Genomic DNA, 57,671 nt, shown 5'->3' with positions numbered 1-57,671 from the left:
ATGTGCATTCTTTTCTTTCCATTGCTTCACACACTTTTAAAGCTTTTTCTAAATAAGGGAGCGCTTTTTGATGCTGACTTACATCAATCCAATTACCTGCCATCACAAAATCGCATTGAATGCTTCTTTTTCCATAAAGCTGATGTTTCTTATAGATGTCTCTCGCTTTTTTCGCATAATGCATAGAAAAATAGGTTTGTTTCATATGATAGTATACTTCAGCAATTTTATAATAAAATTCCGCTTTTTCGATCTCATCTGTCACTAAGATCAGCTGATGTTCCGCATGCTTATAATAGGAAATGGCTTCGATATACCGGTGCTGGGTAAATGCATACATTCCATGAAAAAAATGAAAGTAATAACCCAATAAACCCGTCATCTCATCTTCTGCATCTTCAATTTCTTTTGGAAAAGAAACCGCTTGAAGCGATTCATTCCCTGCATGGACTGGCGTTAAGTGCTGAAGCATCATTTGATGGCGAAAATCCATGAGAGAATAATAGAGTAATAAATCTTGATCTTCTTCCATCTCATGAATGTCTTCTTCAACAAGGCGCTTCATATCGTTTGCCTGATCGACTTCAAATTTGCAAATATGTGTGTACCATTGATTGATTTTTACACCTACTTCGGAAGATGGTATTTTGTGTGCCATCCACTTCAGCCCCATTCTATCATATCAAACTGATAACTATTATTTTACATAATTTATGATTTTAAGGCAAATTGTCATTTATTTCATATTTTATGTTGATTTTGCACATTTCTATCTTTTTTACCAAGTTTAAAGAGAGTACTTTTGCCCATCAAAACCTTTTTCTACGAAGAAGGGTCGAATTCTCTAAGCACTTCTTTTAAACCACTGACATAGCGACTAAATGCTTTTTTCTTTCCTTTTCTCGTATCAAAGTTGTCAAAAAAGGCTTTTCTCTGCGCCGTACTAATTTCTAACTGGACACTTTCGCCACTGGCATTTTGATTATTAATGTTGTTTGGATCCGTTCCAGAGAGGCGCTCGCCTTTTTGCACGAGCTCTGCGGAGAAGCCCCGGTCTTTTAGTTCTCGCACAACCGCTTCTTGCATTTTTTCGTTTGTCCCGCCCACAAGTGTATGTCTTCTATCACTTTTATAGCCGTGGATTGATATAGAAAAGGGATATGTTTTAATCATTTGAACCAAAATCGGTTCATCGAATTTTGTACTAGTGATATGCAAGTCTCGATTGTTGTCTTGTTTTGTCCCTTCAAATAAATACGTAGAGTACTTCTTTTCAAATGCTTCTACAATTTCACTTGTTCCTGGTTCAATTTCGCCGCCATGAGGAGAAAAGACAAGTAAGTCACTTCCCCCTTTTTCATGAAACTCTATCTCATAGCCGTCTCTTTCATGCCGTATAAGCTGTTTAAAACTTTCATATTGATCCCCTTTTTTTCGCTCTTTCTTATACTTTTCTACTTCTTCATGATGTTGTTTTTGCTCTTTATTTTCTTGGATAGAATGGCTGCATTTCACCATTAAAAGAGCACACAGGATGAGAAAGATGAATCCACTTATGAGTAGTCTTTTCATTTCACCGCTCCTTTTCATTCTCTTCGATGTCATCTTATCGCATTATTTTACTATCAATCGCCAAAAGAATTCAAAGAATGTCCGGCTCCTTTTCATGAATCAGGAGAAGTTACCTGTTTTTTTATGTTGCCCTAGGTATTTTCGGCTTCTTTCAAACGGTTCATGTGTAAGTAAAAACTAAATCCTATGACCTCATTTTAGTTTTAGTCAAAAACACCTACAAAATTGGGAATTTTCATCTTTTTTCAAATAAAAAAGCTGTAAACAAAAGGAATATCTCCTTCTGTTTACAGCCAGTCTCTGTATATCCAGCATTAAACTCTTAATTCATTCTCTAATGCTGTCAGCACTTCATCTTGCGACATGCCTTGTGCAAGTGAAATTTCGCTCACTAACATGCCCCGTGCATCTTCAAGCATCTTCTTTTCACTAGAATTTAAGGCTTTTTTCTGATTACGTCTCATCAGATCTTTGACAACGTCTGCGCCATCTTCAATCGAACCTGTTTTTAGCTTTTTCAGATTTTCATCATATCTTTGCTTCCAAGTAAGCGTGTCGTCGTTTGTTTCTTCTGCAAAATTGTTCATCACAACTTTCAGCGTAGCTTGATCAGCTACCGGACGTATACCTAGTTGATTGATTCTGCCTTTTGGGACCATCATCTGCATATTCGGCATTTGAATCAGAAAATATTCCTGCGTCTTACCTAAAATCTCTTTTTCTTCCATTCCTTCAATCACACCGGCTCCATGCATTGGATAAACAATTTTATCACCTATTTGAAACAAATCCGCCACCTCCGAAAGTATTCACAATATCATTATAACACATTTCAGCAGAGGATAAAAATTTATATTTTATCATGTTAATTTAGCACTAGTCAATTCTTTTTATTTGAGTTTTTAAAGAATTAGCCTTTTTTTACAAAAGGAGCGCCACCATCCAGTCCTCGTACACCTTTCTTGCATATACTAGCATTGAGTCACATTTAGGAGGGATGACAATGTGCAAATGCAAGAGCAAACATTCCCACTCAAAATGCTATAAAAAGCATGACGATCATCACCATATTGAGCCGTGTGAAAAAAAGAAGTCTTATCATAAAAAAGATGATTGGTTTGAGAGCGATTTTTGGGATACGTCAAGAAGCTACGATCCCCATTATTTTCCTAAAAGTGTCTGTAGCAGATGTAAGAAGCGTCGCAGAAAAAGACATAGCTTCTCATTTTAGTGCTTGACGCTTCACCTGCTTTTGTTTTCCCGGCTGAAAAGCCGGTTTTTTGTTGCATGTTGTTCTTTTCTTTCATATGGATAGGCTCATGAAACAGGTGCAGTTCATAAGATATGGCAACCTGAAAAAAAGGATGAGATACAAAATGAACAATATGAATAACCAAACCAACCATTACCATCAAGGAAATCCCTATCACACGTTTGAAAATGTGTATACAGCCAATCATGAGCATATGATCGCACCAAACATGCATGACGCTATGAATATGCCAAATCATTATCATACCGGTAAAAAAGATGCTTATAGCGGACACCATCCGCATCATCATTCAGCCTATTCCCCTTTTATGAAGCAGTATGAACCCTATTCAAATGTACAGATGAACGATCACCATCACTTCGGTCACTACGGCAATTATGGTATGGCTCCCTACCAGCCATATGGCTATCATGATATGCAGATGATGATGCCGGCAAATCATCATATGACAGGAAATGCTTACGGAATGAACCAACCAAATGCATTCCTACCCCGTTATTACTAAAAAACAAGCAAAATAAGGGTATAAAATACCATTTAATGACATATATGAATATGGTAATCTTATAGGTAAATAATGGATGTAATCATCTATTATTTACCTATAATCAACCAAGGGGGAAGGAAGAAATGAAGAAAACATGGACAATCATTATGATGGGGATGCTTACATTGGTCATGGCACTCTCAGTACCGCTAGCCGCATCAGCTGAAGGGGCTAAAACAGAGGAAGGCAAAGCTTCAACAAATGCACGACCAGCTGCACTTTATGCAAAAATCACAGGAGCAAGTAAACAGGAATGGTCTTTTTCTGACATTGACCTGACTTACCGTCCAAATTCTGTTCTTAGTATTGGTGCAGTTGAATTTACTTTACCAGCAGGTTTTCAAGCCACAACAAAGGATATTATCAACGGAAAAGCATTAAAAGACAGTTACATTTTGAACAACGGAAAAACTGTCCGCATTCCAGCTCGTTTCGATTTATTCGGAAGTTCCCAATATACATTACAACTTTCTCATAAAGTACTTCCTGCTGCAGGTACATATACGTTCCGCGCAGAAAATCGTGCGATCAGCATTGGTTCCACATTTTATGCAGAGGATACGATTGATATTAATAAACGGCCAGTTGTCGTCACACCGCCAAATCCTTGCGGATGCTAAACAAAAAAGCGCTCTTAGAGCGCTTTTTCTCATTCATCACAACTATTGCCGCTGTGCTTACTGCATTTTATATAATTGTTACACCATATCTCATGATGGTCTGTCATCATTTAGTTGGCAAACCCATATATGGCGTTTTTTATTGTATTTTTGCTCTTTTAGTTTTTTAAAAATCACAAATTGATATACGCCAAATAGTAATGTTAGGATCATCATTGCGGTAAATAGTTGATCGACTGGAAGCAAAAAATATACGACAAAAAAAGATAAAAGCAAAACAAAGTAACCTATATTGAACGCTTTTTTGAATGTCATCATATTCTCTCCTTTTTAAAATCACATCACGCTTCACCTAATCGTATAACCAAATAACAAAAACCCCTATCCATTTGAGGAAAGGGGGTTATCCTTACAACATGACAGCGGGTGTTTATCTTCACATCACAACAACACGAAACAGACTATCGGATTGAAAAATTAATTGGTGGGCAAACCGATTCACCCACCAGCTAAAATCCTGCTACATCACCCGTTTAAACATTTTTTCCATTTCGTAAGTGGAATGATGAATCATAATCGGCCGGCCATGCGGACATGTAAATGGGTCTTGTGTTTGGCGAAGTTCATCTAATAAGGCTTTGATTTCATCGTGACGCAAATGACGATTTGCTTTAATCGAGCCTTTACAGCTCATCATGATCGCCGCTTCTTCTCTCAGTTTCTTGATATCCACACGCTTTTCATCAAGTACTTGCTGAATGATTTCTTCGATGAGTTCAGCCTCTTCCCCTTTAGGAAACCACTGCGGATGCGATCGAACGATATAGCTGCCTGATCCGAATGGCTCTAAGAAGACCCCTACTTTTGCTAAAATATCGATATGCTCTTCAATAATCAACATATCGTTTTTTGAGTAGTGAAAGGTTAATGGAACAAGCATTTCTTGCACTTCCTGTTCAATGTCTCCTACCTTTTCACGAAAGTACTCATACTTGATTCGCTCTTGGGCAGCGTGCTGATCGATGATATAAAGACCGCGTTCATTTTGAGCCAAAATATACGTTCCGTGCATTTGTCCAATCGGATACATCACAGGGACACGTTCACTTTCAGCCTGATGCTGGGCTGCACTCTCTTCCAGTATCACTTCGTCATGTTGTTCATGCGAAGCTGCAGATTCCTCTACATATACATGGTCAAACGTTTCTTCAGACGATGCTGGTAAAGTCGCTTCCGTACTTTCCGGTTCACGCACCCCGTATGTGTCGTTCTGACTGGTCTCGTATACAGCCGATGCGAGTGAGTCCGGCTCATAGGAAACAGGTGTTTCCATTCGGCTTTTCATTGTTTGTTTAGAATCAAAAGATAAAGACTGCTGCTCATTTTTCACTGCTGGCATTGGTGCTTTTTTTGGCACTGAAGCACTTGGAATGAGCTGTTGCTTTTGAAAGACGTCCTTAATCCCTTGTTTGATCAACTCATGAAGTTCCTGCTCTTTACTTAGTCTGACTTCAAGTTTAGAAGGATGTACGTTCACATCGACTAAAATGGGGTCCATCTTCATCTCAATAAATGTAATCGGATGGCGTCCGATTGGAAGCAGTGTATGGTATCCTTCATGAATGGCTTTCACCAGCGGGAAATGCTTGACATATCTGCCGTTGACAACAGAAGACATATAATTACGTGATGCCCTTGTCACTTCTGGTAAGGAAATATAGCCTTTCACTTCAAAATCAAGTGATTGTACATGTAGTGGCAGCATTTTTTTGGCCACTGCCGTTCCATAAATGGCCGCAAGCACATGCCGCACATCTCCGTTTCCATTTGTTTGAAGCAGCACTTTTCCTTGATGTCGCAAACGAATCGACACTTCTGGATGAGCAAGTGCAATTCGGTTCACAACATCAGAAATGTTGCCAAGCTCCGTATGAACAGTTTTCATGTATTTTAGACGGGCTGGCGTATTATAAAATAAATTAGTGACCACAATTTCGGTGCCGCGACGGCCAGTGGTTTTTTTCTCCGAAATGATCTTCCCGCCTTGGAGAGCTAAGTGTGTTCCAGCACCTTCACCGGTACTTGTCTTCATTTCTAAGTGAGAGACGGAGGCAATACTTGGCAGCGCCTCCCCCCTGAAACCGAGCGTCCTGACACGAAACAGATCATTTTCATCTTTGATTTTACTCGTCGCATGACGCTGAAAGGCGAGCTTACAATCTTCAGCATCGATTCCCACCCCATTATCAATAATTCTAATAGAAGAAAGTCCTGCTTCTTCTACATCGATTTCAATGACAGTACTACTAGCATCGATCGCATTTTCCACGAGCTCCTTCACGACAGAAGCCGGACGTTCGACCACTTCACCAGCTGCAATTTTATTTGATAGGTCATCGGATAACTGAATAATCTTTGCCATTTCTTGCTCACCTCACCTTACATTATAATTTCTTTTGCAATTCATATAGCTTTGTCATCGCTTCAAGCGGTGTCATATCCATTAAATTAAATGACTTCAATTCTTCGATCACTGTTTGATCTTTGTTTTTCAGCACAGGTTTTGTTTGCGGTTTTTCTTCCACTTCAAAGAAAGAAAGCTGCTGTTTTTCCTCAGCCATTTCTTTTTTCGGGGCTTTAGACACGCGCGGAATGACTTCATGTGATCCGCTCTCAAGCTCCGTTAAGATGGTCTGGGCTCGATCAATGATCGCATCAGGCAGTTCAGCAAGCTGCGCTACATGGATGCCGTAGCTTTTATCCGCTGCTCCTTCTTTGATTTGATGTAAGAAAACAACTGTCCCTTCATGCTCTTCAGCTCGTACGTGGACATTTTTCAGCTCGCTTAATTGGGATTCAAGTACCGTCAGTTCATGATAATGAGTGGAGAAAAGGGTTTTGGCACCAATATGATCATGCACAAATTCAATGATTGCCTGCGCAAGAGCCATTCCATCATAAGTGCTTGTCCCCCGTCCAATTTCATCAAATAAAATCAAGCTGTTCTTTGTCGCGTGTACCATTGCATTTTTTGCTTCGAGCATCTCTACCATAAAAGTACTTTGACCAGAAATCAAATCATCTGCCGCCCCAATGCGTGTAAAGATTTGATCAAAAATCGGAAGGGTTGCCTTTGATGCTGGCACAAAACAGCCAATTTGCGCAAGAATCGAGATCAATGCCATTTGTCTCATATATGTGCTTTTCCCTGACATATTCGGACCAGTAATGAGCAAGGTTTGTCTCCCTTTGCCCATTTGGCAGTCATTCGGCACATACTCTTGATGATCCATCACTTTTTCAACAACAGGATGACGACCATCAATGACTTCCACTTCATCTGATGAAAATTCAGGGCGAACATAACGCCGCTTTTCACTCACAGTGGCAAAGCATTGCAGCGCATCAAGCTCACTCATTTGTTTTGCGAGCAACTGTAATCTAGGAATATAGGCTTTTACTTGTTCCCGAAGCGCAGAAAATAGTTCATATTCCAATTCACTAATATTTGATTCCGCCTCAAGAATAAGGGCTTCTTTTTCTTTCAATTCAGGTGTAATATACCTCTCTGCATTGGCAAGGGTTTGTTTTCTTTCATAACGGCCTTCTTCTAATAAATGCGTATTGGCACGGGTCACTTCGATATAGTAGCCAAACACTTTATTAAAGCCGACTTTCAACGATCGAATGCCTGTATATTCTCTTTCTTGCTGTTCAAGACGAGCGATCCAGTCTTTCCCGTTTCGGCTCGCATCACGATATTCATCTAATTTTGCATTGTAGCCGTCTTTAATCAAATTGCCTTCTTTTAACGTCATCGGCGGATTCTCATAAAGAGCATCTTCTAATAAATTAAGTAAATCACCGCATGGGTCAATGTCATTTGCTCTAGATTTTGCCATTTCCTCCGGGAGAGAATGGACAAGCTCTTTAATAGCCGGCACTTGCTTGAGAGATTCTTTCAATTGAATGAGATCACGGGCATTCACATTTCCAAATGCCACACGGCCCGCTAGACGTTCAAGATCATACACTTGCTTTAAACGTTCTCGCAGATCCTCTCGCTCAAAGAAATGTTCCATCAAAATTTGCACCATTTCCTGGCGTTCTTTGATTTGTGAAAGGCGGATGAGCGGACGATCGATCCATTGCTTCAGCAATCTTCCGCCCATTGCCGTTTTTGTTTCATCTAAGAGCCATAATAAAGAACCCTTCTTGCTTTTTGAACGGATGGTTTCTGTTAATTCAAGATTTCGCTTTGAGTAAAGATCAATTTTCATCGTTTGTTCAAGCTGAAACACTTGAACTTGCTGAAGATGATCAAGACTCCTTTTTTGCGTTCTTCTTAAGTATGCATAGAGTGTTAAAAATGCTCTTTTTAGATGTTCGTCAAGATGAGCAACGAGTCGTTCCGCTTCATCTATTAATTCAGCGCTATCTTCGTATGAGATGGTCGCTTGGCAGCGTTCCTTCAGGGTTTTCACCGTTTCTTCATCGAGCTGCTTTGATACCACAATCTCTTTTGCACCGACAGAATAAATTTCAGACACAACTTCATCTAACCGTTCAATGAAAACCGCCATGTTTTCACCTGTTGATAAATCGGAAAGCGCAAGACCGTAGCCATTTTGAAAGCTGGAAACAGACGCGATAAAGTTATTTTCGTTTTCATTCAGTCCTTTGCCGTCCATGACCGTACCTGGTGTAATCAGTTGAACGACCTCTCTTTTGACCACACCTTTTGCTGTTTTAGGGTCTTCCACCTGCTCACAAATGGCGACTTTATAGCCTTTTTCTATCAGTTGTTCTATGTATGCAGACGCAGAATGATATGGAACACCACACATTGGAATCGTCCCGCCATCCCTGCTTGTTAACGTAATTTCTAATTCTTGTGCTGCTTCTTTTGCATCATCAAAAAACATTTCATAAAAATCGCCTAAGCGAAAAAATAAAAAGGCATCTTGGTAATCTGCCTTGATCTTTAAATATTGCTGTATCATGGGCGTATAACTTGCCATATTTCTAATCCCTCACTATATTACTTTCGAATTCATACCATCTTTCATTATAGCATAAAAATTCACCTTTTTTCCCTAGATCAAAGCACAAAAAAACTAGGGGGATATGCGCCCTAGTCATCAATTACTCTTCTGGATCACCCGCGAGGAATTCTGGATGAATATCTTCTAATTCCTCATCCACTTCTTCTTCCCATTCGTGATCATCTTTTTCTTTCCAGCTTGAATTGACTTCTACAACAATTTTGGTTTCCCCTACTACTTCAGCAATGAATTCACGCTCTGCTTGAACGACAATTTTATTGCCATTTGGAGAAATCGTGACTTCTAAGCAATTGGGCTGCTGTAAGACTTTCGCAATCACTTCGTGCTCATCATCAAGGAAGTTTTTATCTTTATATCTCAGTTTGATGATATCTACATATTTTACACGTTCTGTGACCACTTCGGTTTTCGTGTTGTCTGCGTAAGAATACCAGACGTTAATATCAAATGTACCTTCAATCTCAACTGTTTTACCGACCTTTTCAGCATCATACTTATGATTAATGATCCAACCGCCTAGGATGCTGGTTGGTTTTTGCGATGGAGAAATGGTGTGTGTGCTTTGGGTAAATTTCCTCCCTTTTGCAACCACCGCTTTTGTAATAATTTCTCTGTATTCAGACATTCCGGCATGCCTCCTTGTTCTTGATCGTTTTATCTTATGCTGGGCATTCGTCTAGTGTGTCACGATTTTGAGTCTCATGTTCAATTAAATTCATTTCTGTTTCAGTGTATGCATGGTCGCCCATAAACTTGCCTTGAAAATTGGAAAAGTTGGAGAGTGAGAGATTGGGGTTGATGGAAGCTGAAGGAGAAAGAAGGTATGCAATTCTTACATCAGAAAACAAAAAACCCCGCATCTGCGGGGTTTTCTCATTTAATGGAGCAACTTGGGGATGAGTTTTTCACTTTTGAACCGGTTTCTCCTAATAAGAGGTCACCGCCGGTTGAAAGAATGATTTCATCCGTTACTTGATTAGAAATCGTGTGCGCTACAAGCTGAAGCAGGGAATTAACCTCTGTTTGTGATTCTTTGAATTCTTGAATCACTGGGATCTCATCCAGTTCTTCTTGCAGGGCATCAATTTTTTCTTCCACTTGTTTTAAGGCTTCATGTTTGCCATAATGCTTTAAATTCACAGCTTGCTTTTGAAGCGCCTTAATTTGATTAATGATCGCTGCAATTTTTGTATTTTCATTGATTTGCGCTTCTGCTTTTTTGAAGAAATCAACTTCTTCTGTTTCAGAAATCATTTTTGCGAGCTCTCTTGCGCGCTCGACAATCTCTTTCTTTGAATAAAGCGTCATTTTAATTCACCTCGATAGCTTCTCCAACCATTTCTCCGTCAAGAGACCAAGTTTTGGCTTGTGTGATTTTCACTTTGACGATGTTGCCAATCGCTTCTTTTGGTGCTTTAAAATTCACAAGCTTGCTTTTACTTGTATATCCGGCTAGGATCTCAGGGTTGTTTTTACTTTCACCCTCTACTAATACTTCGACAGTCTGCCCTTCATATTCCTTCATTTTTTTCGCAGAAATTTCATTTACGAGTGCATTCAGGCGCTGCAGACGTTCTTTTTTGACACGCATTGGCACGTTGTCTTTCATATTGGCTGCTGGTGTTCCTTCTCTTGGAGAGTAAATGAACGTATAAGCCGCATCAAACTCAACCTCACGATAGAGGGAAAGCGTCTCTTCAAACTGCTCATCTGTTTCATTTGGGAACCCAACGATAATGTCCGTTGTTAATGAAGCATTTGGCATTGCCTCTTTGATTTTACGCACTAGGTCAAGGTAACGTTCACGGTCGTATTTTCTTGCCATGAGTTTCAGCACAGAAGAACTTCCTGATTGAACCGGCAAATGAATATGATCGAGAAGGTTTCCGCCTTTGGCAAGCACTTCAATTAAGTGATCATCAAAGTCACGCGGGTGGCTTGTTGTAAAACGGATACGTGGAATATCGATTTTACGCAGCTCATCCATTAGGTGACCAAGACCATATTCCATGTCTTCAAAATCTTTTCCATACGCATTCACGTTTTGACCAAGAAGGGTAATTTCTTTATATCCTTCTGCTGCTAAGCGTCTGACCTCTTGAATAATTTCATCCGGACGGCGGCTTCTTTCCTTACCGCGCGTGTAAGGGACGATACAGTATGTACAGAATTTATCACAGCCGTACATAATATTCACCCAGCCCTTAATTTTTCCTTGGCGGGCTCTCGGAAGATTTTCAATCACATCGCCTTCTTTAGACCAAACCTCAATGACCATTTCTTTTGAAAGGTAGCATTCAGATAATAGCTCTGGCAGGCGGTGAATGTTGTGGGTACCGAAAATCAAGTCAACAAATGGGTGTTTCTTTAAAATACGGTTAACGACCGATTCTTCTTGCGACATGCATCCGCAGACGCCTAAGATTAAATCTGGCTTTTCACGCTTTAATGCTTTTAAATGACCAAGCTCTCCAAACACTTTGTTTTCTGCATTCTCACGAATGGCACAAGTGTTTAATAAGATGACATTCGCATCTTCAGTCGAATTTGTTGGTTCATAACCAAGCGCCATAAAAATACCAGCCATCACTTCTGTGTCATGCTCATTCATTTGACAGCCATATGTGCGAATATAAAACTTGCGGCCGTTTCCTAACCCTTGAAAACGCTCGTCAATTTGAAATTGATTGTATTCGACTTCTTCTTTACCCCGTTTTTTTGCATCTTTTAAGGAAGGCGGAATGTACACAGCTTCAAAATACTGGCTGTAGTCCTTCTCGGATTTTTTGTCCGATGAACTTACTTGTCCGCTCGCTTTTCTCTGCTCTTCATTCATGAATTTGTACTCCTTTCAAACCAAGCTCCACCCTACAGTATAGACTATTTTGTCGTGAATTGAAAATAAATTCATATGTGTCCACACTTTTCAATCCACACGAATTTTACATGAATATTGAGTAGGCTTCAGATGGAGATCGTCTTTTCCTAAAGGGTTTTGTATTTCTTTGACAATCTTCATCTGCTGTGTACCGACACTCTCAACTAAAGTAATTACATATGATTCTTTTTCTTCTTCTGCTACCATTCTTTCTTGTTCAGATAAGAAGAATGGAAAGTCATGGTGAGTCAGTTTAGATCCTTTTACTTCTATAAGCTTCTCTTTTCCATCGGGGTAATAAGATTTGATATCAAATCCGTGACCATCTTCTGTTTCAGCTACCCAAACGACAGCTTCCGCTAATTGTTCACTTCCCACTGCTTTTAATTGCTCTACTTCCTTATGATAAACAAATTGCTCTGCTATTCTACCCGTCTCTTCGTTTTGCTTTGATCTTTCTTCTCTTAATTGTTTATAAACATCTCTATGAATGATTCTTTTTCTTTTAAATTTATTCTGATGTTCCACTTTTGGAATAAGGTCCTGATCCAAATATACTTCGTAAACAAAATCATAAAAAAACTCATTTAAAGAATTGATATCTTGTATTAATTGGTGATGGTCAAAATGATCAATATTATACTTTTTAAAGACCAATGAGCTTGCTACATATTTTTTAGGTCTTAATGATTTACCTAAATGAAAATCACCTATATGAAAGCCATCTAGTCTTTTATGATGCTTTAATTCAGGCTGTAGCCTTTCCCTCCAAATGGCTGTCTCTTCCTTAATTTCAGATAGAGATAAATTTTCAGTTCCAGTTTCAATTGTTAAATAAAAATCTTCCCCGTTCTCAGCGAATAAAATAACAATAAATATTCCTTTTTGTGTCGTTGTTTTTTGGGAATTAGGATTTGTGGTTAATCTCTTGTCTAAAAGTGCAATCCAAAAACATTCTGCAACTTTCCCATTTCCTGTAGAAGCTTTAATATCGATCCTATCCAAATTCCTCATATGGCGTTTTTCTAATTCATAACGAATGTTGTTTGGGATTTCTTTATTAAACATGTTGTGAAAAGGATGGTTTTTATCTGTTCTCCCTTTGTTCTTATAATCTAAAAATTGTTCATAAAAGTCTTCTTTATTAAATAACATTTGTCTCACCACTTACCTCAATAGATCTTTTTACATACATTATACATAACAAACGGTAGATTTGATGAAATATGGAAAGATTAGCGCAAAAGAAAAGAGAGCCTCAGCTCTCTCAATCAAGTATATTCAGTTTTTTTGCTTCTTCTTCGATGATTGTCAGTGCACGGTCAAGCTCTTCTTTTGTGTGCTCTGCTGTGATGATGGCTCTAATTCTCGCTTTTCCTTTCGCTACAGTTGGGAAAGCAATGCCTTGAGCGAAAACGCCGCGCTCGATTAATACTTTTGAAAACCGGAAAGTGAGTGCCTCGTCTCCAATCATCATCGGAATAATAGGCGTTTCTGTTGGTGCCACCTCAAATCCAAGACCGATGACTTTTTCTTTAAAATAGGCCGCGTTCTCCCAAAGTGTTTCAATGCGCTCCGGTTCGTCTAACAGCACTTCAATGGCTTCTTCACAGGCTCTTGTGACAGCCGGCGGATGTGAGGTGCTGAATAAAAACGGTCTTGCTTTATGCTTTAAATAGTCGATTAAAACGGCAGAACCAGCGACGTAACCGCCTAGCACACCAACTGCCTTACTAAGTGTGCCAACCTGAATATGCACTCTGCCGTCAAGTTGAAAATGATTCACTGTTCCGCGCCCATTTTCACCAAGTACTCCAGACGCATGGGCATCGTCTACCATCACAAAGGCATCATATGCTTCTGCAAGTCTTACAATCTCAGGAAGCGGTGCAATATCTCCATCCATTGAGAACACACCATCTGTCACGATAAGACGGACGCGGTAATTCATCGATTTCTTTAAAATTTTCTCAAGCTCTTCCATATTAGAATGAGCATATACTTTTTTATCTGCCTTTGTTAAGCGAATCCCATCGATGATTGAGGCATGGTTCAGCTCATCTGAAATGACAATATCATCTTTTGTGAGAATACTGGATAAGACCCCTTGGTTGGTCGTAAAGCCTGATTGGAATACGAGGGCTGCCTCTGTCTTTTTAAAAGCTGCGAGCTTTTTTTCAAGCCGTTCATGCATTGTCATCGTTCCAGCAATGGTTCGTACAGATCCTGTTCCAGCACCGAATTCATCAATCGCCTCTTTTGCCGCTTTCATCAGCCTTGGATGTGAGGTGAGACCTAAGTAGTTATTTGAAGAGAGTTGTATGACGGATTGTTCATTTAATGTCACCGTGGAAGATTGTTTGGAATCGATTTCTTTCAGTGTTTGATGGGTGCCTTGCTGCTTCATTGTGTCCAATTCATCTTTTAAATACGTAAATTCTTTCATCATTTCGTCCCCCTTTGATATGATGGCATGATCAGTACGACCTTCCCGCACGTACCATTTCTCATGAGTTCAAATCCCTTTTCAAAATCTTCAAATGGCAGCGTATGGGTGACAACCGGCTGTACATCAATGGTATTCGTTTTTAAAAGTTCGGATACTTGACGCCACGTCTCAAACATTTTTCTCCCCGTGATCCCTTGCACGGTTAATCCCCTAAAAACAATTTGATTCGTAATGTCAATGGTCACCGGCCGCTCTGGCAAACTTAGTATATTCACTTTCCCTCCATTTGCACAAGCTTCGAGTGCTTGATTAATCGCAACGGGATGTCCTGACATCTCACACATCACGTCTGCTCCTTCCATCCGCGTGAGCTGCTTAATCATTGCAACAGGATCATCTTTTCCGATATCCACGATATGATCTGCACCCATTTTACGGGCAAGATCCAGTCTGTATTCATTTTTATCAACAGCGAACACTTGGACAGCCCCGGAGGCTTTTGCAACCGCAATCGCCATTAAACCAATGGGACCGCAGCCAAAAATCGCCACTGACTTTCCGGAAACAGGTGTATGCAGAACTGTATGAACAGCATTTCCAAGCGGTTCTTGAATAGATGCAAGTTCCACTGGCATTTGAGCTGGATTATGCCACACATTTTGTTCTGGTACTTTGACATATTCAGCAAAACAGCCGTCAATGTCTACCCCTAAAATTTTCGTTTCGCTGCACAAATGCTGCTGACCCGTTAAACACATATAACACTGATTACAGACAATATGCGTCTCAGCCGATACAAAATCCCCTACTTTTGCTCGTGAGACTTGGTTCCCCGTTTTGACAACTTCCCCTGTGAATTCATGACCAAAAATGTACGGTGCTTTGACTCTCCCCTTCGCCCAATCATCCCAATTATAAATATGCACATCCGTTCCGCATATCGATGTAGCCTTTACCTGGATGAGCACTTCATGATCACTTATTTCTGGAATCGGCATTTCCATCATCGCCGCTCCGTAAGCGCTTTCTTTTTTGACAATCGCTTTCATCGTTCCACACATGACGTACAACCCCTTTGTTAAAAAACTTCTCCCAATCCGATCTTATCATGTCTTATTTTAGACGTAAATACCGCTGTCTTTCAGGAGAAGACAAATGAACACTCCACATACTTTTTTAGATATTTTTCTAAAAAAAAAGCAAATCTCCTTTTATTCGGAGATTTGCTTTTAAGTTGTCAGCGTTTTTTTGAAACGGCTACATATAAAGCCGGCACAATCAGTAGTGTCAGAATCGTTGAGAAAAAGACACCTGATACGATGCAGATCGCTAGCGGCTTAAAGAGTGGGTCATTACTTAAAGCAACGGGCATAAGAGCGACAAGTGCTGTAAATGCTGTCAGCAAAATAGGTCTAATCCTTGCCCTCCCCGCTTCAATCACAGCTGTTCGTTGATCGAGACCTTGCTTGCGCCTCTGTTCAATAAATTCAAACAAAACGACCGCATTTCGGACAACAATACCTGCCAATGAGACAATCCCCATTGTGGCCATAAAGCTAAACGGCGTTTGAGTGACAAATAGTCCAATAATGGCTCCGGATATCGCTAAGTAAACCGTTCCAAGAACTAAAAGCGGAAGCATGAGTGAATTGAACTGGAAAGCGATGGTCACATAAATGAGCAGCAGGACTACCCCAAATAAGAGACTAATTTCAATAAAGAATTGGGTTTGATCTTCATTTTCTCCGCCCTGAGAAATGGTCAAATTCTTCGCTGCATCGCTTTTCCCAACTTCATTTATGACTTCTGTCATATCGTCTTTAAACGTATCTGATGTACCAGGATATGCCTTTAACGTGATCGTCGGCATCCCGTTTTCATGCGGAATGCTTTCATACTGCTCTGTTTCTTTTTCCTTTACGTATCGGCTAAGCGGCTCAAGTTGAGGCATGCCACCCTCATTTGGACTCACAGGCACCTTGATGTCTTTTAGCTTCAGTCCGTTTTGATGTGTGCTCATGTCTTGTTTCACTACGAGGTCGATGTCATCTGTTCCTTGTTTAAAGGTGCCTAATGGAATTCCTTCTGTAACAAGGCCAAGCTGTCTGCTGACAAACTGAGCAGTGAGCCCATCCTCTGCCATTCGGTCACGATTCAATTCAAATGAAATGGTTTTCACCGGTTGATTGACATCGTCTGTGATCAGGCTCGCTCCGCTTTCTTTCATTTCTTTTGTGAGCTTCTCTTTCACATCCACGAGCTTTGAAAATTGTTCTCCTGCAACAGTGACGGTCACAGGCGCTCCCGTTGGCGGACCTTGAACAATGGTTTTCATAAAGATATCAGCATCTTTAAATTTCTTTCGCAATGGCTCTGTCATACGATCGATCAATGCTTTGCTTGTCATCTGCTCATTGTCTACTCTGACAACAATCTGACCAGTATGATCACTTGCGTTTGAAATGCTTTCATTAAACAAGTTCGGCACACCGCCGCCTGCAAAAATGGCCGTCTCTTCAATGCCTTTTTGCTGTTTGATCTCTTTTTCTATTTTCTCTAATGTGTCATTTGTTTTATCTAAGGTTGTTTCACTTGGAAGTGTCACAGTGACAACAACTTCTTTCTTATTCGCCGCAGGGAAAAACTCAAATGGTGTGGCGAAAATAAGCAAAAAGGCAAGTGTGGCTACGAGCAAACCACTTAATCCAATGAGAAGTGGCCGCTTCACGATGTTTGTCAGTACTCGATCTGCATAAAAATCGGCTAACCTTTTTAATGGTTTGCCTAAAAAGCCCGGTTCTTTTTGAATCTTCTTGTTCTTTCTTTTTCGGTTTGCTGTATATTGATACACTGGCACAAGTGTCAATGAAATAACCATTGACGCAAGTACAGTTGTGACTAGAACAGACGGTAACGCTCGAATAAATGAACCGTTCGCACCAGAAAGAAAAACAAGCGGCAAGAAGGCAAAGACAACTGCCAGTGTTGACGTTAAAATGGATCCAGCCACTTCTTTTACACCTGCAATTGTTCCTTTAAGCGGACTTTCGTATTTTTTCATCTGCCTTAAAATATTATCGTTGACGACAATGGCGTCATCTACAAGTATCCCTAGCGCAATGATAAAGCCAATAATTGAAATTTGATTAAGGTCCACTTGTAAAAACGGCAGCGGGATGGTTCCGATTGTTATGGATAGCGGAATCGCAAGTGAAACGATAAACGCACCACCAATGGTTAGACCAAGTGTGGTGACGACAATGACGGCGATGACGGCCACGATCGCTTCTTTGATTAAATCGTTAAAAATAGCATCTACTTCACTTTTTTGTGAATAGTAGTCTATCCAATCCACACCATTTGGCAGCTCTTTCTCTTTTTCAATGACCGCACTGACTTTGTCATACATATTAGGAATATCCAGTCCTGGCTTGATATTGACTGTAAATGAATAGGCTGGCTTTCCATTATATGAAACGATATCACTTTTCTCTTTTTCTACTTCTTTTAAACGACCAAACTGACCGATTGTAACAGGCTCTCGGCTCGTTTTTGAGAAGATCTCAATCTTTTTGATTTGATCTAAACGATCATAGGCATCAATGGACAGCTTGACCTTTTCTCCATCTGCCTGGACGTCACCTAGAGGGGATGTGTCAAATTCTTGATTGATGGCATTTGTGACATCGGTCACGTTTAACCCGTTATCCTCCAGTTTACTTGAATCCAAGTTCAATATTGCTTGTTTGTCATTGAACCCTTTGATGACGACTCCATCAACACCTTTGATGTCCTCCACTTTTTCTTTTAACGCACGCAGCGATTCCTGACTTTTTGCTAAATCAGATGAGTTACTTGCTACAATCATATAAGAACCAACTGGCACATTGCCAAACTCATCCTTTACATCTGGCTCCATCACACCATCTGGAAAAGAAGAGGCGGCATTTGTGGTTTCACTCTTGATTTGACTTGCCACCTTTTGAAAATCGGCTTGATCATCAATTTCAAGCACAATATTTGAGAAACCAATGGCAGAAACAGAGCTTGTCTTCTCTACACCATTGATATCAGAAATGGCCGACTCGAGCTTATTGGTGACATCACTTTCTACCTGTTTTGCATCAGCACCAGGGAAAACAGTCGAAATGGTTACAATATTTGCTTGAAACTCTGGCAGTTCTCGTTTAGGAAGCTGTGTAAACAAATAACCTCCAGCAATGAGAACGATAAAAAATAAAATAAAAACAAGCTTTCCCCTTTTTAAAAAAGCTTCAATCATTATTTCACCTACTTAAATATTTATTTTTGATGAAGTATTTTCAACTTAATCTTAATTTATCATCATGGTGAAAAAATGCAAGCTCTAATATGTCATTTTCTATCTATTTTGTGAAAGAAATATGTTATATGAGAAATGTATAGCGGTAAACAAAAACAACCTGCTTACATGATGTAAGCAGGTTGAAAATAATAAAATTAGAATTATCGTGGTTCAACAATCAGTTTGATTGCTGTTCTTTCTTCTCCATCGATAAGAATGTCAGTAAAGGCTGGAATGCATATCAAATCCACTCCGCTAGGCGCAACAAATCCCCTTGCAATGGCGACAGCCTTGACCGCCTGATTCAGTGCTCCAGCGCCGATAGCCTGTATTTCCGCTGCACCGCGTTCACGTAAAACGCCGGCTAATGCTCCTGCTACTGAATTTGGATTTGACTTTGCTGAAACTTTTAAAATTTCCATTTTTGCTCCCCCTTAAATTTACAATGGATAAGTGAGTGTTCATTAGAACAATCTTTGTTAGATGTTGCTATTTTTTTGAAAATCCATCCCCAAAATGTTTTTCAAAAATAGCAGGCTACCTACCATTTTTACTATATTCACGATAGAGGGCGCATATTCCTTCTTTCTGATTAATATTTTTCTGAAATAAATATGTGAACATTTATTCAAAGAAAATATGGTCATCATTTATCAAAATTCGATCAATTTTGACAGCTTTTTTCGACGATTCGTCAATTTCTACGATCACTGCACTTAATGTCGTGCGGCCTTCTGCAATTTCAAAACGGACAGGGAGGCTCGTTTTAAATCGTTTAATAATCGTTTCCCGATCAACACCTAAAATACCGTCATAAGGACCAGTCATGCCAACATCCGAAATATAAGCAGTTCCTTTTGGCAAGACGCGGTTATCTGCTGTTTGAACATGTGTATGTGTTCCAACGACACATGATGCACGGCCATCTGTATACCAACCCATTGCTTGCTTTTCACTTGTGGCTTCACCATGAAAATCAATGAAAATAAACGGTGTACGTTTTGAAGCTTCTGCTATGAGCTCATCTACTTTTTGAAATGGGCAGTCAATCGGAGGTAAAAATGTGCGGCCTTGCAAGTTGATGACAGCTAGTTCTTTACCTTGTTTTTTAATAAAAGTGAGCCCTTTCCCTGGTGTACCTTGCGGGAAGTTTGCCGGACGAACAATATGGGGTGCATCATCGATGAAATCGAAAATGTCTCTTTTATCCCATGTATGGTTCCCCATCGTGAGCACATCAGCCCCAGCTTGAAGCAGCTCGTGATAGATTTTTTCAGTAAGTCCTTTCCCATGAGCCGCATTTTCTCCATTGACAATCGTAAAGTGTGGCTGATATTTTTTCTTTAGCTTTGGCAAGTATTCTTTCAGTGTATCTCTGCCAGGTGAACCAACGATATCTCCAACAAATAATATTTTCATACGTTTTGAACCCTTTCTCTTATAAAATGAACTTCTTATCAGTGTTGCATATTTACACAAAAAAATAAAGCGGCGCTAAGCGCACCGCTCTATTTTGCATACTCTACTGCGCGAGTTTCTCGAATAACTGTCACTTTAATGTGACCAGGGTAATCGAGCTCGTCCTCAATCCGCTTACGAATATCCCTTGCTAGACGGTGAGCTTCAAGATCATTAATTGAATCTGGCTTCACCATAATACGCACTTCACGTCCAGCTTGTATCGCAAACGATTTTTCAACACCTTCATAAGATTCAGAGATGTCTTCTAATTTCTCAAGTCTCCGAATGTAATTTTCAAGCGTCTCACTTCTTGCACCAGGGCGTGCTGCAGATAATGCATCGGCTGCCGCAACAAGAACAGCGATAATAGATGTCGGTTCTTGGTCACCATGGTGAGATGCAATACTGTTGATGACAACAGGATGCTCTTTATATTTCGTCGCAAGCTCAACGCCAATTTCCACGTGGCTTCCTTCTACTTCATGATCAATGGCTTTTCCAATGTCATGCAGAAGACCTGCTCGTTTTGCAAGCTTTGCATCTTCTCCAAGCTCTGAAGCCATGAGACCTGCAAGATGTGCAACCTCAATTGAATGCTTCAGGACATTTTGTCCATAACTTGTACGGAATTTTAAGCGACCGAGAATTTTGATGAGATCCGGATGCAGACCGTGAACTCCGACTTCAAATGTCGTTTGCTCACCCATCTCGCGGATATAATCATCGACTTCACGGCGTGATTTTTCCACCATTTCTTCAATTCGTGCAGGATGAATACGTCCATCCTGGACTAGCTTGTCCAGAGCTATCCTCGCTGTTTCACGTCTTATCGGATCAAAGCCCGATAAGATGACAGCTTCAGGTGTATCATCAATGATCAGGTCAATACCTGTTAACGTTTCTAACGTACGGATATTTCGTCCTTCACGTCCGATAATACGACCTTTCATCTCATCATTTGGAAGATTGACTACAGATACCGTTGTTTCAGCTACATGATCAGCTGCACAACGCTGTAACGCAAGTGAAAGAATGTTTTTCGCTTTTTTATCAGCCTCTTCTTTCGCCCGGTTTTCAGATTCTTTCGTCATGACTGCAATGTCGTGGGAAAGCTCATTTTCAACTTGATCCAGAATGATTTGTTTCGCTTCATCTCGAGTTAGACTAGAAATACGCTCCAACTCAGCTTTCTGCAAACGAATCATATCATCCACTTTGCTTTCCATCTCTTCAATATGTTGTTGTCGTTCATTCAGAGAATGATCTCTCTTCTCCAACAGGGACTCCCGTTTATCTAAAGATTCGTCCTTGCGATCAAGATTTTCCTCTTTTTGAAGTAAACGGTTTTCTTGTCTTTGAAGCTCATTACGTCTTTCACGAACTTCTTGCTCCGCCTCTACACGAAACGAATGAATTTCATCTTTCGCTTCTAAGAGCGCTTCTTTCTTCAATGCTTCCGCATCACGCTTTGCATCCTCAACAATTTGTTCGGCCATGTTTCTTGCGCCGGATATTTTTGCTTCTGCAATGGTTTTACGAACAAAGTAGCCAACAACTAAACAGATTAGGCTCAGCAAAATGGAGATGATCGTAAACATCGTAGGCGACATATTTTCACCTCCTCTTGCTATGAACTTGGTTTTACAAATAAAGTGTCGGCATGTACATTGTTTTGTGTCTCAACATACAGGGCCTTCACAGGGAATGAGATCCTCACTGCCCTTGTCAAGTTTAAATTAGTTATCAATCATGTTAAGAAAAACAAGTGATACATTCCCATTGTAATTGTGTCGGAAATACTTGTCAAGCTAGTCAGACTGAGGCGTAAGTCGTTATTTCAAGCAAAGACAGAACTTTTGACCCGCTAGCTGTTATGTAATTGTAAAAAAAAGACGCTTTTCAGCGTCTTTTTAGTCATTCAATTCCAATTCTTCTTGTCCTTCTTCGTCAGTTGATTTCACTCCGTTTGTATCCAAACCGTAGTGCTCCCTGATCTGCTCTTGAATCATAAGAAGAATGTCTTTATTCTCTTTTAGGAATTGCTTCGCATTTTCACGTCCTTGTCCAAGACGTTCCTCTTGATAAGAATACCAAGCCCCGCTCTTTTGTACGATATCTAGTTCGCTTCCAAGGTCGATGATTTCTCCCTCTTTCGAGATACCTTCACCGTACATAATGTCTACTTCGGCAATACGGAATGGCGGTGCCACTTTGTTTTTCACAACTTTAATTCTCGTTTTGTTCCCCATGATGTCGTTCCCTTGTTTCAACTGTTCAGCACGGCGTACTTCTAAACGAACAGATGAATAGAACTTAAGTGCACGTCCACCAGGCGTTGTTTCAGGATTACCAAACATAACCCCTACTTTTTCACGAATTTGGTTAATAAAGATCGCAATTGTTTTTGATTTGTTGATAGCACCAGATAGTTTACGAAGTGCTTGAGACATCAAACGTGCTTGAAGACCAACGTGTGAATCTCCCATGTCTCCTTCGATCTCTGCTTTTGGTACAAGAGCAGCTACTGAGTCAATGACAACAATATCAACTGCACCACTACGAACAAGTGCTTCTGCAATTTCAAGTGCTTGTTCTCCTGTATCCGGCTGAGAAAGTAACAACTCATCAATGTTGACACCTAATTTTTGAGCGTAAACTGGATCTAGCGCATGCTCCGCATCGATAAATGCAGCTTGTCCTCCCTGCTGCTGAACCTCAGCAATCGCATGAAGTGCTACTGTCGTTTTACCAGAACTCTCTGGACCATATACTTCAATAATACGGCCGCGAGGGTATCCACCTATTCCAAGCGCAGTATCAAGTGCTAACGAACCACTAGGTACTGTTGAAATACGTGTATCTGTTTGCTCTCCTAGTTTCATAATAGAGCCTTTACCAAACTGTTTTTCTATTTGTTTAAGAGCCATATCTAAGGCTGCTTGACGATCACTCATTCTATTGTTTCCTCCTTTATCAATTCCACTATCTATACTATACCTTGTTTTACGTCATTTGCCAAGAAAAAAACGAACACATATTCGATTTTTTCTTGGCAGATTATTTAAGAAAAAAGCTGTTTCTATTAGAAAAAACGCTCTTTTATAAAGGAGTAAACCTCATAAAAAACAAAATTAACTTTCTTTTAATAATTTGAAAAGGTGGTGCAAACCATATTTCACAGCACGCTTGCGAATGCCTGATCGACTGCCAGTAAACATCCATTCAAACACGTCTGTCTGATCTTTTGTCGATAGCCCGATAAATACTTTTCCAACCGGCTGTCCTTCGTGTGGTTCAGGACCTGCCACACCTGTAAAGCTAATACCGATATCGCTTCCCGTCAGTTTTCTAACGCCTTCTGCGAGCTCTAACGCACACTCTTTGCTGACAGCACCATGAGAAGACAATGTTTCTTCACGGCAGCCCAGCACTTGCTGCTTGACTTGATTTGTGTAACAAACCACACTGCCGTTTAAAATCGATGATGCCCCTTCAAGATCTGTCAGCCACTCTGAAAACATACCACCAGTCAGGCTTTCAGCCGCTGCTACTGTTTTCCCGTGTTCATGCAAGGCCTTTGAAGCTTCAAAGGCAAGAGATGTATCACCATATCCGTAGAAGTACTCGCCGACCCGTTCTAAAATTTGTGCTTCTGTCTCTTTTAACAGACGCTCTGTTTCTTTTTCATCCTCATGCTTGGCTGTCAGCCTTAGCGTCACTTCCCCGTCAGCTGCAAGCGGTGCAATCGTTGGATTGGTCTGTGCATCAATTAAATCTTCAAGATCTGTTTCGAGTTGAGATTCACCGATGCCAAAGAAACGCAAGACAACAGACACGATTTTTTCCTTTAGGCCGAGTTTTTCAGAAATAAGCGGCTTCGCTTCGTTTTCAAACATCGGGTGCAATTCACTTGGCGGTCCAGGGAGCAGAATGTAAAACGTATCTCCCTCTTGTATAAACATACCAGGTGCCATTCCGAAACGGTTTACGAGCACATCAGATCCCTCTAGAACGAGCGCCTGTTTACGGTTGTTCGGCGACATATCACGTCCGGTTTTACGGAAGTACTCTTGAATAGACTCAAATGCTTCTTCATTTAGCACAAGCTCTTTATCGAGCGTATTTGCAATGGTTTCTTTTGTTAAATCATCTTTCGTTGGTCCAAGACCCCCTGAGAAGATAATAAAATTCGATCTTTCCTGTGCCACTTGAATGGCCCTTTTTAAACGCTCTGGATTGTCACCAACTGCTGTGTGGTAATAAACATTCACACCAATTTCAGCTAGTTGTTTGCTGATGAATTGTGCATTCGTATTCGTAATTTGCCCTAGCAAAAGTTCGGAACCGACTGCAATAATTTCTGCTTTTCTCTCTGACTTCAAAGCGTACACGTCCTTTTTAGTTAGAATTCTTTAAGGCTTCCCAGTTTTTCGCAAAGTAATCCCAGCCTGAGACAACAGTGAAGAACACCGCTACCCACATAGCAAGATCACCAAATGGGAATGATACAAGTTCAAACGGCAGGTTATGCAAAAGAAGTGCCGAAATCGCAATGATTTGCGCCCACGTCTTCACTTTTCCAAGCATATTGGCTGCGACCACTTCACCGCCTCCAGCTAAGACAAGCCTTAGACCTGTTACAGCAAATTCACGGCTAATGATTACAATTGCCATCCATGCCGGTGTGAGATTGTATTGAACAAGTATAATTAAAGCCGCTGAAACAAGCAATTTATCTGCAAGCGGATCTAAAAACTTACCAAAGTTTGTGACTAAATTGAGCTTACGTGCATAGTAACCATCAATCCAATCGGTTGTCGAAGCGACAATAAACAAGATCGCTCCAACAAGGTGAGTGACTTCGATGCTGACGTCACCAAAGCGCGCAACACCCCAATCTAATGGAGCAAGCATAATCAACATAAACACAGGAATCAAGGCGATCCTAGAAAGAGTAATTTTATTCGGTAAGTTAAACATGAATTCCAATCCTCCAATAAGGCATTTTTTTATGTATATAATAGTAGGAACAAAAGAAAAGTCATCTACTTGCTTAAGATGACTTTTCCTTTCCTTTATTCACAATCACAATGTTTTGTGTCATGGTGTTTTTAGGGTCTAATTCGTACTTCAGCGTTTCGTCATTGACTTTAATATCGATTCCCGATGCATTTCCTAAGCGAATATCGACTTGGGAAAGATCAGTCAAGTCTGTTTTAAACGATTCGCCATCTTTCAATTCACCCATCTTCAGCACTTTTCCAGATTCGTCTCTCACACGAAGCCATGAAGCTTGTGAGGCAGAAATGGTTAGCTCCATCTCTTCTGCACCTGATACTTCATACGTTGTCGTAGAACCCTCTGTATTCGTCGCCTTCAAAGAAACATCTTCATCGTCTTTAGATGAATCCTTTGAGGAATCGTCTTTTTCAGATGATTTTTCTTGATCATCTGACGAAGCTTTTTCCTTTTTCTTTTGATCCTTTGCCAGCGATGAATCCTTAGACACTTCGTATTTTGATTCTGATTGCTGAGGAGCCGCCTGATTATTTTTTTGTCCGCTATCATGATTAACCGCTTGAACGATCACATAAATGATAGCGATCACCACAAGGATCCCTCCAATGATTAAAATCGTCGGAAGCAGCTCCAGTACCTTTGAGGCAGGCTTTGGCAGCTCTCGTTGCGGTTTAATATTTGATAATTTATCAGACACTTCATCGTTATACGTGCTTGGTACATCTTTACGAAACTCTTCGAACAATTGTTCAGGATTCAGTCCAACGGCTTCGGCATATTGTTTAATAAACGCTCTGACGTAAAATTTACCTGGAATGATATCATAGTTTCCTTGTTCTATTGCTAGCAAATAGCGCTTTTGGATTTTGGTAGCCGCCATCAAATCCTCCAGCGACATCCCTTTTTCCTCTCTGGCCTCAACGAGCCGTTTTCCCAATTCAGTCAAAACAAACACCTACCATTACCATATTAAAAATCGAAGCCAGAAAAACCAGAATGATCAAATACTTGTGGTTCTTCTGCGTGCTCGTATGTAATTTCTTCGTCTGCACTATTACGCAATTCAATGATGTAGTCGAAATCATCCATTGTATATTCTGAATTTTGAATAAAGATATCTGGATGCTCTACCACCTTTGTAGCAGGCAGTCTCATAATTTCTCTTAAAAGCTGCAAGTGCTTTTCAGAACCTCTTCTTGTCGACACAATCCCATCAATAATAAAGACGTTATCTGGGCTGTATTCATCTGCAATCAGCTGACTGCGAATGGTCTGTTTCAAAAGAGTCGACGATACAAACAGCCACCTCTTACTTGCACATACACTTGAAGCAACAATTGATTCTGTTTTTCCAACCCGCGGCATTCCGCGAATTCCAATCAATTTATGTCCTTCTTTTTTAAATAATTCAGCCATAAAATCGACAAGTAGACCAAGCTCGTCCCTTTCAAAACGGAACGTCTTTTTGTCATCCGCATCACGCTGAATGTATCTTCCATGACGAACAGCTAAACGGTCACGAAGTTTTGGCTGTCTTAGTTTCGTTACTTTTATCGTTTCCATTGTATTTAAAATTGATTCAAGCCGCTTAATTTGGTCTGTGTGGTCACATCGAAGAAGCATGCCGCGTCTTGATACATCAACACCATTAATTGTCACAATATTAATTGAAAGCATCCCCATTAAAGAAGAAATGTCTCCTAAAAGTCCGGGACGGTTCACCTGTATCTCATATTCAAAATACCATTCGAGCTTTGCCAAATGATATTACCCCCTTCATTGTGGCAAATTTTTACCTTCCTTTATCATAAAGCATTTTCACATTTTTAGAAAGCACAATGTTGCTAAACGGTTAAAATAAAAAGAGAGGCACAAACGACCTCTCTTTTTGTTTAGTGCGAGCTATTATTTTCAACTAGCTTGACCATCATGTTTGCAATGGCACGCTGCTCATCTTCTGATGCAACGCTCCAAAGGTCAGAAAGCACTCTTTCTTGCTCATTCTTTGCTTCAACTTCATTAGCCAGGTATCCGCCAATTTCATACGCAAGGTTATTGATGGTATCATCTGATAAACCTTTATCCTGTGCATGATTTAAACGGTCACCTAAAAAGTTTTTCCAATGGTCCCAGCTCTCAAGTACAGACATGTCGATTCCTCCATTCGAAAAGATGAATTACAGCCATAGCTTTTGTCATGGAGAGACGAATTATACACGTTTTTTAACAGTACCAGCCGCCATTGACAGATAAAATTTGACCTGTGATATAACTTGACTGCTTGGAGGCAAGAAACCAAATGGCATCGGCTATCTCTTCAGGTGCGGCAAGACGACCGAGTGGAATCTCCTCTTCCATCATCGCAAGGTCTTCTTGTGTGAAGCTTTTCATCATATCAGTCTGAACCGCACCTGGTGAGACTGCATTTGCTCTAATTCCACTTGGGGCAAGCTCTTTGGCAAGCCCCTTAATGAAGGCATTTTGAGCACCCTTGACCATACTGTACAGTACTTCACACGAGGCACCCGTTTCCCCCCATATTGAGCTAACCGCAATAATATGACCTGACTTTTTTTGGATCATGACAGGCAAAATGGATTGGGTAAGCTCATATGGACTTGTCACATGAAGCTGCACCATGCTGGCTAGAACTTCTTTTTCAGTATCTGTCACTAAACCAACATGACTCTTTCCGCTATTTAAAACAAGAATATCTGGATCAAGCGGCAGGCGGCTGACAAGCTCTGCTGCTCCGCCTGTTTTCGCTAAATCAGCTTGAACGACGTACGTTTCTACTTGATATGTTTCTTTGAGATCGGCGGAAAGACGACTAGCCGCTTGTTCATTTTGATGATAATGGAGCATCAGATGGCAGCCTTCTTGGGCAAGCTTTTTGGCTGTCGCCTGCCCAATTCCGCCACTGGCACCAGTAATCAGTGCCCAACGACTCATACTTTGTTCCTACTTTCTTTATGGAATCCTTATTCTTTTCGTTTAAATGGGAACCAATTCGCTGATCCGAACAATTTGACCATCACAGGTACGAACAATGGTAGCACAACGAGCGCATACAATAAAAGCCCTGTGAGAACAAGTGTTGCAATCTGTAAGAGTGACAATACACCTGATGGCAGCATCGCTGCAAATGTTCCTGCCAAAATGACGGCAGCAGACATAATAACAGATCCCATATTTTTCATTGATTCAGTCATGGCAAACTGGATGTCTTTTGTTTTGTATTCATTGAAACGTTCCATTAAGAAAATCGAATAATCGACTCCAAGCGCCATTAAGATGACAAAGCCAAAGAATGGAACAGCCCAGTTGATGCCCGGATATCCGAAGAAATGGGTAAAAATAAATTCTGTTACACCAATGGCGGTAAAGTACGTTAAAATCAGCGATCCAACTAAGTAAAGCGGCATCACGAGAGAACGGAAGAGAATTACTAGTATTAAGAAAATACCGATCATCATGTAAAGAACCGTCTTATTGAAGTCTTGGTCTGACAGCTGTTTTAAATCAGCGTTCATACTTGATACACCAGATACGCCAAATGAAACATCTTTTAGGTTTGTTTCAGGAAGTGCACGTTTGACCGAAGCTTCTACTTGTTTAATTGTTTTCATGGCGTCGTTTCCATATGGATTGTCTTCTAAAATGACATCAATCTTTGTCATCTTGCGGTCATCAGACATATAGGAATCGAACACTTGCTTGAAAGCTTTGTTTTTCAGGACATCTTTTGGAATAAACCAACCGGCCATGTCTTGATCTGGCGCGTTTTTCAGTTCATCTAAGTAGTCTCCTGCACCCATTAAGCCGTTTGAAATTTTCTCAAGGCCGTCGACACTTTTGTTTAGACCATCTGTCAGCTTGGTCAGATCGTCACCAAAGCCGCCAATTTTTTCTTTCATTTGTTTTTGACCATTAATGATGTCGCCGGCTCCATTTGCAAGCTTAGGCATACCATCAGCTAACTGCCCTTGGCCTTTAGACGTTTGATCTAGCCCGTTTTCAATGGCTTCTAAGCCAGCAATCAGCTCATCAATTTGATTTGTAAACACTTTTTGCTGCTCTGAAGCTTTTGCGATAAAAGCATCTGCTGCTTCAAGCTGTTTTTTTGCTTCTTTTGCTTGTTTTGCATAGCTGTCAGCCTGTTTGGCTCCTTCTTGCAAGGTAGTAGAAAGTTCGTTATATGAAGCTTTGATGGCTTGATATGATTGATTTTCCTTCACTTGCGGAATTTGCTCTTCAAGTGTACTGAACTGTTTATTCGCTTGACTGATCAAAGCTTTTACATCCGCTGCGGCAGAGGATGACGTATCGACTTGTGCCAATGCTGCTTTTAATTCTTTGGAAATGCTTTTATACAGTGCCACTTGCTGATTCACTTGTGCGACTTGATCTGTTAATTCCTTTTTCGCACCCTTTATTCTTTCTTTAATTTCAGAAACGCCTTTTTTGTTTTGATCGATATAGGTTTGCAGTTCTCTCATCGTTTTTTCGACGTTTTGAATACCTGATTTTACAGATTCGGTTCCAGAAATCAATTTGTTAATGCCTTTTCCTGATGCTTTAATTTGTGGTGTTTGATCCTCGATGGATTTACTCATGGTTGTAAGAGCATCTTGGATCTTTTTCAACCCTTCGTTACTTTTATCAAGCCCGCTATTTAGCTCTTTGGCTTGAGATTTCACGTACAGATCATTCAGCCCTTTACCAACAGGACGAGTGGCACTTCTCACTTTACTCACGCCATCTGTTTGTTCAATGGCGCGGCTTAGTTTTTCAACAGCAATCAGACCTTCGTTATTGTCTAAAAGATCGGATGATTTCACGACAACGGTTGCTGGAAGAGCTTCACCTGGTCCAAATTTGTCAGAGATCGTATTAAATGCATTGACGGATTCGTATTTATTGCCGATTTCGTCTAGGTTGTTATATGAAAGTGTTCCTTTATACATAAGAATCGCTGGAAGGGTAATAATTGCAACGATTAGCAAGCTGAGAAGTGGTTTCTTAAATGAAAAACGACCGGCTGTTTCCCACATTTTCGATTGTGGGTGGGCAATATCGCCTTTGATCGGCCAAAATAACACTTTTCCTAAAACCGCCATAAAGAATGGAACGACAGTGAGCAGTGCCACAATTAACACGGCAACACCAACCGCCACGGCGACAGCTGATTTATACAGTTGGAATTCAGCTAAACCGATACATGTAAAACCAATGAGGACAGCAATTCCGCTGAATAAAACGGTTTTACCTGCCGTCTTATATGTTGTAATAATCGCCTCAATCTTATCTTTTCCGTGAGATAGTTCTTCTTTAAACCGGCTTAGCAACAGGATGCAGTAGTCGGTTCCAATCCCAAACATGATGGCGACCATAAAAATTTGGGTAAAGGTCGAGAGCGGAAAATCAACATACTTTACTAGGTAAGCCACAATGGATTGACTGACCAAATAGGAAAGCGCCACGGCCACTAAAGGAACGAACGGTGCCACTGCGGATCTAAAGACAAGCACAAGAACAATTAAAATAAACCCAATTGTAATGAATTCTGTTTTTTTCAGACCTTCTTGTGAGCTTGTGATGACATCATCGTCGATTAGCGGCTGCCCTGTCATTTCAAATTTCAGGTTCAGGCTCTTAAGCTTTTCATTGACTCTTTCTTTAAAATCGGATGCTTTGATTTTGTTCGAGTCGTATGTAACTGGAACAAGAAGTGTTGTTTGATCTTTAGAGAGCATCTGTTTTTTAATATCTTTGTTTGCATCAAAATAAGAAGTGATGTCTTCAACATGGAGATCTTGATCCTTTTCTAAAATCTCCATCGCTTTCTTTAAAGAGGCTTCTCTTTCTTTGACGATATCCTTACCTTGAAAGACAATGACGATCGATTTTTCCGTATCCCCATTTTCAGACATGTTCTTTAATAATTGATCGGCGTAGGAAGAAGGATAACCATCAGGAACAGAAATCTGCCCTTTTTCTTTTGTTAATTGCGCCATATTAGGAGCGGTGATTAATAATACAGCCGCTAGTACGACCCAAAGGATCGTGATCAGCCATCTACCCTTTATGATTGCTCTCATTACTATGTTGTGCCTCCTCTTCGATGATAATCTGATAAATCTTTTCATATGTTTGAATAAATGATTCGATTTCTTTTTCATCAAACTTTTCTAAATATGACCGAACAAGATCCTGAAGCTGCTTTTCCATTCGGCTGACCACGTCTTTTCCTTCGGGCGTCACATAGAGATGAACATTTCTTCGATCAGCTTGATCATGCTCACGATAAATATAATCTTTATTAAAAAGACGATTGGTCATAGATGTCACAGCACTTTTGTTGACATTACATTCGATGGCAAGGTCTGTTGATGTACATCCTGGGTGTAAATTGATGTATCGAAGCGAGTAATATTGATCAAGTGTCAGTTCTTTATCGAGCTTTTCCGTGATCATACTCGATACTTTTTTCTCCATCATGAGATAGACGTCCGCATATCTCTGGATGAGCTGGGCAATTTTATTTTGTACCATATGCTGCTCCTTTAGTTTGATTGTTTAACTATTAAAGAGTTTAACTAATACCCAAAACAATTGTCAATCAATATCTTCGCATATAAAGCGCTTTCTTTAGCTGGACACAAAAAAGACAAACTCTTATACGTTGAGTTTGTCTTTTTTTCATTTATTTTGCTTTCGGTACGACTTTAAAAACTGACATTCTTTCTTCATCAATTTCTTCGTCTAATATTTGCTGAATATCTGTTAATTGGATTTGCTCCAGTACTGGCACGACATCAAATAAGCTCATTTCTAAGAATGCGTATCGAGTGAATTGATTGGCGATGTACTCCGGGGAGTTCATTGCTTTTAAAAAGCTGCCAATTTTTTTCTTGCGAGCAAGTTCAATCTTTTCTTCTGTGATCAGGCTTTTTGCTTGAAGAAGCGTTTCTTTTAATTCATCTGCGAGTTGATCAGGGTCATTTGTGTCTCCGCCAACTGAAGTGAAGCCAAAACCGCCTTCTTCCGTATAATCGTAACTGAATGTCTCATCAATCAAGCCTTTTTCATACATACGCTCGTATTGCAGAGAACTTTTACCAAACAATGTCTCTAAAATAAGATTCATGCCAAGCTCATGTTTGAGGAGCTGTTTTCCTTTTTTATGCGGGTTTTTCGTTTTCAAACCAAACATACATTTAGAACCTTGTACATTCATTTTCAGTTCGTATTCTTTTCGGTATACACGATCAGGTTCATTGATCTCTTTCCGCTGAATATCCGGCTGATCGGTAAATGGTTTTTTTGCCTGATTCGCTCTTACTTGGTCTAAAATTTGCGCCGGATCAACAGGACCCACTACAAAAAGAAGCATATTGCTTGGGTGATAGAACGTTTCGTAGCATTCATATAAATGGTCTTTCGTAATTGGCGCAATGCTTTCAACGGTTCCAGCAATATCAATTCTCACTGGGTGCTCTTGATAGAGGTTTTCAATCAGACCAAAGAATAAACGCCAATCTGGATTGTCATCATACATGTTGATTTCTTGACCAATGATGCCTTTTTCTTTTTCGACCGTTTTTTCAGTAAAATAAGGCTCTTGCACAAAATCAATGAGTGTTTCAAGATTCTGTTCGACATTGGCCGTGCTTGAAAATAAGTAAGCCGTTCTCGTAAACGTCGTAAATGCGTTTGCGGCTGCTCCCTGTTTACTAAATGTATGAAACACATCACCATCTTCTTTTTCAAACAGTTTATGTTCTAAGAAATGGGCAATTCCATCAGGCACTCGGATCATGTCTTCTTTGCCAAGCGGCACAAATTCATTGTCGACAGAGCCATATTTTGTTGTGAAAGTTGCATATGTTTTGTTAAACCCTTGTTTTGGCAGCACATAGACGTCAAGTCCGCTATCCATTTTTTCATGATACACTGTCTCTTGCAGCTGATCGAATTGAATTGTTTTCACTGTCATGAAGCACCCTCCGTTCCTTTAAGAAAATAGGTCGTATCCCATTCGATTTTTTGACCCACTTTGATGATGTCCTCTTTTGTCACTCTGTCTAACGCATCTAAAAAGGAATCGAGGCTCTCCCCTGTTGGCACGACGGCATGCTGATATAAGTATTCCGCTGTTCCATAAGACGTATCAATGGTTTCGAGCAACTGGTTTTTGACGACAGCCTTTGTCTGTTCAATTGCTTCATCAGAAAAATCGCCTTTTTGCATGGCATCAAATTGTTCTTTGATGATGTCTACTGCCTGCTGATAGTTGCCGACTTCAATTCCTGACATGACCATCATCAAACCTTTAAAGCTCTCAAGTCTAGAAACAGCATAGTACGCAAGACTTGCTTTTTCCCGCACATTGATAAATAGCTTTGAATGAGAGAAGCCGCCGAATATGCCATTAAACAAATGCAGCGCCGGATAATCTTCATCTGCTATCGTTGTATGTGTGCGAAAGCCAATGTTCAGCTTTCCTTGTTTTACGTCCTCTTCATCAATGACTTCTTTTGGCTCTATTTGTGATCTTGAAGATTCGGTATTTTGTTTGACCGGCTCTCTTTCACTTGTTTTAAAGTATTGCGAGACCATTCGATTGATGTCTTGTTCATCAACGTCTCCCACAACATAGAGATCCAGCTGGTTGGACTGAAGTGCATGCTCGTATGCTTTAAAGAGCGCTTCTGACGTAATCGCTTCGACGTCTTCCATTTCACCATTGACGTGCAGTGCATATGGCTCACCTTTACACATTTCCTGCACAAGTCTTAAGTTTGAATAGCGCATTTTGTCATCATAAACGGCTTGAATGCGCTGTTTCAATGTTCGTTTTTCTTGCTCAACGTACAATTCATGAAATACCCCGTTTTCCACGTACGGGTGGAATAATAGTTCAGAAAGTAAGGCAATCCCTTTTTCTAGTAAAGGGGTTTGATCCTTTAAATATTTTTCATTCGCCATTTCTAGACGGAAGGTAATGATGTGATTTTCACCTTTTTTCGCCATGTCTGCGGAAACGGTCGCTCCATAGAGCTCGTCGAAATAAGCACGAAGCTCTCCCGTTTTCGGCATTTTTTCTGTTCCTCTTAAAAGCACATGCGGGAAAAGAGAACGCATGGTGACGTCATCTTTGGATAAAGGCGCAAGCATTTTAAAAAGGATCGTCACGGTTTTAAATTTTTCTGTTTTGACAATATGAGTATGAAGACCAGGTGTATCAAATGTCTTCTCTTGTAAGTACGTCATGAGAAACCTCCTTTGTTCATCCTATTTATTATGTATTAGAACATAGCTGATATATACGTGAAACAGCCATTTAATAGTCATTATATCAATCAGAGGAAAGGATAGGAAATAAAAACGCCTCTGCTAAAAGCAGAGACGCAGGTTGTTATTTCATTCTAAACGGCCACCAATTCCATTTTCCAAAGATGCGAACCATGACCGGGATAAAGAGTGGTAGAACAACAAAAGCATATAATAAAAGTCCAATGAGTACGACCGTTGCAATTTCAACTAATGATAATACACCCGAGGGCAGCATCGCAGCAAAAGTACCCGCTAAAATAGCAACTGCTGAAATAATGACCGACCCCATATTTCTCATCGCTGATATCATGGATGCTTGAACATGCTCTCCCTTCCATTCATTAAAACGATCCATCAGAAAGATCGAATAATCAATGCCGAGGGTCACAAGGATCACAAAGCTGAAAAATGGAACAGCCCAGCTGACACCATCGTAGCCAAAGAATGTTTTGAAAATCCATTCTGTTAAGCCAATGGATGTAAAATACGTTAATATGAGTGACAGTGTTAAGTATATCGGCATGACGATTGACCTTAATAATATAACTAAAATAATAAAGATACCAATTAACATGAAAATAACCGTTCTGATAAAGTCACCGTCTGACGTTTCTTTTAAGTCAACATTTAAACTGGAGATACCAGATACACCGTAGTTGGCGTTTTTCAAACCACTTACAGGTAAATATTGATCAAGGGTTTCTTCAATTTTTGCTACACCTTTCATTGCTTCATTGCTGTATGGATTTACATTTAAAATCACTTCAAAGGTTGTTAATTTACGATCTGGGGACATATACGTATTAAATATTTTCTTAAACTCATGGCGTTTCAATACTTCTTCTGGTATAAACCAGCCCGTTACTTCTTCATCTGGTGCTTCCTGAAGTTGTTTTAAATAGCTGTCCGCCTCGGTAAAGCCGCTTTTTACTTGCTCAAGTCCGGAAATACTTTCATCTAATCCATCTGTTAATAGTGAGAGTTTAGATGATAGCTGGTTAAACCCTTTTTTCACGGCTTTTTGGCCATCAGTCAGTTGATCTGCACCATTTTCAATTTTAGGCATTTCTTTGATGAGCTGTTTTTGTCCTTTATTCGTTTCATCAAGACCATCATAAATTTGATCTAGACCCGTCATCAGCGCCTTTACTTGTTGTTTGATTTCTTTTTGCTTGCTTGAGAACGTTTGAATGACTTGATCTGCTTTCTTGATCTTTTGTTTAAAGGCAGATGCTTCCTCTTCATAGACGCTCATTTGCTCTCCAGCTTGATCGAGCATTCCTTTTGTGTCTTTGAATACTTTTTTGATTTCTTTATATTCATTCATATCTCTGATTTCTGGAAGCCGGTTTTCAAGCCCTTCAAATGATACGTTTTCATAGGATTGTTTCACTTTCTTTATCATTGTCATCAGCTGCTCATTTGATGTTGCGTGACCTTCCAGTGTGCTTACGACTCGTTCAAGATCTTGAATTATGGTTTCACTTCTGCGATATTCTTGCTCTAATTCTTTTTTCGCTTGTTTGATTTCAGTGCGAATGGTTCCTACGCCCTCTTTACTGCGCCTCACACCATCCTCTAAAGAAATGAGTGATTTCCTCACTTCTCCGATCCCGCCTTTGATGGCTTTTGTCCCATCAATCAATTGATCAATCCCTTTAGCGGATTCTTCAATTTTTGGTTTTTGTTTGAGAAGTGCTAAGTTTGTTTCGGTCAAGCCATCTGTAATTTTCCCGATGCCCTCGTGACCTTTCCCAAGCTCTCCTCCCAGCTCTTTCGCTTGAGAGGTAACGTAGAGCTGACTTAACCCGTCTCCAACTGGGCGAGTGACACTGCGAACCGCTTTCACTTCCTCAATGTCACTTAACTTACGGGTCAGTTTTTCAATCATGACAATCTTTTCTTGATTATCGAGCTCATTGTCACTTTCGACAAGCACATTCAGCGGAAGCGCTTCACCAAAGCCAAATTGCTCAGATATCGTATTAAATGCAGACACTGACTCATACTTTGTCCCAATCTCATTTAAACTATTATAAGAAAGAGTGCCGTCATACATCAGAATTGGCGGAACAGTGATGAGTGCAACTACACCTAAGCTGATGAGCGGTCTTTTAAATGAAAAGCGCCCAGCCCATTCCCATATCTTACTTTGTGGATGACGAATGTTTTCTCTTTTAGACGGCCAAAAAAGGGATTTTCCGAAAACCGACATAAAAAAGGGAACGATTGTGACAAGTGCAATGAGCAGGATGCCAACGCCTACGGCAACGCTGACGGCTGATTGGTACAATTGGAATTTTGCGAAACCAATACTTGAGAAGCCGACTAACACAGCTAAGCCGCTGAAAAAGACCGTTTTCCCTGCACATTGATACGTGATGATAATTGATTCTTTGACATCACGCCCCTGACCAATCTCCTCTTTAAAACGGCTTAAAAGTAATATACAATAATCCGTTCCTATACCGAACATAATAGCTACCATAAAAATCTGAGTGAAATTAGACAGAGGAAATGGTGTATATTCTACGAGAAAAGCCACAATACACCGGCTGACAGCATAAGAAATGCCAATCGTAATAAGCGGAACAACAGGTGCCAGTATCGATCTGAATACAATTATTAAAATAAAGAAAATAAAAATCATCGTAATAAGTTCAGTTTTCTTCAGACCTTGTTGAGAGCTTTTAATGACATCTGAGTCCACAAATTTTTGACCTGTCATTTCATATGAGACGTTGTAGGGCTTTAAAACTTCCTCAATTCGTTCTTTAACCTTCACAGCTTTTGTTTCGTAGTGGTCGAATTTGAATGGAACAAGAAGTGTACTTTTATCCTTTGATAAAAGTTGTTTTTGAATGTCACGTTCTACATGAAAATACGAAGTAATTCCGTCAATGTGGAGTTCTGGGGCATGTGTCATGAGTGCAGCTAAAGCCTTTTTTAATTCCTGCTCTTTTGCAGGGAACAAATGTTGTTCGGAGAATACAATCACACCAGTATCTTTTTTCCCATTATGATCTGAAAGCTTATCCAATAAGTGAAGTGCCTCAGCTGTTGGTGTCCCCTCTGGAACCTTTAACTGCCCTTTTTCTCTTGTTAATTCCTCTAAATTGGGCGCAGTAATAAACAGAATCACAGCTGTTATCATCCACACCATTAATACAATCCATCTTGCTTTAATTATTTGCAACATAGCTGCTTCAAGCTCCTTCTAGTTCATCAATCAATTTGCTGTTTTTGAGCGTGTCTGAAGTGCTGACTTCGTCTCCTTCAACGTGCTAATGGCAGGATGACCTATTCAATTGTCCTTTCGTGTTGAAGAAACGCATATCCATCATCAGCCACGAGCTCAATTTCTGCCTTAAAACAAAGACAGAAAATGAATGTTTTTGAACACCTCCTATTTGGGATAATTTAAAAGATATTACTATACATTAGTTTAACTATCAAAATTTTACATGTCAATTTATAAAAAAGAAAAAAGATGGCAAAATACCGTCTTTTTTCTATGTTTAAACCGTTTTCAATTGTTCACTTTCATCCTTTTCATCTGGCTGGATAAAAAAGAGGACCAAAAATAATGAAATGAGACTACATATGGTCGATAGAATAAAAACGATGGCGTCTCCTTTATCCATCAGAAATGCGTAAATTGGAGGCCCTAAAGCAACACCGATAAACCGCATGCTGCTATAAAATGACGTAATGGTTCCGCACTGCTCTTTTTCAATCCCTTCTGTTATCAACGCATCAAGTGCTGGAAGCACAATGCCAATCCCTACGCCGCCAATACTTAAGCAGACAAACAACACGTAAAAACTGTGATTCCACCATAAAAATATATACGAAAGTGATAAAAGAGCCATACCAACGATGAGAAATATCCTCATTTTCCCCTTTTCTTTCCCGATTGTTTTCCCCGCAATGTACGAGCTGATTGATAAGAAAAGGAGCGGGATACTTAGCAGTAAGCCTTTTTTGACACCCGTTATTTGATACGCTGCTTCTAGGTTATCTGACAAATAAAAGAGCACGCCAAAAAGAAGAAACATAATAAAACCACCAATAGCAAAAATGGCATAAAGCCAGCGTCCTTCATGCTTAAAAATCGTCTTTGTTGATTTTAAAAACTCTTTAAATGTAGGCGGATCTTCCTCTTTCTTTGCGGATTCAACCATAAACAGTACCATCACAAAGCTGATGATTGAAAAGAATGGAATGAACCAAAACGGTACAAACCAAAACCAAGAAGCGAGAAGTGCCCCAATAATAGGACTTAGTACCTTTCCAGCTGTATTAGAAGTTTCAATGGCTCCAAGTCCCGCACTTACCTCTTCATCATCGTGAAACAAATCGCCAATAAACGGCATGACGACAGGTGCTGCCCCGGCTGAGCCAACTCCTTGAAGGACCCTTCCAAATAGAATCCACATATAGGGTTCTTTCATGATGGTTGAGGCAACAGCTGCTACAGCTCCTCCAAGTCCTGCGATTAAAAGACACGGCAAAAGCACCTTTTTTCGCCCAATTCGGTCAGATAAATAACCGGCAATCGGAATACACAAAATCGCCACAACGGAGTATACCGTAATAATGAGTGACACTTGAAAGGAAGTGATTGAGAGTTTCTTTTCGATCTCTGGTAATACGGGGATTAGCATCGAGTTCCCAAGTGTCATGATTAGAGGCACTGATGATAATGCAATAATATTCTTTTTACTGACAGTTTTCTCGCCCAACATCATTCACCCAATTCTATATACTGTTACGTATTAGTGTGGCATGTTTCACGGGTTTTATGTATGGGCAAACAAAAAGCAACCGCCTATGGAAGCGACTGCTTTGTTAAAATCGTTTACGTATGACATGGAAGCTGAATTTATCCGCTCGAAAATAATTGAGCGAGTATAAGACCGGCTGATCATCTTGATCATAGTGCATTTGTTTCAGTAATAGTAACGCTGTTTCTGGGTCACATTCTAGTATCGGTGAAACCTGATCGTGATAACCAATCGGTTCGATGTCTGCCACTGCATATTTAATTCCGCTGTGCGGTTCTCTGCCAAACAGCTCAAAAAGCGATTCTTCCTCATGAGTAAAAGAAGCGGGAAGATGTTTGACCGGAATTTTATCTAAACAATAGACGACTGGCTGTCCATCTGCTGTTCGAACGCGTTCCATTGAAAAAACCTTCTCGGATTCATCACACTGAAAACGAATGACATCATTCTCTGTCGGCTCCCCTTCTTGTGAGGACAAAAAGATGGTACCTGGCGTCATATTGACCTGTTCAATCATTTTTGTGACACTTGTCAGCTGTTCAATGCCAGTAGAAAAAAGCGGTCTTGAGTTGACGAAAGTTCCCACACCATGCCTTCTAATTAAATACTTCTCTTCTTCTAATATACGAAGGGCTTCACGAAGGGTCGCTCTGCTCACGCCTAAAAGCTTTGAGAGCTCAAACTCAGAAGGCAGCTTTTCCTTTTCGGCATATACACCTGTTTGAATATCTTCTTTAATACGGTCAATCACTTTCAAATATAAATGGCGATTGTCTGTTTTGGTCGACATGTTTTCCCTCCGTCTAATCAATGCAAATGATAAGATGAGAAATCTCTATTCCGAGATAAGATGAACATAACTATATCATGTTTTTGCAAATAAATAAATAGTCTGACTTCCAGTTAACATAATCAATATATCGTTAACTTCATGTTAGGAAAGCTCTCTTCGAATTATGAAGAGAGCTCGTCATGTTGTTCTTTTGAGAGGAGGACTTCTCTCGGTTTACTGCCTTCATATGGTCCGACAACCCCGCGCTCTTCCATTGCGTCAATAAGACGCGCAGCACGGGTATAACCGATGCGGAACCTCCTTTGCAGCATAGAAACAGAGGCCGTCTGCATGCCAATGATCAGTTCAACTGCTTCATCATATAAGTCGTCGTCCACAGCCCCAAGCTGATCTTGCGTTTCTTCACTTGGGATCATTTCTTCTTGATATTGTGCTTTTTGCTGCGTGATGACATGATCAACCACATGTTCCACTTCTTCATCTGATAAAAAGGCGCCTTGTACACGAACTGGTTTGTTCGCACCGACAGGTAAGAACAACATATCCCCTCTGCCCAGCAATTTTTCTGCGCCTCCCATATCAAGAATGGTCCTTGAATCGGTTTGTGACGATACGCTAAATGCAATGCGGGAAGGGATATTTGCTTTAATAACACCTGTAATGACATCAACAGAAGGCCTTTGTGTAGCAATAATTAAATGAATCCCCGCAGCACGTGCCATTTGAGAAAGCCTTGTAATGGAATCTTCTACATCAGAGGAAGCAACCATCATTAAATCAGCAAGCTCGTCTACAATGACGACAATATAAGGTAGTTCTGGCTGCTTCGCTTCTTCTGATTGATTCATTCGTTTAATGTAATCATTGTACCCTTCAATATTTCTTGTACCCGTATGAGAAAACAATTCATAACGGCGCTCCATTTCACTAACCACTTTTTTAAGTGCCTGTGAGGCTTTCTTAGGATCTGTCACAACTGGAGCCAACAGATGCGGGATGCCGTTATAAACATTTAATTCAACCATTTTCGGGTCAATCATCATCATCTTCACTTCATGAGGTTTCGCTCTCATGAGAATACTTGTGATAATGCCATTGATACATACGCTTTTTCCGCTTCCTGTCGAGCCAGCCACAAGTAAATGCGGCATTTTGTTCATTTCAGCCAGCACAGCTTCACCAGAAATATTTCGGCCCAGTCCGATGAGCAGCTTGGCATTTGGGCGGTCATTTTGTTTCGATTCTAAAACCTCTTTTAAAGAAACCATTGCAATTTCTGCGTTGGGCACTTCAATTCCAATGGCGGATTTACCAGGAATCGGCGCTTCGATTCGAATGTCTTTTGCTGCTAATGCAAGGGCTAAATCATCACTCAAGTTGACGATCTTACTTACCTTCACGCCGACATCAGGGTATACTTCATATTTTGTGACGGCCGGCCCTAAATGAACTTGTGTCACTTTTGCTTTTACACCAAAGCTTTGGAAGGTCTTTTCAAGCTTTCTTGCATTTTCATAAATATTTTTCTTATCTGTTTGCTGACCTGAATGCTGCGGCTCAGCTAAAATATCAAGCGATGGCAGCTCATAATCCTTATTTTCAAGCTCCGTAAACGTCATAGGCGGAGCTTCTTTTGGTTCATCTCCTGTATCATGAGACGGAGCGCCTTGTACCGTTTCTTGAAGAGGATCTGGCTCATTGACCGGCTGATCTTTTTGAACTTGCGGTGTGAGCATGTCATCTCGATCAGCAAAACTTGAGATAATCGGCTGACGATTGTCAGAAGCATGCTCTTCTTCCTCGATCAAGATATGATGATGATCTTCTTCGGCCTCTTCTTGCAAGCGTGAACGCTTTTTCTTTTCACTTGTTTTCTGCGCAGGTGCATTCTTTTTCGCCTGCCTTATGCCTTTCATATCTTCAATAAATGCTTTCCACTGCTTCACCAAAAATTGTGATACAGGCAGCGTCACTTTTTTGACCATTTCTTGCAGTGACCGGTTTGTGATCAGCACAATGCCGATCAGCATTAGCACAATGGCCATGATTTGCGACCCTGCTTGTGCAAACAAGAAATAGGAGGCCGCAAATAATACAGCACCGATCATACCGCCACCTAAATCGGGCGAGCCTGTCTCACCTTTCATATCCATTAAGAATAACTCAAACGTATTTCTGATTACACTTTGAGAACCTATCACGCCTGCAGCTGAAAGATGCTGAAAAAGCTTCACATGGGACAAAAGCAAGATACTCGCAATGATGCAGTATAAACCTGCTTTTCTTCTTGTCAGTAAATCAGGAATTTGTTTTTTCCAAAAGATCGTCACACCAAAAAGAAATAATCCGATAAGGCAGAGAATAAACCATTCACCTGCAAAGAATCGGAATAGATGTACAAAGGTTTGTCCAACTACACCTAGCTGTAAAATGGCAATGATCGCTATGGCAATACAGACTAACCCATTTAGTTCATATTTCAGTTTTAGCTGTTTATTTTGTTTTTTTCTTGTTTTACGTTTTCTCTTTTTCGCCATACTCATCACCTTACTACAAAAGAAAATATAACCTACGAAAAGATCAGAAAGAAAGCAGCCTGGTTTTGGCTGCATCTTGTTGTAAGTTTTCCCTTTATTATAGCATAGAATCATTCATATGAGTCGGTTTGATTGGTGCCTAAATGTAACTTCAATCGCTTACCTGGTGCAAGCTCCTGATTCAAAAAGTCCATTGGATTCGTACTCATTACTTGAACGATTTCCGCTTCATCTTCTTTCATTTCAACCATCACTGGCACACCCTGAATGTTTACCTGCTGAAGTTTGCGTTCTCCTTGTTCCTCAGCGTAAATGGCTTCATAAGGCATAGGTGTATATAAAATCATTGGATCAGCCCCTCGTTTTGTGCAGCCCGTTCGCCAATAAGCTCGTTCAGCTTTTTAATCGCTTGTCCAACGCCGCCGACTTCATGCATCAGTCCGTATTCAGCCGCCTCATGGCCAACGACATTTGTCCCGATGTCTCTTGTTAGATTGCCTTTAGAGAACATAAGCTCTTTAAATTTCTCTTCTGTAATGTTTGAGTGACTCGTGACAAAATTAATGACTCTTTCCTGCATTTTATCTAAGTATTCAAAGGTTTGCGGAACACCGATGACTAGACCGGTTAAGCGTACAGGGTGAATGGTCATCGTTGCTGTTTCGGCAATGTATGAATAATCACACGATACGGCGATTGGGACCCCAATAGAGTGGCCGCCGCCAAGCACAATGGATACAGTCGGTTTGGATAAAGAAGCGAGCATTTCCGCAATGGCTAGCCCTGCTTCTACATCGCCGCCGACTGTATTTAAAATGATTAGAAGTCCTTCAATTTTTGGGTTTTGTTCAACTGCTACGATTTGTGGAATGACATGTTCGTATTTGGTTGTTTTATTTTGTGGCGGCAGCTGCATGTGCCCTTCAATTTGTCCAATAATGGTGAGGCAATGTATGTTTGTATCTTGTGACAACTGCGGGACGGCTGTTTCACCAAGCTGTTGTATTTTGCTCATAATGCTATCTTTTTCTTCTGGTTTTCGCTCAGGCTGCTGTTCATTCTGTTCGTCCATTTGTCTCCATCCTTTCCTAAAAACTCTCCTCCTATTATGAACAAGATCGTCACATTCCATCCGCATTCATCATGTCACATCAAAAAAGCCCAAAGAGCTTATGCTCTTTGGACTTTTCTCATCACACTTCCATAATAATTGGAATGATCATTGGCTTGCGTTTTGTTTTTTCATATAGGAATTGATTTAGTACATCGCGCATGGATTGTTTCAGTGTTGACCATTCAACAATTGAGTTTTCCGTTTGCTCTTTCACAATCCCTTTGACCATTTCTGTTGCTTTCACAATCAGCTCTTCGGATTCTCTTACATAAACAAATCCTCTTGTGATGATCTCAGGTCCAGAAATTAATTGTTTCTTTTGTTTATCGAGCGTAATGACCACAATTAAGATGCCATCTTGAGACAATAGGCGTCTATCACGTAAGACAATATTCCCGATATCACCAACGCCAAGACCGTCGATCAAAATGTTCCCTTGATGCACTTTTTCACCGATTTTGACGTTTTGTCCTCTAAATTCTACAACATCGCCTTTATCAATTAAGAAAATGTCGCTTCGTTTCATTCCCACTTCTTCAGCAATACGGGAATGTGCTTTTTGCATGCGATATTCGCCGTTTACAGGAATTAAATACTTCGGCTTCAGTAAGTTCAGCATGAGCTTTAACTCTTCTTGACAGCCATGTCCAGATACATGCACACGTTTTTGAGCAAAAATTACTTGTGCTCCGCTTCTTGTAAGGAAATCCACTGTTTTTGAATAGGTGAGTTCTTGTCCAGGAAGAGGTGTAGACGCAATCACAACCGTGTCATCTTTTTCAATATGAAGCTGTTTGTGATTTTGTTTCGCCATTTTTGTTAAAGCAGCGAGAGGCTCACCGTGGCTTCCTGCTGTGAGAATGACCACACTGTTTTTCGCCATTTTTTTCACTTCTTGGACTGGAACAAATAATTCTTCGTCCGCTGTCACATAACCAAGTTTGATCGCAAGCTGAAGCGTTGTCATCATATTTTTCCCTGCTACTGCAAGCTTACGGCCATTTTGGTTTGTGGCATTAATGATTTGCTGTACACGGTTAATATTTGATGAAGATACAGCCACAATCACACGATTTTCAGCATTGTACATCGCATTTGAGATTTCGTCTTGGACGAGCGCCTCAGAAGGTGTATAGCCTGGTTTTTCAGCATTTGCACTGTCTGAAAGAAGTGCTAAAACGCCATTGTTTCCAATTTTCGCAATCTCTCCGATGTCACAGGCTTGGTTAAGCGCTGGGGTTTGATCAAATTTAAAATCACCTGTGCATACGATTGAACCAAGAGATGTTTTGAAGCTGATTCCGACTGAATCAGGAATACTGTGATTCGTTCTAAAGAACGATACCTTTGTTGTTTCAAATGTAATGACTGACTTTGCATGAACCTCGCGCAAATCAGCTTTTTGATTGAAGCCGTATTGCTTTAACTTTTCTCGAAGTAACGCAAGGGTCAGCTTCGTGCCGTAAACTGGTACAGACAATTTGCTTAAGCAATGGAATACGCCTCCGATTGCTTCATCGTGTCCGTGGGTAAGAAAAATTGCTTTCACCCGATCAGCTCGTTCTGTTAAATAAGAGATATCAGGAATGACCACGTCAATGCCTAGCATTTCGTTTTCTGGATGCATGAGTCCTGCATCTACAACATATATGTCGGAATCAATCTCAATGACATATAAGTTTTTCCCGATTTCTCCAACGCCTCCCAGTGCAATAATTCTTACGTTCTCTGTATTTTTCTTTTTCAAAATTCTTATCCTCCTAGTCTCAAGCCCGTCCATCATCGCTTAATGCTATTATAACTGAATCTAATTTTAGAAAACAAGATGAAGTCACATTTTAAGAAAGTGTTTATGTATAAAAAACGGTCATACTCAGGGACATCTGAGAATGACCGCTTACGAATTTTTTTGTTTTGATCAGCTGTTTAATACGCTGCTTAAATTCAGTCTCTCTTCTTCTGATAAAGGTAAAAGCGGGAGTCGAACGGATCCGACATCTAATCCTTTCAGCTGAAGAGCTGTTTTGACAGGCGTTGGATTTGGCGCTGAGAACAGCTGGTTCATGATCGGCACCAGCTTTTGATGAATCAATGCCGCATTCGCTGTTTGTCCTGAAGCGTAGCTTTTTAGCATTTGCTGCATATCAAGGCCTACGATATGAGAAGCCACAGAGACGACTCCTCTTGCACCAATCGCAACCGCAGGAAGCGTTAGGCTGTCGTCACCAGAGTAAACGTCAAAATCTTCTGGTGTCTCTGCAATGATTTTTGTCATGGCATCTAGATCACCGCTTGCTTCTTTGATTGCGACAATGTTCGGTATTTGCGCAAGCTTAATCGTTGTTTCTGGTGCTAATGAAGCAACCGTTCTTCCTGGTACATTGTAAAGCATGACAGGAAGAGATGTAGACTCGGCAATTGCTTTAAAGTGTGCATACATGCCTTCCTGTGATGGCTTGTTGTAGTAAGGTACGACAAGCATCACTGCATCAACGCCCGCTTCTTCTGCTTTTTTCGTTAGTTTAATAGACGCATTTGTGTTATTACTGCCTGTTCCTGCAATGATTTTACAACGACCATTTGCTAATTTCACCGATTGCTGAAAAAGAGCGACTTTTTCTTCAGTCGATAAAGTTGGCGATTCGCCTGTTGTCCCTGCAACGACTAAAGAGTCACTGCCGTTTTTTAACAAGTAATCAATGAGAATTGATAGCTTTTGGAAATCAATGTTGCCCTTTTTATCAAAAGGTGTAATCATAGCTGTTGCGATATTTCCGAAATTCATTTTTTTCACCTCATCATGATTCAATCACATTTATCTTGAAAGTTCAAACACTTCATGAAGGGCATTAACAGCCGCTCTCATGTTTTCTTCGTTCACTAACACCCAAATCGTCGTATGACTGTCAGCGGACTGTAAGATCGGAATATTTTGCTCAGATAGTGCAGATACAATTTTAGATGTGACACCTGGTACACCCATAATGCCTGCTCCAACAGCTGATACCTTTGCACAGTTTGTCGTGACAATCGGCGTATAGCCCAGATCTTTTAGGATCGCCGTTGCTTTTTCAGTCATTGCACCTGTCACCGTATAGACGATTTCGCTCGGTGTAATGTTGAAGAAATCGACACTAATTTGGGCATTTGCCATTGCTTTAAAGACTTCTGTTTGTACGCTGTACTGTCCCTCTTTAGCTGGGACTTTGATTTGTGTGACATCATTGACATGTGCAATACCCGTAATCAGGCGGTCGTACACATCATGACTCATTTTATCTGAGTAGTGTGATGTCACGAGTGTGCCCTCATCATCAGAGTATGTTGAACGGACCCTCATTGGTACTTTTGCTTGCATGGCAATTTCAACAGCTCTAGGGTGAATGACTTTTGCCCCTTGGTATGCGAGGTTACAAATTTCTGTGTATGTCACGACTCTCAGTGGTTTTGCATTTTCTACGATACGGGGATCTGCTGTCATGACCCCTTCTACATCTGTAAAAATATCGATGAAATCTGCCTGCAATGCAGCGCCTAACGCAGCAGCTGACGTATCACTGCCGCCTCGTCCGATTGTTGTCACGTCTCCATTTTTTGCAGCGCCTTGGAATCCAGCAACGACAACCACATCATGCTCTGAAAGTGCCGCCTCAAGACGTTCACACTTCATGTCAATAATTTTCGCATTTGTATGCTCTTTATCTGTCACAAAGCCTGCCTGTGATCCAGTCATCGCAACAGCCTTTAGCCCGTTTTCATTCAGCATACTTGAAAAAACAACAGCTGAAATATTTTCTCCGCAAGACACGAGTAAATCTTTTTCTCGGTTTGTCATATGCTGCGCACTGCCGTAAAGCAGACCTAGCAGTGTATCTGTCGCATAAGGATCGCCTTTTCGTCCCATCGCAGACACGACAACGACCGATTTATAGCCTTTCTCTTTTGCAGATAAGATATGTGCAAGTGCCCTTTTTCTTCCTTGATCATCTTTGACAGATGTACCGCCAAATTTTTGGACAATTATTTTCACTGTTTTCACTCCAAGTTCATTCTGACGTAACAGAAGAGAGCAGGCGAAAGATGCCTAACTCTCTTCTATTCGTCCTCATCATCCATTGAATGTTAAACTAATTTTAATGCTCGTAAGCTTTCTGCAATTTGAACGGAGTTCCATGCAGCGCCTTTTAGCAGGTTATCAGATACAATCCACATATGGAAGCCATTTGGACGATCCAAATCCTTCCGAATGCGGCCGACAAATACGTCGTTTTTACCAACAGCATCTGCAGGCATTGGATAAATTTGCTGAGACGGATCATCTTGTAATGTGATGCCTGGTGCATCTTTTAGGATGGACTTGATGTCATCAACCGTTGCGTCATTTGATTCAAGTTCAACGTAAACCGATTCTGAATGACCCGTTTCAATTGGTAGTCTCACACATGTTGCTGCTACTTCCAGCTCTGGCAAATGCATGATTTTTTTCGTTTCATTGATCATTTTCATTTCTTCAAATGTATAGCCATTATCTTGGAATTTATCAATTTGCGGAATCGCATTAAAGGCAATTTGATAAGGCATGACTTCTGGTTTCACATCTTCTTTATTTAAAATGGCTTGCGACTGGCTGTACAGTTCGTCTATGGCTTCATGTCCTGCACCTGATACTGCTTGGTAAGTAGACACAATGACTTTTTTCATGCCATACGCTTGACGAAGCGGTTCTAGCGCCGCCACCATTTGAATCGTTGAACAGTTAGGGTTTGCAATGATCCCTTGATGGTCATGCAAATCTTTTTCGTTTACCTCTGGTACGACAAGAGGGGTATTTTCGTCCATACGAAAAGCACTTGTATTATCGACAACAATTGCACCTCGTTTGACTGCTTCAGGAGCTAGCGCTTTGGAAACATTTCCTCCCGCACTGAATAGTGCAATATTGACCCCTTCAAAGCTTTCAGGTGTTGCTTCTTGAACGGTATACTCTTGACCTCTGAATGTCACTTTTGTTCCAGCAGAACGTTTTGAGGATAGTAGGGTAAGTGTATCCATTTCAAAATCTCTGTCAGCTAGTGTTTTTAACATTTGTTGACCGACAGCTCCAGTCGCTCCAACTACAGCTACATGCAATCCTCTTCCCATCAGTAAAACTCCTTCCGACCCATCCATGATTCTTTTCTTTCGGATGGCCATCCTATGACTTTTTACATTTTATTTTACCATAGAAAAGCAAGGCTTGAAGTACCTTTTTTGAATCTTTCATGATTTTCTAGTGAATCTATTATTCGTTTGCTCCAATTAAAATGGGCTGAATTTGTCTATGCTCGAGCGCCTCTTCTACCGTTTTCGTCAGTAGATCCATATGCGCTACCATGGAAGTCGGTTTTTTGAATGGATCATCTTGGCCGAATGGAATAAAGAAAATGTTCTTTGTCGACATGAGTCTCATGAGATTTGTACCATTTAAACCTAATGCATCATTGGTGGAAATGCCTAAAACGACAGGGCGGTGATTACGAATGGTCGCCTTAGCAGCCATTAAGACTGGACTGTCTGTCAGTGCATTTGCAAATTTCGCCATTGAATTGCCTGTTAAAGGTGCAATGACCATACAATCAAGTGGAAGTTTTGGTCCGAGTGGCTCTGCTTTGACGATTGAGTCAATCGCTTGAAATCCTGTCAGCTTCTCAATCCGCTCAATCCAGTCCGCTCCTTCTCCGAATCTCGTATTCGTATTTTGCACCGTATATGACACGACAGGACGCACTTCTGCCCCTTCTTTCACGAGTGATTCGATTTGCGGAAAAACGGCTTCGTACGTGCAGTGAGAACCTGTTAAACCAAAGCCGATTCTTTTCCCTTTTAGTGTAGTCATGATTTCATCCCCCTTTTTTCCTCCGCAAGTTCACATAAGAGCCCAGAAAGCACTTTTGCAATGATCTGCCCGGCTGTCTTTGGTGCCACAATCCCTGGAAGTCCTGGTGCAAGAAGTGCCTTCACTCCATGCTTTTGTGCAAAGTCAAAGTCTGTTCCACCTGGGCGGGAGGCGATATCCAAAATGAGTGTCTTTGGTGTCATGCTGACGATGACAGATGAATCTAATACTAAGCTTGGAATCGTATTGATGATGATGTCGACATCCGTTACTTCATCTTTTAAACGGTCCATTGAAAATGGATCAAGTCCCATCTCAAAGGCTCGCGCTAAATGGGCTGTATCCGCAGCACCAACTTTCACTTCCGCACCTAGCGCCCGAAATGTGCGGGCAATGGTGAGCCCTGTTCGACCAAGTCCGAGAACAGCGACATGTGACCCATGAATCGTATAGTCCGTTTGCTGAATAGCCATCATGATAATCCCTTCAACTGTTGGAATAGAGTTATATATGGCAATATCATCTCGCTCAAACAGCTTCACAAGCTTCCGGTTCACCTGCTTTGCCATATTGTCTAAGTACATATTAGAAATACCTGAGTACAAGGTACAATGTGCAGGGGTTCTTTCTAAATATTTAGCTTCTAGCACGACCTTCTCATTTGAAAAAACGGTGGCAACGACCCCTTCGTCTGTAGCACCTGATACCGGAAGGATCATACTGTCTACCTGCTCAAATGGAAGCTCTGACATTTTCAGCTTTTCAGCACCAATAAATCCATGATCCAGCTGATCAAAACCGACCAAAAACACTTTGGCATGCTGCTGTGACAGCTTGCGAATGATTTCAAGCTGCCTAGCATCTCCCCCGATCACCGCAACCGTTAAACCGCTCAACATACTGACCGTTCACCTTCTTTATTTAAAAAAGTCTGTAATATTTTCCGAATCTCCCTTTCAGCATATGAGGAGAGGATTCAGCCTGTGAACAAATCGGGGAGAGAAAAGAAAAAGAGCACCCATTTATAGTGGGTGCTCTTTCAAATCATGGACAAAGGGCTAAAATGCTCTTTATTTTAGCTCTTTTTTTCTTTTCAGCGTGATAGAAAACTTTTGCAGCCCTAGGAAGGACGAGTACTGGCGCGGAGAGAATTTGACATTCGTGAGCACCAGCACGCAGGACTGATAAAGAATGCGAGGGTTTGTCTACACGCTGAGAGCACCCTTTTATGATGGGTGCTCTTTTTCTCCGTGCGGCTGAAGTTCTTCAGGCACATCGAGAATGATCATATCTGATCCTATTTTTTGAATGTGATTCCACGGAACGCGGATGTCATTTCCTTGTTTTCGAAAGCCAAACCATTTGACGGAAGGTATGATGAGTGCTGTAATTTGACCGTCCTGTTCATTTATTTCAAGGTCGGTTTGTCCAAGCACGCCAAGCCGCTCCGCTCTTTTAATATCGACGATCTCTTTTCCTGACAGCTCACTTAGCCTCAAAATCGCATCACTCCCCTTCCATATCATATATGCAGCAGGGCGGGGGAATAGACCGGGCCTCTTAATGACTAGTTTGGAGCGGAAGACGCGCCCCTTTTATATAGTGATCATGCCATAATTCCAAGTTGTAAAGCATCCACACTTTTTGGTCCGCTCCATTTTTGTTCTTCTGATTCGAATTGTGTCGTAAAAATTGTTCTAGCGGCTCTTTTTGAAATAATTGTGTTGCAAAGCTTTGTTGATCAAGAAGTTTCTCTTCGATTTCTTCCATTCTTTTGTTCATCCAATGATACACCGGAACCGGAAAACCCATTTTTCTTCTATATAATATACGCTTATCCACCGTTTGCTCCATTGTCTTTTTCAACATATATTTCGGAATATCTTGGACCTCACTTGTTTTAAGGCTCGATTGAAAAAATGCTTGCACTTTGCTAGGTAGCCCTTTATAAGGAAGTTTGTACTTGAAAGGCATATCGTTGACAAATTGGATGATGCGATGATCAAGAAACGGTACACGTGCTTCTAGTCCGTGTGACATCGTCATCATATCAAGCCGGTCTAACAAGTTGGGTAAATGGATTTGTTGAAATAAATAGAGCAGTTTGTTTTCATACGACGCCCCTTCCATCTCTTGAAAGCAATGGGCGATCAACTGATTCATGTGCAAATCAGCAGAATCAATTGAATGAGCGTGCTGACCTAAGAGCTGCTCTTTTTCGCTATCAGTAAACCAAGCATATCTTTTTTTATAATGTTCCATTTCCCCATCAAGATGGATAAATTGATGCACCTGCTGCTGAAAGGATGGTTCAAATAATACCTTTGAAAGGATGGATGACAGCTTTCGGTTTTTTTGAAGCCATAAAATTTTACGCCAATCTGAAGGACTCCTAAATACACGTCCATACCCTGCAAACAATTCGTCCGCTCCTTCACCACACAAAACAACCGTTACATGCTTTTTTGCTTCACGTGACATATGGTAAAAAGCGACTTCATGAGGAATAGAAAGAGGATGATCTCTTCGTTTCACAACTTCTGGCAATAATTGAAAGTACTCTTCTTCACTCATTCGATGCGAGTGAAGCTTGACGTTGTATTGTTCTGCTGCGAGCTTGGCATAGCTTTCTTCAGAAAAACCTTCCTCTTCAAAGCTGGTAGAAAAACAGTGAATATTCTCGTTCGCATATTTGGACATCAAAGCAACAATAGAAGTCGAATCCACTCCTCCACTCAAAAAAGCTCCTACAGGTACATCAGACATCATTTGTTTTTGCACACTATCTTGAAGTAATTCAAACAATTCCTTTTGATAATAACGTTCTCCCCTGTCAATTCCATCAGATGGGAAAGGATATTGCCAATAGGCCTCTTTTGTCATTCCTGTTTCATCTATTTTCAAGATGACACCTGGAGGTAATGTTTGAATTCCTTGAAAGAAAGTTTGCTCGCCGATCGCATAACGGAAGGATAAATAACTAAGGACAGCCTCAGGCTGAATGGCAACTTGTATATCTGGATGCTGAAGAAGAGCTTTCATTTCCGATCCGAAAATAAGCCCTCCTCTACATTCTGAAACATAAAGCGGTTTAATCCCAGACCGGTCTCTAAATAAATAGAATTCTTTCTTCTTTTGATCCCAAATCGCAGCTGCAAACATTCCATTTAATTGCTCAATAAAAGAAATACCGTATTCTTCATAGCCATGAACAAGCACTTCTGTATCTGTCAGCGTACGAAACGTATGACCTTTATTCCATAAGTCCTCTCTTAGTTCTTGGAAATTATAAATCTCGCCATTTAAAATCACACAAATAGACTCATCTTCATTTGTTATTGGCTGCGGCCCAGATTGAATATCGATAATGGATAGCCGCGTATGAACCAAACCAACTGAGTCGTCTTGATATACACCACTATCATCAGGTCCACGCACACTAAGTGCGTTTTTCATCTTTAGTAAGATGTGTGGATCAAGTGGTGCTTTGTTAAAATGACAATAACCTGCAATGCCGCACATAGACATGGCTCCCTTCCATCAATGATCTGACTGCTGGATCGTCATTGCGAAAATATGCATAAATGGATTATCTTGAAAGCGGATTTCATCAAAAACGATTTTTTGCGAGAAGGAAAGCGAATCAATCCATAGGTTTGATGTCAAATGATGATTGATGCCGGCTACCGTATGAATATAATCAAATGCATAAGCCAAGCGATCATCAAATGCAGGTTCACGTTCAATCACATCGGTTAATGAAAGACGAGACTCCAAGACAACGGTCCCCTCTCGTAATAATGTCATCTTTTCATAGAGATTACCATTAGATGAACAGCCAACGACATGGAGCGCTTCTGCTTCAACTGCCTGAAGTTGAATAGACTGACCCTCTAATTCAATATTGTCTCCTTGATCTTGATAAATGAACTGAAAAGGAATGCCTTCGACCAAAGAGTCCTTCACGTTCATGACCAACTCAGCCGGCAAAGAAGCCCCACCAATGGTTAATTGGCCTTTTTCATATTCATTTTGATATGTGATGCCTCTGTTATTGACATAATCATGAAGAGTGAGGGGTTGATAGGTTTTCATTTTGAATCACCTCTTTTAGTTGCGTGAGAAGGCTTGTCTCCACTTCTAATGTTTTTTGAAACCGATTCGACGTCCTTTCAATCATACTGCGAGGATTTTTGCTGAGGCCGACTCTAGCTGTAAAATTAGCAAGCACTGTCCAGCTTTGATAAGCATCTTCAAATGCTTGAATAAGGGGTTGTAAATGTTCATTTTCATATGATGATAAAAATGTCACCATATGTTTTCTGGAGTTGGCGACATCCTTTAGTCCTTCAAAATAAACATTATCCAACAAATTACCATTTTCATCACCTTTGATACTATCTATATAATCTCTTTGAATGACTGAAATTGCGTCAAGACCTGTGATAGCTCCAGGCAATTCAAAATGTGGCGGTGCACCTTCTAATATGGCGACATGCTCTTTTAAAACTTTCATTACATCCGGTTCTTTCTCAAGATCAACCTGTTTGATCCATTTATAACGATTTTCGGTTCGAGGCGTATGTTCGTAGACAGAGCGTGCGGCTTTCACCAAATGATCTTTACTCAATGTGCCATGATAAGAATAAGCATGGTCACTGATCACTACATGATCATCATTCACCTCAAGTACTTCCAATGTATGATATCCATGTTCTCTTTCAAAAAATGGACAGTACGGTAATTCAAATATATCTAAAGAAACAGACACAGTGCCTCTCTTTGGATGCTGTTTAAATACCCGATTCATATAGAGGTCTAATTCCTCTTCGGTGTAAAAAATTTCTTCTAAATGAATGCCATTATGATGCAGAATATCTTCACGAAAATGTTTAAAGGAACCGATCAAAACAAACCCTTGGTCTTGAGATCTATAAACAAGACCAGCTTGCCTCCAAATCCTGTCGATTTGAATTCCTTGTCTAAGAAGCATGGCTGCAATCGTTAATTGAGAACAGTTTAAATAATTGTTTCGGTAAATAGGTGCTGCAGTAGCCACATATGTCTCCTCCTTTTTTACGCCATCATACCCAGCGATTTTTTAACGGGATAATGCCCAGCTCTTTTTTCGCAATCACTTCTTTTAATACATCTTCTGAAGGTGGATGAAATTTTGCCGCTTTCACATCTCGGCTTAAGCGCTCAAGCAAAGATCCTTGCTGTAATGAAGAAAAACCCTCGACCTGAGAAGCCAGCTCCACAATTTCTTCTGCCGCCTGCGTCACAAAGTGTTTAGTAATCAGCGTCTTCGTATACAACTCACTCGAGTAATGAGTTTGTTTCTTTTCTCGATCTGCTTGCTGGGCACAGGCCATGAGCTGAGAATGTGCAACATCTAATTTCATTTTCATATCTGCAATACGAAATTGTTGACCTGGTAAAAAGGCTGATTTTTTCTTAGAAATTCGATCATTCCTTTTATATGCCATACCGAGGGCATGTTCATATGCTGCCTTTGCAATCCCGTAATAAACAGCGGTAACAGCTAAACGAAACCAATAGATTAAATGTTCAGTATCTTCTATTGCGTAGCCTTCCCGCCCGATGAGCTGATGATCGGGTATAAACACTTGATCAAAATGAATGTGATGACTCATCGATGCTCTCATTCCCGAATAATTCCACGATTCCTCCACCGCAGCACCTTCACTCGGTAATGTCATTAAAAGCGCCGTCATTCCATATTGAGATGTGCATGACGACGGGGCATACTCACAATAGATTGGCAAATATTTAATGCGCGGTGCACCTGTCACAGTAAACTTAGTTCCACTCACAAGATATCCGCCATCTGTTTTTTCGGCGGTGATGGTTGGAATTCCCTCCATTTGCTTTCGCTGATAAATAAAAATCACATTCGGGTCGCTGACAGAAGCGATGAACTCTCCTGAATGCCGAATATCGTCAAATACCGAAGCCTGCTGCTCACTTGTCAGCACTTCAGAAAATGCGCCGAGCGAATAGTAATGCATCGCCATAATGAGGCCTGTTGACGCACACCCTTTAGATATGTGTGACAACAAGGTGATCGTTTCTTCAAATCCATATCCAAGACCTCCGTCTTGTTTCGGCATATTGGCGACATGCAACCCACAATCAATCAGCTCGTCTAGATTCTGATGCGGGAACCGAGATTCGGCATCCAGCTGCCCTGCTCTTTCTGAAAATTGGTGAATGAGACGATCAATCGTTTCTTGTCGAAGCTCTGTCAGTTTCATCTTCACCCCTCCTTTGTCTAAAGAATGATCTATTTTGTTTCAATAACAGATCTTCCGGTGTCCCTCTATCTCGCACAACATAATCGTTCCCCTCAAACAACAGTAGCTCAAGCGGAGAAGAATGACCTAAAAATAAGGTAGGGCTGTAGCTCAGTCCATATGCACCAGATTTCTCAATACAAAGAAGATCCCCTACTTCCCCTTGCGGAAGCTCCACCTGCCTGCCAATTAAGTCTTCTGGTGTACAAAGCGGACCAACAATTGATTGTTTCACTACGTCTGCGGTGTTGCTAGAATGTTTAATAAGCCGCATAGGGTAATTATTGCGGAGCAGTCTGCCTCTAAACGTCATCGCTTGATGATGATGCATCCCGCCATCTGCTATTAAAAACGGCTGCCCTTTTGATTCTTTTACATATTGTATGGTTGTTAAATAAACACCACATTCTGCTAAAAGAAATCTCCCCATTTCTATAATAAATCTCGGAAATTCAAGCTCTGTTTCATATGATCTAATCAAATCCGCTACTTGTTGAAATAGCCTTTCAGCATGAAGCGGTGTTTCATGCTGAAAATACGGAATGCCAAAACCGCCACCTAAATCAACCATCTGGCATGTTCGTCCATATTCATTCTTGATTCGAACAGCTGTGTTAAGTGTGTATTCAAACGATGATAAAAGCGATGTTTCATCAAGAACTTGAGTTCCCAGATACATATGGATCCCTTTAAATAGCAGCGAATGATCATACTTCTGAAACAGATCAAATACATCATTCAGTTTAGATTCATCTATTCCAAATGGACTTGGAACTCCGCCCATTTTTATTTTGGCCCGTGACTCAATTGATTCTGGATTGATCCGAATGCCTACTGATGCCTGCTTGTCTTGACGTTTTGCAGACTCAGCGATGTAGGTGAGTTCTTCCTTAGATTCGGCGATAATACAATAGATCTCATGCTGAACAGCGGTATCAATCTCTTCCTTCTGCTTACCCGGTCCAGAAAAAATGATTTGCTGCGGTGAATAACCTGCTTTTATCGCCATGAAAAGCTCTCCTTCAGAAGCCACTTCTATACCAGCTCCAAAAGACCGTAACAATGATGCAATCGAGACATTTCCATTGGACTTAAATGAAAAGAACACCTCAGCTGTTTGATGGAGCCATGATGTAATGTGCTCATAGTGCTCTTTCAATGCATCTCCATCGTATACATACATCGGCGTCCCATAACGATTCGCTTTCTCTAAGAGCGTAAAGTCATTTTCCAGCACATCTCCTCCTCCTTTCTGATGAAAATTCCATCTCATCAAACATTGTCAGCATATGAATCTGCTTGTCCTTCTTCATATGGTAAAACAAGATAAACAATCGATAGTGCCACGTATCATCAGATCTCGTCTTACCAAAAGTATAAATAAAGAACCCGCCATCTTCTCCCGGATTAAGTGCTTCTGTTACCTCCGTTAAGACATCTTCAAATGGCAGGTCAGCGCAGCATGAGAATCTTTTAAAGCGGCTTTCGATATATTCGTAGGTTGAAAAAAAACGACAAATCAGTGGGAGTAAATAAGTGACCTGTGTGAACCGGGCATTTATTTCAATGATCGGTATGAGCTGTTCATTTTCATCAATAATTGAATCGACACCAACCACACCACGATACCCTTCATCATAAAGAAGCTCTATGATTCTATGCATGCTTGCTTCGTATTCACGTTTTTTGTCCAATTCATA

Annotated in this window: 48 protein-coding genes (2 of these 48 running past the window's edge); 2 read left to right on the top strand and 46 right to left on the bottom strand. The window is 40.6% G+C overall.

Annotation, left to right across the window (positions count from 1 at the left end; all coding sequences use genetic code 11):
* The 3 genes from NST15_RS08520 to NST15_RS08510 all read right to left on the bottom strand — a co-directional run.
* On the bottom strand, positions 1–658 hold the 5' portion of the coding sequence (locus NST15_RS08520; protein WP_019744195.1) for a Rap family tetratricopeptide repeat protein. It extends 491 nt beyond the left edge of the window; 658 of the gene's 1,149 nt are visible here — the first part of the coding sequence; the start codon lies at positions 656–658; its stop codon lies off the left edge, out of view.
* 164 nt (positions 659–822) lie between these two features.
* Positions 823–1,572 carry a poly-gamma-glutamate hydrolase family protein gene (locus NST15_RS08515; protein WP_008344021.1) on the bottom strand — a complete coding sequence of 250 codons (750 nt, stop codon included), beginning with the start codon at positions 1,570–1,572 and terminating at the stop codon, positions 823–825.
* Positions 1,573–1,886: 314 nt separating this feature from the next.
* On the bottom strand, positions 1,887–2,360 hold the full coding sequence (locus tag NST15_RS08510; RefSeq protein ID WP_007499456.1) for a CarD family transcriptional regulator: 474 nt from the start codon (positions 2,358–2,360) through the stop codon (positions 1,887–1,889).
* Between the two features lie 588 nt (positions 2,361–2,948).
* Here NST15_RS08510 and NST15_RS08505 point away from each other — a divergent pair.
* Together NST15_RS08505 and bslA are read left to right on the top strand one after the other, a co-directional pair.
* Positions 2,949–3,350 carry a hypothetical protein gene (locus tag NST15_RS08505; protein ID WP_035701075.1) on the top strand — a complete coding sequence of 134 codons (402 nt, stop codon included), beginning with the start codon at positions 2,949–2,951 and terminating at the stop codon, positions 3,348–3,350.
* 125 nt (positions 3,351–3,475) lie between these two features.
* Positions 3,476–4,012: a biofilm surface layer hydrophobin BslA gene (gene bslA / locus NST15_RS08500; RefSeq protein ID WP_017359045.1), complete on the top strand. Its 537-nt coding sequence runs from the start codon at positions 3,476–3,478 to the stop codon at positions 4,010–4,012.
* Positions 4,013–4,102: 90 nt separating this feature from the next.
* On the opposite strand, the gene NST15_RS08495 is transcribed toward bslA, so the two are convergent.
* The 43 genes from NST15_RS08495 to NST15_RS08285 form a co-directional block, all read right to left on the bottom strand.
* Positions 4,103–4,327 (bottom strand): hypothetical protein, encoded by a 225-nt coding sequence (locus tag NST15_RS08495; protein ID WP_250026493.1) that lies wholly within the window; start codon positions 4,325–4,327, stop codon positions 4,103–4,105.
* 205 nt (positions 4,328–4,532) lie between these two features.
* Positions 4,533–6,434, bottom strand: a complete 1,902-nt coding sequence (gene mutL, locus NST15_RS08490; RefSeq protein ID WP_342499011.1) for a DNA mismatch repair endonuclease MutL — start codon at positions 6,432–6,434, stop codon at positions 4,533–4,535.
* 22 nt (positions 6,435–6,456) lie between these two features.
* A complete protein-coding gene (gene mutS / locus NST15_RS08485; RefSeq protein WP_342499010.1) occupies positions 6,457–9,033 on the bottom strand; it encodes a DNA mismatch repair protein MutS in 2,577 nt (858 codons plus the stop codon).
* Between the two features lie 124 nt (positions 9,034–9,157).
* Complete coding sequence (gene cotE / locus NST15_RS08480) at positions 9,158–9,703, bottom strand: outer spore coat protein CotE (RefSeq protein WP_007499466.1); 546 nt, start codon at positions 9,701–9,703, stop codon at positions 9,158–9,160.
* 248 nt (positions 9,704–9,951) lie between these two features.
* On the bottom strand, positions 9,952–10,386 hold the full coding sequence (locus NST15_RS08475; RefSeq protein WP_008344661.1) for a RicAFT regulatory complex protein RicA family protein: 435 nt from the start codon (positions 10,384–10,386) through the stop codon (positions 9,952–9,954).
* A gap of 1 nt (position 10,387) precedes the next feature.
* Positions 10,388–11,914 carry a tRNA (N6-isopentenyl adenosine(37)-C2)-methylthiotransferase MiaB gene (gene miaB, locus NST15_RS08470; protein ID WP_007499471.1) on the bottom strand — a complete coding sequence of 509 codons (1,527 nt, stop codon included), beginning with the start codon at positions 11,912–11,914 and terminating at the stop codon, positions 10,388–10,390.
* Between the two features lie 90 nt (positions 11,915–12,004).
* Positions 12,005–13,111, bottom strand: a complete 1,107-nt coding sequence (locus NST15_RS08465; protein ID WP_144716490.1) for a DUF3578 domain-containing protein — start codon at positions 13,109–13,111, stop codon at positions 12,005–12,007.
* A 112-nt stretch (positions 13,112–13,223) separates the two neighbouring features.
* Positions 13,224–14,405, bottom strand: coding sequence for a glycine C-acetyltransferase (locus NST15_RS08460; protein ID WP_342499009.1), 1,182 nt, complete (start codon positions 14,403–14,405; stop codon positions 13,224–13,226).
* Positions 14,402–15,466: an L-threonine 3-dehydrogenase gene (gene tdh, locus NST15_RS08455; protein WP_269380211.1), complete on the bottom strand. Its 1,065-nt coding sequence runs from the start codon at positions 15,464–15,466 to the stop codon at positions 14,402–14,404. The genes NST15_RS08460 and tdh overlap by 4 nt, the downstream gene beginning before the upstream one ends.
* Before the next feature lie 176 nt (positions 15,467–15,642).
* Positions 15,643–18,687, bottom strand: coding sequence for an efflux RND transporter permease subunit (locus tag NST15_RS08450; protein ID WP_269380210.1), 3,045 nt, complete (start codon positions 18,685–18,687; stop codon positions 15,643–15,645).
* Between the two features lie 203 nt (positions 18,688–18,890).
* On the bottom strand, positions 18,891–19,151 hold the full coding sequence (gene spoVS / locus NST15_RS08445; protein WP_003211281.1) for a stage V sporulation protein SpoVS: 261 nt from the start codon (positions 19,149–19,151) through the stop codon (positions 18,891–18,893).
* A 202-nt stretch (positions 19,152–19,353) separates the two neighbouring features.
* Positions 19,354–20,148, bottom strand: a complete 795-nt coding sequence (locus NST15_RS08440; RefSeq protein ID WP_008344680.1) for a TIGR00282 family metallophosphoesterase — start codon at positions 20,146–20,148, stop codon at positions 19,354–19,356.
* An 89-nt stretch (positions 20,149–20,237) separates the two neighbouring features.
* Positions 20,238–21,800, bottom strand: coding sequence for a ribonuclease Y (rny, locus tag NST15_RS08435; protein WP_003211958.1), 1,563 nt, complete (start codon positions 21,798–21,800; stop codon positions 20,238–20,240).
* 300 nt (positions 21,801–22,100) lie between these two features.
* Positions 22,101–23,144 carry a recombinase RecA gene (recA, locus tag NST15_RS08430; RefSeq protein WP_007499478.1) on the bottom strand — a complete coding sequence of 348 codons (1,044 nt, stop codon included), beginning with the start codon at positions 23,142–23,144 and terminating at the stop codon, positions 22,101–22,103.
* A 177-nt stretch (positions 23,145–23,321) separates the two neighbouring features.
* Entirely contained in the window at positions 23,322–24,572 is a 1,251-nt protein-coding gene (locus NST15_RS08425) for a competence/damage-inducible protein A (RefSeq protein ID WP_017367273.1), read from the bottom strand.
* A gap of 16 nt (positions 24,573–24,588) precedes the next feature.
* A complete protein-coding gene (pgsA, locus tag NST15_RS08420) occupies positions 24,589–25,170 on the bottom strand; it encodes a CDP-diacylglycerol--glycerol-3-phosphate 3-phosphatidyltransferase (RefSeq protein ID WP_008344688.1) in 582 nt (193 codons plus the stop codon).
* 73 nt (positions 25,171–25,243) lie between these two features.
* Entirely contained in the window at positions 25,244–26,155 is a 912-nt protein-coding gene (locus NST15_RS08415; protein WP_008344690.1) for a helix-turn-helix domain-containing protein, read from the bottom strand.
* Positions 26,156–26,178: 23 nt separating this feature from the next.
* Positions 26,179–26,970, bottom strand: coding sequence for a DUF3388 domain-containing protein (locus NST15_RS08410; RefSeq protein WP_003211480.1), 792 nt, complete (start codon positions 26,968–26,970; stop codon positions 26,179–26,181).
* A 131-nt stretch (positions 26,971–27,101) separates the two neighbouring features.
* Entirely contained in the window at positions 27,102–27,359 is a 258-nt protein-coding gene (locus tag NST15_RS08405; RefSeq protein ID WP_008344693.1) for a DUF3243 domain-containing protein, read from the bottom strand.
* A gap of 73 nt (positions 27,360–27,432) precedes the next feature.
* Positions 27,433–28,161, bottom strand: coding sequence for an SDR family oxidoreductase (locus NST15_RS08400; protein WP_007499488.1), 729 nt, complete (start codon positions 28,159–28,161; stop codon positions 27,433–27,435).
* Between the two features lie 29 nt (positions 28,162–28,190).
* Positions 28,191–31,310 (bottom strand): MMPL family transporter, encoded by a 3,120-nt coding sequence (locus tag NST15_RS08395; RefSeq protein ID WP_342499008.1) that lies wholly within the window; start codon positions 31,308–31,310, stop codon positions 28,191–28,193.
* On the bottom strand, positions 31,288–31,764 hold the full coding sequence (locus NST15_RS08390) for a MarR family transcriptional regulator (RefSeq protein WP_007499493.1): 477 nt from the start codon (positions 31,762–31,764) through the stop codon (positions 31,288–31,290). The genes NST15_RS08395 and NST15_RS08390 overlap by 23 nt, the downstream gene beginning before the upstream one ends.
* 151 nt (positions 31,765–31,915) lie before the next feature.
* Positions 31,916–33,208 carry a pitrilysin family protein gene (locus tag NST15_RS08385; RefSeq protein WP_008344700.1) on the bottom strand — a complete coding sequence of 431 codons (1,293 nt, stop codon included), beginning with the start codon at positions 33,206–33,208 and terminating at the stop codon, positions 31,916–31,918.
* Complete coding sequence (locus NST15_RS08380) at positions 33,205–34,485, bottom strand: pitrilysin family protein (RefSeq protein ID WP_008344702.1); 1,281 nt, start codon at positions 34,483–34,485, stop codon at positions 33,205–33,207. The genes NST15_RS08385 and NST15_RS08380 overlap by 4 nt, the downstream gene beginning before the upstream one ends.
* A 145-nt stretch (positions 34,486–34,630) precedes the next feature.
* Positions 34,631–37,747, bottom strand: a complete 3,117-nt coding sequence (locus NST15_RS08375; RefSeq protein WP_342499007.1) for an MMPL family transporter — start codon at positions 37,745–37,747, stop codon at positions 34,631–34,633.
* A 319-nt stretch (positions 37,748–38,066) separates the two neighbouring features.
* Positions 38,067–39,299 carry an MFS transporter gene (locus tag NST15_RS08370; protein WP_170861566.1) on the bottom strand — a complete coding sequence of 411 codons (1,233 nt, stop codon included), beginning with the start codon at positions 39,297–39,299 and terminating at the stop codon, positions 38,067–38,069.
* A 100-nt stretch (positions 39,300–39,399) separates the two neighbouring features.
* Complete coding sequence (locus tag NST15_RS08365) at positions 39,400–40,125, bottom strand: GntR family transcriptional regulator (protein ID WP_008344706.1); 726 nt, start codon at positions 40,123–40,125, stop codon at positions 39,400–39,402.
* 164 nt (positions 40,126–40,289) lie between these two features.
* A complete protein-coding gene (locus NST15_RS08360) occupies positions 40,290–42,665 on the bottom strand; it encodes a DNA translocase FtsK (RefSeq protein ID WP_342499006.1) in 2,376 nt (791 codons plus the stop codon).
* Between the two features lie 110 nt (positions 42,666–42,775).
* On the bottom strand, positions 42,776–43,012 hold the full coding sequence (locus NST15_RS08355; RefSeq protein ID WP_008344712.1) for a YlzJ-like family protein: 237 nt from the start codon (positions 43,010–43,012) through the stop codon (positions 42,776–42,778).
* Positions 43,009–43,737, bottom strand: a complete 729-nt coding sequence (locus NST15_RS08350; protein WP_008344713.1) for a ClpP family protease — start codon at positions 43,735–43,737, stop codon at positions 43,009–43,011. The genes NST15_RS08355 and NST15_RS08350 overlap by 4 nt, the downstream gene beginning before the upstream one ends.
* Before the next feature lie 121 nt (positions 43,738–43,858).
* Positions 43,859–45,526 (bottom strand): ribonuclease J2, encoded by a 1,668-nt coding sequence (gene rnjB, locus NST15_RS08345; RefSeq protein ID WP_008344715.1) that lies wholly within the window; start codon positions 45,524–45,526, stop codon positions 43,859–43,861.
* A 171-nt stretch (positions 45,527–45,697) separates the two neighbouring features.
* Positions 45,698–46,564, bottom strand: coding sequence for a 4-hydroxy-tetrahydrodipicolinate synthase (gene dapA / locus NST15_RS08340; protein ID WP_019744174.1), 867 nt, complete (start codon positions 46,562–46,564; stop codon positions 45,698–45,700).
* 30 nt (positions 46,565–46,594) lie between these two features.
* On the bottom strand, positions 46,595–47,809 hold the full coding sequence (gene dapG, locus NST15_RS08335) for an aspartate kinase (protein WP_025207348.1): 1,215 nt from the start codon (positions 47,807–47,809) through the stop codon (positions 46,595–46,597).
* Between the two features lie 92 nt (positions 47,810–47,901).
* Positions 47,902–48,921 carry an aspartate-semialdehyde dehydrogenase gene (gene asd, locus NST15_RS08330; protein WP_041090413.1) on the bottom strand — a complete coding sequence of 340 codons (1,020 nt, stop codon included), beginning with the start codon at positions 48,919–48,921 and terminating at the stop codon, positions 47,902–47,904.
* Positions 48,922–49,060: 139 nt separating this feature from the next.
* Entirely contained in the window at positions 49,061–49,654 is a 594-nt protein-coding gene (gene dpaB, locus NST15_RS08325) for a dipicolinate synthase subunit B (RefSeq protein WP_008344723.1), read from the bottom strand.
* Positions 49,651–50,553, bottom strand: a complete 903-nt coding sequence (gene dpaA / locus NST15_RS08320) for a dipicolinic acid synthetase subunit A (RefSeq protein ID WP_007499517.1) — start codon at positions 50,551–50,553, stop codon at positions 49,651–49,653. Before dpaA ends, dpaB begins: the two co-directional genes overlap by 4 nt.
* A gap of 327 nt (positions 50,554–50,880) precedes the next feature.
* Complete coding sequence (locus NST15_RS08315; protein ID WP_008344726.1) at positions 50,881–51,153, bottom strand: YlmC/YmxH family sporulation protein; 273 nt, start codon at positions 51,151–51,153, stop codon at positions 50,881–50,883.
* Between the two features lie 61 nt (positions 51,154–51,214).
* Positions 51,215–53,182: an asparagine synthase (glutamine-hydrolyzing) gene (asnB, locus tag NST15_RS08310; RefSeq protein WP_342499005.1), complete on the bottom strand. Its 1,968-nt coding sequence runs from the start codon at positions 53,180–53,182 to the stop codon at positions 51,215–51,217.
* A gap of 12 nt (positions 53,183–53,194) precedes the next feature.
* Positions 53,195–53,749 (bottom strand): hypothetical protein, encoded by a 555-nt coding sequence (locus NST15_RS08305; RefSeq protein ID WP_041507274.1) that lies wholly within the window; start codon positions 53,747–53,749, stop codon positions 53,195–53,197.
* A complete protein-coding gene (locus NST15_RS08300) occupies positions 53,718–54,713 on the bottom strand; it encodes a hypothetical protein (protein WP_342499004.1) in 996 nt (331 codons plus the stop codon). The genes NST15_RS08305 and NST15_RS08300 overlap by 32 nt, the downstream gene beginning before the upstream one ends.
* Positions 54,714–54,738: 25 nt before the next feature.
* Positions 54,739–55,932: an acyl-CoA dehydrogenase family protein gene (locus NST15_RS08295; RefSeq protein WP_057079530.1), complete on the bottom strand. Its 1,194-nt coding sequence runs from the start codon at positions 55,930–55,932 to the stop codon at positions 54,739–54,741.
* Positions 55,898–57,208 (bottom strand): type III PLP-dependent enzyme, encoded by a 1,311-nt coding sequence (locus NST15_RS08290; protein WP_342499003.1) that lies wholly within the window; start codon positions 57,206–57,208, stop codon positions 55,898–55,900. The genes NST15_RS08295 and NST15_RS08290 overlap by 35 nt, the downstream gene beginning before the upstream one ends.
* Positions 57,195–57,671: the final stretch of an ATP-grasp domain-containing protein gene (locus NST15_RS08285; RefSeq protein WP_053069926.1), read on the bottom strand. It continues 780 nt past the right edge of the window; 477 of the gene's 1,257 nt are visible here — the last part of the coding sequence; its start codon lies off the right edge, out of view — the gene reads right to left on this strand; the stop codon is at positions 57,195–57,197. The genes NST15_RS08290 and NST15_RS08285 overlap by 14 nt, the downstream gene beginning before the upstream one ends.

Origin of the sequence: Bacillus sp. FSL R5-0820 (assembly GCF_038593385.1) — a bacterium.
GTDB lineage: Bacteria > Bacillota > Bacilli > Bacillales > Bacillaceae > Bacillus > Bacillus altitudinis.
Note: the sequence above shows the minus strand (reverse complement) of the source record. Positions and strands in the feature narration are given on the sequence as shown.

Excerpts from the sequence above, each read along its gene's own strand:
- NST15_RS08440 (WP_008344680.1), bottom strand. The coding sequence starts at position 20,148 with ATGAAAATATTATTTGTTGGAGATATCGTTGGTTCACCTGGCAGAGAT.
- NST15_RS08380 (WP_008344702.1), bottom strand. The coding sequence starts at position 34,485 with ATGACGTACTTACAAGAGAAGACATTTGATACACCTGGTCTTCATACT.
- NST15_RS08355 (WP_008344712.1), bottom strand. The coding sequence starts at position 43,012 with ATGATTTTATATACACCTATGCCTTATGAAGCCATTTACGCTGAGGAA.
- mutL (WP_342499011.1), bottom strand. The coding sequence starts at position 6,434 with ATGGCAAAGATTATTCAGTTATCCGATGACCTATCAAATAAAATTGCA.
- recA (WP_007499478.1), bottom strand. The coding sequence starts at position 23,144 with ATGAGTGATCGTCAAGCAGCCTTAGATATGGCTCTTAAACAAATAGAA.
- asd (WP_041090413.1), bottom strand. The coding sequence starts at position 48,921 with ATGGGAAGAGGATTGCATGTAGCTGTAGTTGGAGCGACTGGAGCTGTC.
- NST15_RS08495 (WP_250026493.1), bottom strand. The coding sequence starts at position 4,327 with ATGACATTCAAAAAAGCGTTCAATATAGGTTACTTTGTTTTGCTTTTA.
- NST15_RS08465 (WP_144716490.1), bottom strand. The coding sequence starts at position 13,111 with ATGTTATTTAATAAAGAAGACTTTTATGAACAATTTTTAGATTATAAG.
- dapA (WP_019744174.1), bottom strand. The coding sequence starts at position 46,564 with ATGAATTTCGGAAATATCGCAACAGCTATGATTACACCTTTTGATAAA.
- mutS (WP_342499010.1), bottom strand. The coding sequence starts at position 9,033 with ATGGCAAGTTATACGCCCATGATACAGCAATATTTAAAGATCAAGGCA.
- NST15_RS08515 (WP_008344021.1), bottom strand. The coding sequence starts at position 1,572 with ATGAAAAGACTACTCATAAGTGGATTCATCTTTCTCATCCTGTGTGCT.
- NST15_RS08385 (WP_008344700.1), bottom strand. The coding sequence starts at position 33,208 with ATGACAGTGAAAACAATTCAATTCGATCAGCTGCAAGAGACAGTGTAT.
- asnB (WP_342499005.1), bottom strand. The coding sequence starts at position 53,182 with ATGTCTATGTGCGGCATTGCAGGTTATTGTCATTTTAACAAAGCACCA.
- NST15_RS08475 (WP_008344661.1), bottom strand. The coding sequence starts at position 10,386 with ATGACGCTTTATTCAAAGAAAGAGATTGTCGAGCGCGCAAGAGAGCTC.
- miaB (WP_007499471.1), bottom strand. The coding sequence starts at position 11,914 with ATGAATGAAGAGCAGAGAAAAGCGAGCGGACAAGTAAGTTCATCGGAC.
- NST15_RS08400 (WP_007499488.1), bottom strand. The coding sequence starts at position 28,161 with ATGAGTCGTTGGGCACTGATTACTGGTGCCAGTGGCGGAATTGGGCAG.
- NST15_RS08305 (WP_041507274.1), bottom strand. The coding sequence starts at position 53,749 with ATGAAAACCTATCAACCCCTCACTCTTCATGATTATGTCAATAACAGA.
- NST15_RS08395 (WP_342499008.1), bottom strand. The coding sequence starts at position 31,310 with ATGAGAGCAATCATAAAGGGTAGATGGCTGATCACGATCCTTTGGGTC.
- rny (WP_003211958.1), bottom strand. The coding sequence starts at position 21,800 with ATGTCGCCTACGATGTTTACGATCATCTCCATTTTGCTGAGCCTAATC.
- pgsA (WP_008344688.1), bottom strand. The coding sequence starts at position 25,170 with ATGTTTAACTTACCGAATAAAATTACTCTTTCTAGGATCGCCTTGATT.
- NST15_RS08450 (WP_269380210.1), bottom strand. The coding sequence starts at position 18,687 with ATGATTGAAGCTTTTTTAAAAAGGGGAAAGCTTGTTTTTATTTTATTT.
- NST15_RS08505 (WP_035701075.1), top strand. The coding sequence starts at position 2,949 with ATGAACAATATGAATAACCAAACCAACCATTACCATCAAGGAAATCCC.
- NST15_RS08360 (WP_342499006.1), bottom strand. The coding sequence starts at position 42,665 with ATGGCGAAAAAGAGAAAACGTAAAACAAGAAAAAAACAAAATAAACAG.
- dpaA (WP_007499517.1), bottom strand. The coding sequence starts at position 50,553 with ATGTTGAGCGGTTTAACGGTTGCGGTGATCGGGGGAGATGCTAGGCAG.
- cotE (WP_007499466.1), bottom strand. The coding sequence starts at position 9,703 with ATGTCTGAATACAGAGAAATTATTACAAAAGCGGTGGTTGCAAAAGGG.
- spoVS (WP_003211281.1), bottom strand. The coding sequence starts at position 19,151 with ATGGAAATTTTAAAAGTTTCAGCAAAGTCAAATCCAAATTCAGTAGCA.
- NST15_RS08390 (WP_007499493.1), bottom strand. The coding sequence starts at position 31,764 with ATGGTACAAAATAAAATTGCCCAGCTCATCCAGAGATATGCGGACGTC.
- dpaB (WP_008344723.1), bottom strand. The coding sequence starts at position 49,654 with ATGACTACACTAAAAGGGAAAAGAATCGGCTTTGGTTTAACAGGTTCT.
- tdh (WP_269380211.1), bottom strand. The coding sequence starts at position 15,466 with ATGTGTGGAACGATGAAAGCGATTGTCAAAAAAGAAAGCGCTTACGGA.
- bslA (WP_017359045.1), top strand. The coding sequence starts at position 3,476 with ATGAAGAAAACATGGACAATCATTATGATGGGGATGCTTACATTGGTC.
- NST15_RS08375 (WP_342499007.1), bottom strand. The coding sequence starts at position 37,747 with ATGTTGCAAATAATTAAAGCAAGATGGATTGTATTAATGGTGTGGATG.
- NST15_RS08370 (WP_170861566.1), bottom strand. The coding sequence starts at position 39,299 with ATGATGTTGGGCGAGAAAACTGTCAGTAAAAAGAATATTATTGCATTA.
- NST15_RS08365 (WP_008344706.1), bottom strand. The coding sequence starts at position 40,125 with ATGTCGACCAAAACAGACAATCGCCATTTATATTTGAAAGTGATTGAC.
- NST15_RS08295 (WP_057079530.1), bottom strand. The coding sequence starts at position 55,932 with ATGAAACTGACAGAGCTTCGACAAGAAACGATTGATCGTCTCATTCAC.
- NST15_RS08405 (WP_008344693.1), bottom strand. The coding sequence starts at position 27,359 with ATGTCTGTACTTGAGAGCTGGGACCATTGGAAAAACTTTTTAGGTGAC.
- NST15_RS08350 (WP_008344713.1), bottom strand. The coding sequence starts at position 43,737 with ATGGACGAACAGAATGAACAGCAGCCTGAGCGAAAACCAGAAGAAAAA.
- NST15_RS08460 (WP_342499009.1), bottom strand. The coding sequence starts at position 14,405 with ATGATGAAAGAATTTACGTATTTAAAAGATGAATTGGACACAATGAAG.